This window comes from Aquimarina latercula DSM 2041 (assembly GCF_000430645.1).
Taxonomy (GTDB): domain Bacteria; phylum Bacteroidota; class Bacteroidia; order Flavobacteriales; family Flavobacteriaceae; genus Aquimarina; species Aquimarina latercula.
This window is the reverse complement of record NZ_KE387185.1, coordinates 283780-341450: the sequence shown is the minus strand read 5'-3', so window position 1 is coordinate 341450 and position 57671 is coordinate 283780. Positions and strand designations below refer to the sequence as shown.

The 57671-nt window shown below is 31.8% G+C and carries 48 protein-coding genes and 1 tRNA gene (1 of these 49 running past the window's edge); 31 read left to right on the top strand and 18 right to left on the bottom strand.

The features are described from left to right. The 4 genes in view from sufB to sufD are tightly spaced (at most 31 nt apart) and all read left to right on the top strand, a layout consistent with a single transcriptional unit that may run on beyond the window. Positions 1-796: the 3' portion of a Fe-S cluster assembly protein SufB gene (gene sufB / locus H526_RS0119400; RefSeq protein ID WP_027394540.1), read on the top strand. The gene continues 650 nt to the left of window position 1, outside the view; only the last 796 of its 1446 coding nucleotides appear in the window; the start codon falls outside the window, past its left edge; its stop codon occupies positions 794-796. Between the two features lie 26 nt (positions 797-822). Beyond that, positions 823-1233, top strand: a complete 411-nt coding sequence (locus H526_RS29605) for a hypothetical protein (protein WP_051336240.1) — start codon at positions 823-825, stop codon at positions 1231-1233. Positions 1234-1264: 31 nt separating this feature from the next. Then, positions 1265-2017 carry a Fe-S cluster assembly ATPase SufC gene (gene sufC / locus H526_RS0119390; protein ID WP_027394539.1) on the top strand — a complete coding sequence of 251 codons (753 nt, stop codon included), beginning with the start codon at positions 1265-1267 and terminating at the stop codon, positions 2015-2017. A 2-nt stretch (positions 2018-2019) separates the two neighbouring features. Then, positions 2020-3333, top strand: coding sequence for a Fe-S cluster assembly protein SufD (sufD, locus tag H526_RS0119385; RefSeq protein ID WP_027394538.1), 1314 nt, complete (start codon positions 2020-2022; stop codon positions 3331-3333). 54 nt (positions 3334-3387) lie between these two features. Here the strand turns inward: sufD and H526_RS0119380 are convergent, their stop codons facing one another. Beyond that, positions 3388-4740: a serine hydrolase domain-containing protein gene (locus H526_RS0119380; protein WP_027394537.1), complete on the bottom strand. Its 1353-nt coding sequence runs from the start codon at positions 4738-4740 to the stop codon at positions 3388-3390. A gap of 78 nt (positions 4741-4818) precedes the next feature. Between H526_RS0119380 and H526_RS0119375 the strand changes: the two genes are divergently transcribed. From H526_RS0119375 to H526_RS0119355, 5 genes are all read left to right on the top strand, one after another. Continuing rightward, complete coding sequence (locus H526_RS0119375; protein ID WP_027394536.1) at positions 4819-6033, top strand: aminotransferase class V-fold PLP-dependent enzyme; 1215 nt, start codon at positions 4819-4821, stop codon at positions 6031-6033. Positions 6034-6127: 94 nt separating this feature from the next. Further along, positions 6128-6550: a SufE family protein gene (locus H526_RS0119370; protein WP_027394535.1), complete on the top strand. Its 423-nt coding sequence runs from the start codon at positions 6128-6130 to the stop codon at positions 6548-6550. 51 nt (positions 6551-6601) lie between these two features. Continuing rightward, positions 6602-6928 carry a DUF59 domain-containing protein gene (locus H526_RS0119365; protein WP_027394534.1) on the top strand — a complete coding sequence of 109 codons (327 nt, stop codon included), beginning with the start codon at positions 6602-6604 and terminating at the stop codon, positions 6926-6928. A 20-nt stretch (positions 6929-6948) separates the two neighbouring features. Further along, positions 6949-7458 (top strand): DUF2480 family protein, encoded by a 510-nt coding sequence (locus H526_RS0119360; protein WP_027394533.1) that lies wholly within the window; start codon positions 6949-6951, stop codon positions 7456-7458. A 193-nt stretch (positions 7459-7651) separates the two neighbouring features. Beyond that, the gene (locus tag H526_RS0119355) at positions 7652-8599 is read left to right on the top strand and encodes a DUF3078 domain-containing protein (protein ID WP_027394532.1); all 948 of its coding nucleotides are present in this window, start codon (positions 7652-7654) and stop codon (positions 8597-8599) included. A gap of 17 nt (positions 8600-8616) precedes the next feature. On the opposite strand, the gene H526_RS29600 is transcribed toward H526_RS0119355, so the two are convergent. Then, the gene (locus H526_RS29600; protein WP_051336239.1) at positions 8617-8985 is read right to left on the bottom strand and encodes a GNAT family N-acetyltransferase; all 369 of its coding nucleotides are present in this window, start codon (positions 8983-8985) and stop codon (positions 8617-8619) included. 165 nt (positions 8986-9150) lie between these two features. On the opposite strand from H526_RS29600, the gene H526_RS0119345 reads away from it, so the two are divergent. After that, positions 9151-10176, top strand: coding sequence for a DUF3078 domain-containing protein (locus H526_RS0119345; RefSeq protein WP_081415685.1), 1026 nt, complete (start codon positions 9151-9153; stop codon positions 10174-10176). 10 nt (positions 10177-10186) lie between these two features. Here the strand turns inward: H526_RS0119345 and hflX are convergent, their stop codons facing one another. After that, positions 10187-11395, bottom strand: a complete 1209-nt coding sequence (gene hflX / locus H526_RS0119340; protein ID WP_027394530.1) for a GTPase HflX — start codon at positions 11393-11395, stop codon at positions 10187-10189. A 120-nt stretch (positions 11396-11515) separates the two neighbouring features. On the opposite strand from hflX, the gene H526_RS0119335 reads away from it, so the two are divergent. Both H526_RS0119335 and H526_RS0119330 read left to right on the top strand, forming a co-directional pair. Then, a complete protein-coding gene (locus H526_RS0119335; protein WP_027394529.1) occupies positions 11516-12490 on the top strand; it encodes an endonuclease/exonuclease/phosphatase family protein in 975 nt (324 codons plus the stop codon). A 402-nt stretch (positions 12491-12892) separates the two neighbouring features. Continuing rightward, positions 12893-13621: a hypothetical protein gene (locus tag H526_RS0119330; protein ID WP_027394528.1), complete on the top strand. Its 729-nt coding sequence runs from the start codon at positions 12893-12895 to the stop codon at positions 13619-13621. A gap of 79 nt (positions 13622-13700) precedes the next feature. On the opposite strand, the gene H526_RS0119325 is transcribed toward H526_RS0119330, so the two are convergent. Together H526_RS0119325 and H526_RS0119320 are read right to left on the bottom strand one after the other, a co-directional pair. Next, complete coding sequence (locus tag H526_RS0119325) at positions 13701-15110, bottom strand: DUF5689 domain-containing protein (RefSeq protein ID WP_027394527.1); 1410 nt, start codon at positions 15108-15110, stop codon at positions 13701-13703. 29 nt (positions 15111-15139) lie between these two features. Further along, positions 15140-18094, bottom strand: coding sequence for a TonB-dependent receptor (locus H526_RS0119320; protein ID WP_035086072.1), 2955 nt, complete (start codon positions 18092-18094; stop codon positions 15140-15142). A gap of 125 nt (positions 18095-18219) precedes the next feature. Here H526_RS0119320 and H526_RS0119315 point away from each other — a divergent pair, with 125 nt between their 5' ends. Next, a complete protein-coding gene (locus tag H526_RS0119315; RefSeq protein ID WP_027394525.1) occupies positions 18220-19278 on the top strand; it encodes an endonuclease/exonuclease/phosphatase family protein in 1059 nt (352 codons plus the stop codon). A 54-nt stretch (positions 19279-19332) separates the two neighbouring features. Here H526_RS0119315 and H526_RS0119310 read toward each other — a convergent pair whose 3' ends face one another. Together H526_RS0119310 and H526_RS0119305 are read right to left on the bottom strand one after the other, a co-directional pair. Continuing rightward, the gene (locus H526_RS0119310) at positions 19333-19614 is read right to left on the bottom strand and encodes a hypothetical protein (RefSeq protein WP_027394524.1); all 282 of its coding nucleotides are present in this window, start codon (positions 19612-19614) and stop codon (positions 19333-19335) included. A gap of 117 nt (positions 19615-19731) precedes the next feature. Further along, positions 19732-21567 carry a cation:proton antiporter gene (locus H526_RS0119305; protein WP_027394523.1) on the bottom strand — a complete coding sequence of 612 codons (1836 nt, stop codon included), beginning with the start codon at positions 21565-21567 and terminating at the stop codon, positions 19732-19734. Between the two features lie 415 nt (positions 21568-21982). Here H526_RS0119305 and H526_RS0119300 point away from each other — a divergent pair, with 415 nt between their 5' ends. The 6 genes from H526_RS0119300 (at position 21983) to H526_RS0119275 (ending at position 31504) form a co-directional block, all read left to right on the top strand. Beyond that, positions 21983-22843, top strand: a complete 861-nt coding sequence (locus tag H526_RS0119300) for an MBL fold metallo-hydrolase (protein WP_027394522.1) — start codon at positions 21983-21985, stop codon at positions 22841-22843. Continuing rightward, a complete protein-coding gene (locus H526_RS0119295; RefSeq protein ID WP_081415656.1) occupies positions 22827-24530 on the top strand; it encodes a S8 family peptidase in 1704 nt (567 codons plus the stop codon). The genes H526_RS0119300 and H526_RS0119295 overlap by 17 nt, the downstream gene beginning before the upstream one ends. 6 nt (positions 24531-24536) lie before the next feature. Then, positions 24537-26369, top strand: coding sequence for a M1 family metallopeptidase (locus tag H526_RS0119290; protein WP_035086069.1), 1833 nt, complete (start codon positions 24537-24539; stop codon positions 26367-26369). Between the two features lie 256 nt (positions 26370-26625). Then, positions 26626-29358 (top strand): T9SS type A sorting domain-containing protein, encoded by a 2733-nt coding sequence (locus tag H526_RS0119285; RefSeq protein WP_027394519.1) that lies wholly within the window; start codon positions 26626-26628, stop codon positions 29356-29358. Positions 29359-29462: 104 nt separating this feature from the next. Further along, on the top strand, positions 29463-29843 hold the full coding sequence (rnpA, locus tag H526_RS0119280; protein ID WP_027394518.1) for a ribonuclease P protein component: 381 nt from the start codon (positions 29463-29465) through the stop codon (positions 29841-29843). Positions 29844-29881: 38 nt separating this feature from the next. Then, positions 29882-31504 (top strand): S41 family peptidase, encoded by a 1623-nt coding sequence (locus H526_RS0119275; RefSeq protein WP_027394517.1) that lies wholly within the window; start codon positions 29882-29884, stop codon positions 31502-31504. Positions 31505-31550: 46 nt separating this feature from the next. Here H526_RS0119275 and H526_RS0119270 read toward each other — a convergent pair whose 3' ends face one another. From H526_RS0119270 to H526_RS32530, 4 genes are all read right to left on the bottom strand, one after another. After that, positions 31551-32000: a GNAT family N-acetyltransferase gene (locus H526_RS0119270; RefSeq protein WP_027394516.1), complete on the bottom strand. Its 450-nt coding sequence runs from the start codon at positions 31998-32000 to the stop codon at positions 31551-31553. Between the two features lie 10 nt (positions 32001-32010). Further along, complete coding sequence (gene rpiB / locus H526_RS0119265; protein ID WP_027394515.1) at positions 32011-32442, bottom strand: ribose 5-phosphate isomerase B; 432 nt, start codon at positions 32440-32442, stop codon at positions 32011-32013. Between the two features lie 580 nt (positions 32443-33022). Beyond that, on the bottom strand, positions 33023-33262 hold the full coding sequence (locus H526_RS0119260) for a hypothetical protein (RefSeq protein ID WP_027394514.1): 240 nt from the start codon (positions 33260-33262) through the stop codon (positions 33023-33025). Positions 33263-33316: 54 nt separating this feature from the next. Beyond that, the gene (locus H526_RS32530) at positions 33317-33439 is read right to left on the bottom strand and encodes a hypothetical protein (protein ID WP_255420143.1); all 123 of its coding nucleotides are present in this window, start codon (positions 33437-33439) and stop codon (positions 33317-33319) included. A gap of 295 nt (positions 33440-33734) precedes the next feature. On the opposite strand from H526_RS32530, the gene rnr reads away from it, so the two are divergent. The 3 genes from rnr to H526_RS0119240 all read left to right on the top strand — a co-directional run bounded on the left by rnr (position 33735) and on the right by H526_RS0119240 (position 37407). Then, positions 33735-35933, top strand: a complete 2199-nt coding sequence (rnr, locus tag H526_RS0119250; RefSeq protein ID WP_027394512.1) for a ribonuclease R — start codon at positions 33735-33737, stop codon at positions 35931-35933. 66 nt (positions 35934-35999) lie between these two features. Further along, entirely contained in the window at positions 36000-36674 is a 675-nt protein-coding gene (locus H526_RS0119245; RefSeq protein WP_027394511.1) for a head GIN domain-containing protein, read from the top strand. Positions 36675-36714: 40 nt separating this feature from the next. Then, positions 36715-37407: a LysE family translocator gene (locus H526_RS0119240; RefSeq protein WP_027394510.1), complete on the top strand. Its 693-nt coding sequence runs from the start codon at positions 36715-36717 to the stop codon at positions 37405-37407. 38 nt (positions 37408-37445) lie between these two features. On the opposite strand, the gene H526_RS0119235 is transcribed toward H526_RS0119240, so the two are convergent. Both H526_RS0119235 and folB read right to left on the bottom strand, forming a co-directional pair. Then, positions 37446-37516: transfer RNA gene (locus H526_RS0119235), tRNA-Cys, on the bottom strand. Between the two features lie 53 nt (positions 37517-37569). Next, on the bottom strand, positions 37570-37926 hold the full coding sequence (folB, locus tag H526_RS0119230; protein WP_027394509.1) for a dihydroneopterin aldolase: 357 nt from the start codon (positions 37924-37926) through the stop codon (positions 37570-37572). Between the two features lie 152 nt (positions 37927-38078). On the opposite strand from folB, the gene H526_RS0119225 reads away from it, so the two are divergent. Continuing rightward, entirely contained in the window at positions 38079-40133 is a 2055-nt protein-coding gene (locus tag H526_RS0119225; RefSeq protein ID WP_027394508.1) for a glutamine--tRNA ligase/YqeY domain fusion protein, read from the top strand. A 57-nt stretch (positions 40134-40190) separates the two neighbouring features. Here the strand turns inward: H526_RS0119225 and H526_RS0119220 are convergent, their stop codons facing one another. From H526_RS0119220 to H526_RS0119200, 5 genes are all read right to left on the bottom strand, one after another. Further along, complete coding sequence (locus tag H526_RS0119220) at positions 40191-40703, bottom strand: hypothetical protein (RefSeq protein WP_027394507.1); 513 nt, start codon at positions 40701-40703, stop codon at positions 40191-40193. Positions 40704-40987: 284 nt separating this feature from the next. Further along, the gene (locus H526_RS0119215) at positions 40988-41932 is read right to left on the bottom strand and encodes an SPFH domain-containing protein (protein WP_027394506.1); all 945 of its coding nucleotides are present in this window, start codon (positions 41930-41932) and stop codon (positions 40988-40990) included. Between the two features lie 63 nt (positions 41933-41995). Then, positions 41996-42175, bottom strand: coding sequence for a DUF4177 domain-containing protein (locus tag H526_RS0119210; RefSeq protein WP_027394505.1), 180 nt, complete (start codon positions 42173-42175; stop codon positions 41996-41998). A gap of 129 nt (positions 42176-42304) precedes the next feature. Beyond that, positions 42305-43816: a glutamate--tRNA ligase gene (gene gltX / locus H526_RS0119205; RefSeq protein WP_027394504.1), complete on the bottom strand. Its 1512-nt coding sequence runs from the start codon at positions 43814-43816 to the stop codon at positions 42305-42307. Positions 43817-43930: 114 nt separating this feature from the next. Continuing rightward, a complete protein-coding gene (locus H526_RS0119200) occupies positions 43931-44968 on the bottom strand; it encodes an alkane 1-monooxygenase (protein WP_027394503.1) in 1038 nt (345 codons plus the stop codon). 102 nt (positions 44969-45070) lie between these two features. Here H526_RS0119200 and H526_RS0119195 point away from each other — a divergent pair, with 102 nt between their 5' ends. From H526_RS0119195 to H526_RS31100, 8 genes are all read left to right on the top strand, one after another. Beyond that, positions 45071-48454, top strand: coding sequence for a DUF4175 family protein (locus H526_RS0119195; protein WP_027394502.1), 3384 nt, complete (start codon positions 45071-45073; stop codon positions 48452-48454). Continuing rightward, positions 48447-48869 carry an rRNA maturation RNase YbeY gene (ybeY, locus tag H526_RS0119190; protein ID WP_027394501.1) on the top strand — a complete coding sequence of 141 codons (423 nt, stop codon included), beginning with the start codon at positions 48447-48449 and terminating at the stop codon, positions 48867-48869. Before H526_RS0119195 ends, ybeY begins: the two co-directional genes overlap by 8 nt. Before the next feature lie 81 nt (positions 48870-48950). Then, positions 48951-50822 carry a tRNA uridine-5-carboxymethylaminomethyl(34) synthesis enzyme MnmG gene (gene mnmG, locus H526_RS0119185; RefSeq protein WP_027394500.1) on the top strand — a complete coding sequence of 624 codons (1872 nt, stop codon included), beginning with the start codon at positions 48951-48953 and terminating at the stop codon, positions 50820-50822. After that, a complete protein-coding gene (locus tag H526_RS0119180) occupies positions 50822-51301 on the top strand; it encodes a hypothetical protein (protein ID WP_027394499.1) in 480 nt (159 codons plus the stop codon). The genes mnmG and H526_RS0119180 overlap by 1 nt, the downstream gene beginning before the upstream one ends. A gap of 107 nt (positions 51302-51408) precedes the next feature. Beyond that, a complete protein-coding gene (locus H526_RS0119175) occupies positions 51409-52257 on the top strand; it encodes a class I SAM-dependent methyltransferase (protein WP_027394498.1) in 849 nt (282 codons plus the stop codon). A gap of 230 nt (positions 52258-52487) precedes the next feature. Next, positions 52488-53009 (top strand): OmpH/Skp family outer membrane protein, encoded by a 522-nt coding sequence (locus tag H526_RS0119170; protein WP_027394497.1) that lies wholly within the window; start codon positions 52488-52490, stop codon positions 53007-53009. Between the two features lie 659 nt (positions 53010-53668). Continuing rightward, entirely contained in the window at positions 53669-55717 is a 2049-nt protein-coding gene (locus tag H526_RS0119165) for an Ig-like domain-containing protein (protein WP_155839735.1), read from the top strand. Positions 55718-55720: 3 nt separating this feature from the next. Further along, on the top strand, positions 55721-57671 hold a 1951-nt coding region (locus H526_RS31100), incomplete at its 3' end, for a PorP/SprF family type IX secretion system membrane protein (RefSeq protein ID WP_051336237.1).

The following is a 57671-nucleotide window of genomic DNA, read 5'->3' as shown; positions in this document are numbered from 1 at the left end:
AACAGGTCAATTCGAGCGTACTTTAGTAATAGCTGACCAAGGTAGCTATGTAAGTTATTTAGAAGGTTGTACTGCTCCTTCACGGGATGAAAATCAACTACACGCTGCAGTTGTAGAATTAATCGCGTTGGATGATGCAGAAATCAAATATTCTACAGTGCAAAACTGGTATCCTGGTAATGCAGAAGGAAAAGGTGGTGTTTACAATTTCGTTACTAAACGAGGGATTTGCGAAACAAATGCTAAAATTTCTTGGACTCAAGTAGAAACTGGTTCAGCTGTAACTTGGAAATATCCATCCTGTATTCTTAAAGGAGATCATTCTGTTGGTGAATTTTATTCTATTGCTGTAACTAATAACTTTCAGCAAGCAGATACAGGAACCAAGATGATCCACTTAGGAAAGAACACTAAAAGTACCATCATATCAAAAGGAATTTCTGCTGGAAAATCCCAAAATAGTTATCGAGGATTGGTACAAATTAATAGTAGAGCAACCAATGCTCGAAACTTTTCTCAATGCGATTCTTTACTAATGGGCAATGAATGTGGAGCTCATACGTTTCCATATATTGAAGCAAAGAATAAAACTGCTCAAATAGAACACGAAGCAACTACAAGTAAGATTGGAGAAGATCAAATATTTTACTGTAATCAAAGAGGTATTGATACAGAAAAAGCAATTGCTCTAATCGTTAACGGTTTCAGTAAAGAAGTATTAAATAAACTTCCTATGGAATTTGCGGTAGAAGCTCAAAAACTTCTAGAAATTTCTCTTGAAGGTTCTGTTGGATAAAGCGTATAACTAACTAATTCACACAAATGAAAAAATCATTTCTCCTTGTCATCGTAAGCTTATTAATTTTTTCGTGTAAAAACGAAAAATCTCAATCATCAGGTTCCGAAACCACTTTAATACGTGGAGAGTTTATATTGATTGATAATGCAGGTGTTATAAAAGGTAAAGATTTTATTTATGGTGTAATCATTGACGATTTAGCTAATGAATTAAACGAAAAAATAAAGCCTTTACAAAGAGAAGAATATGATATGGTTCCCGTGGTAATTAAAGGAGTCGTGAAGAAAAACACAGAAGATGGCTGGCCAGAAGTTGTAGAAATAAAAGAAATTGTTGGTGTTAGTGAACCAACTTCAGAATTGCCTACTAAAATAAAGTCTTCGGATTCGACATTACAGCCTGATGCATCAGGACATGAAGGTCATAATCATTAAAAAAATTATTTAAAAGAAACAAAAATACAAGATGTTAGAAATTAAGGATTTACACGCTAGCGTTGAAGATAAAGAGATTTTAAAAGGTCTTAACCTAAATGTAAAAGCAGGAGAAGTACACGCAATAATGGGTCCTAATGGTGCTGGTAAAAGTACATTAGCAAGTATTGTTGCAGGAAAAGAAGAATATGAAGTAACAGAAGGTAATATTCTTTTAGATGGTGAAGATATAGAAGAGTTAGCTGCAGAAGAAAGAGCCCATAAAGGTGTATTTCTTTCATTTCAATACCCTGTAGAAATTCCTGGAGTTACGGTTACTAACTTTATGAAAACTGCAATTAACGAGACTAGAAAAGCACAAGGGTTAGAAGAAATGCCCGCAAAGGATATGTTAAAGAAAATTCGAGAAAAATCTGAACTATTAGATATTGATCGTAAATTTTTATCTCGTTCGCTTAACCAAGGTTTCTCTGGTGGAGAGAAAAAACGTAATGAGATATTCCAAATGGCAATGATGGAGCCTAAACTTGCTATTTTGGATGAAACAGATTCTGGTTTAGATATTGATGCATTACGAATTGTAGCTAATGGAGTAAATAAATTAAAAAGTAAGGACAATGCTGTTATTGTCATTACCCACTACCAAAGACTATTAGATTATATTGTACCAGATTATGTACACGTTTTATATGATGGTAAAATTGTAAAATCTGGAACTAAAGAACTTGCTTTAGAATTAGAAGAAAAAGGGTACGATTGGATTAAAGAAGAGATAAACGCATAATTATGGAGCTGAAAGAAAAATTAGTATCTTCTTTTCTTGCTTTTGAAAACACGGTAGATGTAGATGCGCCTATTCATGATATCAGAAGCCAAGCTATAAAGGTATTTGAAGAAAAAGGCTTCCCTACGAAAAAAGAAGAAGCTTGGAAATATACTTCACTAAATTCTATACTGAAACACGATTACAGTATTTTCCCTAAAGAAGAAAATGCACTAGAATTTAAAGATGTAAAAAAATACTTTCTTTATGATTTAGATACATATAAAATAGTATTTATTGATGGTAAATATTCTTCTCATTTATCAGAGACTACACACGATAAGATTGATGTATGTTTAATGTCATCTGCTCTAAATCATGATAAGTATAAACCGATAGTCGACAACTATTTTAATAAAGTTGCACCAAAAGATGGTTTAACTTCATTGAACACTGCTTTTTCTAAAGAAGGAGCTTATATATATATTCCTAAAAATAAGCTTGCAGATAAGCCCATACAAATAATTCATTTTTCTACAGGAAAAGAATCAACTCAACTTTTACAACCTCGTAATCTAATCGTTGTAGAAGAAAATTCACATGTACAGATTATTGAACGCCACCAAAGTTTAACACCTAATCCTGTACTTACAAATTCTGTAACAGAAATCTTTGTAGACAAAAGAGCTATTGTTGATTATTACAAAATACAAAACGATAATGAATCTGCTTCTTTAATAGATAACACATTTATAAAGCAGCAAGCACAAAGTATTGCTTCTGTGCATACATTTGCTTTTGGAGGTAATATTACTAGAAATAATCTAAATTTCTATCAATACGGAGAAGGTATTGACTCTATACTTAATGGAGTTACAATTATTGAAGGCAAACAACATGTAGATCACAATACATTAGTGCATCATACAGAGCCTAATTGTGAAAGTCATCAGGATTATAAAGGTATTTTTGACGAAAAAGCTACTGGTGTTTTTAATGGTAAAATCATTGTAAACAAAGAAGCACAGAAAACGAATGCTTTTCAATCTAATAATAATATCTTATTAAGTGATAAAGCAACGATTAACTCTAAACCTCAGCTAGAGATTTTTGCGGATGACGTAAAATGTTCTCACGGCTGTACTATTGGTCAGTTAGATGATCAAGCCCTATTTTATATGAGATCTAGAGGAATTGGAGAGAAAGAAGCAAGAGCGCTACTTATGTATGCGTTTGCTAACAATGTTTTAGAAAGTGTAAAAATACCTCAACTAAAACAACGAATCAATAAACTAATAGCTAACAAGCTTGGAGTTGACATTGGTTTCGATTTGTAACAATAAAGAATTATAAAATTTACTAAACCTCTTCATATATTTGTTGAGGTTTTTTTATTTCACGGCTTCGGTAATTTCCTTTATAAACCTATTAAAATCCATACCTGCATCTCCAACCAATCCAAAACGAACAATTACTAGGTCTTTAGAAGGAATTATAAATACTCGTTGCCCCTGAAATCCATTGGCAGAATACATGTCTTTTGGAGCATCTGGATAAAAACCTCCAGCATTCAACCAAAAATGGCCTCCATAATCACCTTCGGAAGTTGCAGTTGGAGTGGTAACATAATCAACCCATTCAGGATTAAAAATTTGTTCCCCATTCCAGTTCCCTCTATGAAGATATAACAAACCAAATTTTGCCCAATCTCTAACTGTCGCCCACGCATAGGAAGAACCCACATAATTACCCGCCATATCAGTTTCTATAAGCATAGAATGCATACCTATTTTATCAATAAATTCACGGTACGGAAAATCAAGATACTCTTGGTAACTATCAAAGTGTCCTCTTAAAACCCCAGACAACAAATTAGAAACACCTGATGAATAATACCAATATTCATTCGGTTTATGAATTGCTTCTTTATAAATCTGAGGCTTAGTCATATCCTTATCAAGATACAACATGGTAGTTGCGTCAGAAATCGATCCATAATCTTCATCCCACTCCAATCCACAATTCATTTGTAATAGGTTACTAATTGTAATTTCTTTTCGTTCATCATCTTCCCATTCCTTGATTGGAGCTTTATCATTAATATCTATTTTACCTTGTTTTTGTAATATTCCATAATTAGTAGCTAAAATACTTTTAGTCATTGACCATCCTAATAAAACGGAATTCTCATCCAATCCATCTGCATACTTCTCTGCTATTATCTGATCTTTATGTATTACCAAAACAGCTCTAGTCTTTTGTATGCTTTCTCCTTCTTTATCAAAAACAGATGAAACCATATTCGCTATCTTTTGATAATCAACGGCACTAAAAACAGTGTCCTTTTGAGGTAAATCTCCATAAGGAAATGGTAAATTCGTTTTAATCTTGCTTCTATTAGGGATTAAATAGGAAGCGTTCTCATCAAAATCATCATCAATCACTACACTTCCTAATCCTTCTCTATAAATAGCCTTTCGTTCATTAAGCCCAAAAACCGAAGCCACTGCCGATTTTTTAGTCATATTCACCTGATCCTCTGCTAAATTAACAGGAGCAAAATTATTATCATTGATATCTGTAAACTCCACACTACGATTCCCTATAAAAACAGAAGAAGCCATATTCTTAGCAGAGTATCCAGAAAGTATTGTAAGTTTTGGGTAATTCCAAAATATAGCAACAACTAATAGTCCAATTATTACTATAAATCCATATCCTAAAATCTTTTTAAATCGCTTCATTGTGTAAAGTGTTAAATCCTTTTAAAAATAAACAATATCACTTAGAAATAGTTCCTATTTTTGCAGAAAGAAATTGATATGCTAGATGTACATAAGATACGTGAAGATTTTCCTATCCTGAAAAGAGAAGTAAACGGAAAACCCTTAGTATATTTTGATAATGCAGCCACATCACAAACTCCTCAAATTGTGATTGATGCTATTGTAGATTATTACAGTAATTACAATGCAAATATTCATCGTGGCGTACATACATTATCACAAGAAGCCACGGATGCATATGAGATTGCTCGTAAAAAAGTACAAAACCATTTTAACGCTGCACATCCTCATGAAATCATTCTAACATCTGGAACAACGCACAGTATTAATATTGTAGCTACTGGATTTACTAATCTACTTACCAAAGGAGATGAAATTATTGTTTCTGCTCTGGAGCATCACTCGAATATAGTTCCCTGGCAAATGCTTTGTGAAAGAACAGGAGCTGTTCTAAAAGTGATTCCAATGAATCAAGAAGGCGAATTGTTAATGGATGTTTACGATCAATTACTTTCTAACAAAACAAAACTTGTATTTACCAATCATATTTCTAACGCTTTAGGAACTATTAATCCTATAGAAGAAATCATAGAAAAAGCACATAAAGTAGGCGCAGCAGTATTAATAGATGGTGCGCAATCTTGCCCGCATATCAAGCCCGATGTTCAGGATCTTGATGTAGATTTTTATGTAGCTTCTGCTCATAAACTTTGTGGACCTACAGGCGTTGGATTGTTATACGGAAAAGAAGAATGGCTTACTAAATTACCTCCTTACCAAGGTGGAGGAGAAATGATTGATCAAGTTACATTTGAAAAAACTACCTATGCAGGTCTTCCTCATAAATTCGAAGCCGGAACACCAAATATTTGTGGTGGTATAGCTTTTGGCGTTGCTTTAGACTATATGAATAATATCGGTTTTGATAATATTGCCGAATATGAAAATGAATTATTAGCTTACGGAACTCAGAAACTTCTAGAAATAGAAGGGCTCAAAATTTATGGAACTTCTAAAAACAAAACATCCGTTATTTCCTTTAATATAGATGATATTCATCCATATGATATTGGATCCATTGTGGATAAACTAGGGGTAGCCGTTCGTACAGGTCATCATTGTGCACAACCTATCATGGATTTTTACAAAATACCAGGAACCATTCGAGCTTCTTTCTCTTTTTATAATACCAAAGAAGAAATTGATATTCTGGTAGCAGCAGTGAAAAAAGCAAAAATGATGTTGTCTTAAAAATTGACTTATTAAGTTAATACTATCTTATCATTAACCGAAAGTGTTGAATAGCAAGGATTCTTGTTGTATTTTTGTAAAAAATTGTAAGTATATGTCAATACAAAAACTTCAGGAAGAGATTGTTGATGAGTTTAGTATGTTTGATGATTGGATGCAACGCTATGAGTATATGATAGATCTAGGCAAATCGCTTCCATTGATTGAAGAAAAATATAAAATTGATGAAAACATCATAAAAGGCTGTCAGAGTAAGGTTTGGGTTCATGCAGAAATGAATGATGAAAAAATCGAATTTACTGCAGATAGCGATGCCATTATCACCAAAGGTATTATCGCAATTCTTATTAGAGTATTTTCTGGTCAGCACCCTAAAGATATTATAGAAGCCGATACTGCATTTATTGATGAAATTGGTTTAAAAGAGCATTTATCACCAACTAGAGCAAACGGATTGGTGAGCATGATCAAACAATTAAAAATGTATGCTATCGCATACCAAACACAACTAAATTAATTCGTCTTTTACCGTCAGGTTTAGCCTGTCGAAATCGACTAAAGATATACTATGAGTGATACTAATATAGATACCACAGAGCTTGGAGAAAAAATTGTAAGAGTACTTAAAACAATTTATGACCCAGAAATTCCTGTTGATATATACGAATTAGGATTAATATATGATGTTTTCGTAAATGAAGACTATGATGTTAAGATTCTTATGACATTAACCTCTCCTAACTGCCCAGTTGCAGAATCACTTCCTGAGGAAGTAAAAGAAAAAGTAAAATCATTAGACGCTGTTAATGATGTAGAACTAGAACTAACATTCGAACCTACTTGGACGCAAGATTTAATGAGTGAAGAAGCAAAATTAGAACTAGGCATGCTTTAAAAACAAATAACTTTTAACCCATGGCAGAAGAAATTATCAATAGAGTCGCTAACAACACTAAACTAATCACCATTGATTTGGAAGACTATTATCCAGAAGGTGATCGTTTCTTGTTTGATATAAAAGATTGGCTTTTTGAAGGTTTTATTCTCAAAGAAAAAGATTTTAGAGAAAGCGTATCTAATCATGATTGGAGTCAATATCAGAATAAATATGTTGCCTTACATTGTTCCACTGACGCCATCATTCCAGGTTGGGCTTATTTACTATTAACAACTAGGTTAATTCCATTTGCAAAAAAAGTCGTTGTTGGCTCATTAGAGAATCTAGAGACTATCCTTTTTACTCATATTATTAATGAACTTGATGTTTCAGAATATCAAGACAAATTACTAATCATTAAAGGTTGTTCTAATAAACCGGTTCCTGAGAGCGCATACATTGAACTTATTCAAAAATTACAACCAGTTGCCAAAAGTATCATGTATGGGGAAGCCTGTTCATCTGTACCCCTTTTTAAACGAAAATAATTCATTTCGTCGCTAAAATTGGTTGTTCATCGAAAATTATATATCCAATTGTATTGAATTAAATCGAAAAACGTTACTTCACTTATATTTGCCAACGCAAAATTTTGCATAAACCTTGAACTTGTTTTACAAAAGTTAATTCATAAATTTAGAATACTTTTGTTATATAACAATCTACTTAAAACTATTAATCATGAAAAAAATCGTATTCACATTTATCTTTCTATTAGCAGGTATCCAAATTGGTCTTGCACAAACAGAAGAAGAATTGAAAACAACATTATCAGCTAAAAAAGATTCTATTGCCGCTATCCAGGGAAGAGCTAATGCTATCCAAGCACAAATAGATGCTTTACCAGGATGGAAAATCGGAGCTTTTGGTACCATCGGAGGAAGCCTTTCTGGATTTAATAACTGGTTCTCGCAAGGAATTCCTAATAATGATGCAGGTACTATTGGTGTTACCGTAAATGCATACGCTAACTTATTACAAGATAAATATTTCTGGAGAAATAGCGCTAACGTTAATCTTGCTTGGGTAAAATTAGATGATAGAGATGATCCAACTGACGATGATAGCTTTAGAGAATCAACCGATGTATTTAATATTTCTTCTTTATTTGGATATAAATTAACAGAAACTCTTGCAGTTTCTACTTTAGGAGAATACAGAACTACAGTTTTAAATAATTTTAATGACCCTGGATATTTAGATCTTGGTGTCGGTATCACTTGGACTCCTATTAGTAATTTAATTGTTGTTGTACATCCTTTAAACTATAACTTTGTGTTTAGTAAAGGTGCAGCAGAATATGAGTCTTCTCTTGGTGCAAAAATAGTTGCTGATTATACTCGTAAGATAGGAGCAATTAATTTTAAAACTAACCTATCCGCTTTCTTAAGTTATGAAGATGGAGATTACTCTAACTGGACTTGGACCAATTCTTTTTCTTATACTTTATGGAAATCTATTGGTGTAGGATTTGATTTTGGTCTTAGAGGAAACAAACAAGAAGCATTTAATTATGCTTTAGGACAAGCAGCTTTAGCTGTTCCTCCTCCAACTGTTACTCCTACTTTAGAAAATACTGATAACGAATTACAATCTTTCTGGAATCTTGGATTGAGTTACTCTTTCTAGAGTAAATAAAAATATATTCACAAAAAAGGATCATCTATTACTAGATGATCCTTTTTTGTGAATATATTTTTATTTGCATCTCTAGACAATTGTATAATATAACTGAGTAAATAATTTCCAATTCCTTTTCCTTGATATTTCGGTAGTATTTGAAACTGAAGAATTTCTATACTATTATTTGTTTCGATGTATTTAAGCACACCTACTCTTGCTTCATTTAGACATATTACATGTGAACTATCAAAATGAAATTTCACTCTAGATACATGTCCATCTTCTGATAAAAACACTCCTGCTTTTTCTAAATGTTCAATCATTGTTTGCTTTCTTAATTGCAACAAAAAAGCAATATCTACGTCTTTAGCTTTGATAAGTTTTATGTTCATCTTAGTAGATTACTATAATTTTTTAAATAAATATACTAATCTAAATAAATAATAGTTTTTTAATCATAACAATCACCATTACGAAATACGTTTTTTAATTCAAATTATTCATATTTGAATAAGCTATATGCATAAAGTATATTTGTGCCCATTTATATGTATACCATGCGAAGGATTGTTTTATTTATTTTTTTGTTTGTTTCTCTTTCCAATATCAGTGGACAAGAGAAGAAAGAAATAAAACAACTGGATTCTATCCAGGTTCGTTTGACCAGGTCGTTAGACAGTTTACTCCAAAACACTACTAAAGAACTTAATATTATTGTTTTAAACAATCTCTTAAAAAAATTAAACCCTAAGCCTGTCAAAAAACCACATGTGGGATGGAAATCATTTGGTAAATTTTCATTTTTCTTTAATCAATCTGCCTTTAATTTTGATTGGCAAGGAGGTGGAACTTCTAATATTGCAGGTAATACTGCTCTAAATTATGAATTCAATTACAAAAAAAACAGCCTTACTTGGGACAACAAAATTTTAGCGGATTATGGTCTTACATTTCTAAAAGGAGAAAATTTTGCTCGAAAAACGAATGATAGAATAGAACTAAACTCACGATTAGGGCAAAGAATTGGAGAGACCAACTGGAACTATTCTTTATTTATTAATTTTAGATCTCAATTTGCAAAAGGATATAGTTTTACCAAAGATCCTGATACTGACGAAACCATACGTACTGAAGAAACTCATTTCTTTTCTCCAGCTTTTATACAGATTGGTCCTGGATTACTTTGGAAAAAGAGTGATGATTTTAACTTTAATATTGCTCCTGTTACTTCTCGTATGATTTTTGTAGATGATCAATTTACAACTACTCCTGATTACGTAGATGGTGATTATTTTGGAGTAGATGCAGGCAAAAGTTCCAGATTTGAATTTGGTGGATCCTTGGCTGCTTACGCTAAATTTAAGGTCATTAAAAATGTAACTGTAGAAAACATTCTTAATCTGTATTCTAATTACATCGAAGACCCTTATAATGTAGATATTGATTATACACTAAACTTAAACTTAGTAGTCAACAAATACATATCTGGGAGCTTCGCTTTTCAAGCAATATACGATGATAATGCTACAAGCGGATTCCAGATACGCGAAGTGATTGGATTAGGGCTTAATTATGAGTTTTAATTAACTAATGCTACTCCTCCACAAATTCAGGATACAAAAAGTTATTATAAGGAAAACGAGTTACATGTATATCTCTCACCTCTTTATATACTCTTTTTCTAAAAGTATCTATGTTCTCTTTATTAATTGCAGATATAAACAAAGCGTTATCTCCTATCCTACTCATCCAGGTTTGTTTCCATTCATCTAACGTATAGTGAATTTCTGTTTTTTCTGTAGTTAAGTCATCTTCATCAATGGTTTCGTGTTCATAAGCATCAATCTTATTAAAAACCATAATTACTGGTTTATCAACACTATCAATTTCTTCTAAAATCCTGCTTACAGAATCTATATGATCCTCGAATTGAGGATGTGATATATCTACCACGTGAAGCAACAAATCAGCTTCTCTAACCTCATCTAATGTACTTTTGAAGCTTTCCACCAATTGGGTCGGTAATTTTCTGATAAAACCTACTGTATCACTTAATAAAAATGGAAGATTGCCAATAACAACCTTTCTTACTGTAGTGTCTAGGGTTGCAAAAAGTTTATTCTCTGCAAAAACATCACTTTTAGCAATCACGTTCATCAAGGTAGACTTACCCACATTGGTATACCCAACTAAAGCTACCCTAACCATCTTACCACGATTACCGCGTTGCGTAGCCATTTGTTTATCAATTGTAAGTAGCTTTTTCTTTAATAAAGAAATACGATCTCTTACAATCCTTCTATCTGTTTCTATCTCAGTTTCACCAGGTCCTCGCATTCCAATACCTCCTCGCTGGCGCTCTAAGTGTGTCCATAAACCCGTTAATCTAGGTAATAGATATTGATACTGAGCAAGTTCTACTTGAGTTCTGGCATAACTAGTTTGCGCACGTTGCGCAAAAATATCAAGAATCAAATTAGTACGATCTATGATTTTTGCCTTTAAAATTCGTTCTATATTACGTTGCTGAGCTGGTGTAAGCTCATCATCAAAAACTACGGTCCCTATATCATGTTGTTCTACATATGCCAATACCTCTTCCATCTTACCAGAACCTATAAAGGTTTTAGAATTGGGTATATCCATTTTTTGGGTAAAACGTTTTACCACCTCACCACCTGCTGTATATGTTAGAAATTCTAATTCATCCAAAAACTCAGTTAACTTATCTTCATTCTGATTTTTGGTGATTATTCCTATTAAAATTGCTTTTTCGTATACTGTTTTTTCCTTTTCTATCATCCGCGCCTATTTATCTAGCGATATTCTTCTATTCTTTATTTCTATAATTAATATACAAAGGTACAATATTGTATGCATTTGAATTTGTACATTAGGCGTTTACAATAAATTTTTAATTGCATGTCTTCAAAGCTTTATTTTAAAAAGAAACATACAAATCTACATACAATTGCTTTTTACAACTTAGAAAACTTATTTGACACGAAAGATGATCCTAATACGTTGGATAATGATTTTTTACCAGACTCAGAAAAGAAATGGAATAAAAAAAGATATCAAAAAAAGTTGTTCAAACTAGGAACTGCTATTTCTAATATTGGATTTCCAAAAACTGGAAAAGCTCCGGTTATTTTAGGTGTTGCAGAAGTCGAAAATAAAGCCGTTTTAGAAGATCTTGCAAGAACTAAACACCTAATCAATAAAAACTATGGTGTAATACATTACGAGTCTCCTGATGAACGAGGAATCGATGTTGGATTTCTATACCAAAAAGAAATTTTTACAGTTACTTATTCCGAAAGTATTCAAGTCTTGGTGAATAATGAATTCGGTGAAAGAGATTTTACCCGTGATATTCTATGGGTAACGGGAACTTTGCATACCGAAAAAATTCACATATTGGTTAATCATTGGCCTTCTAGAAGAGATGGAGCAGAACTTACCTCTTATAAGCGTATAGCTGCAGCTGATAAAAATCGAGAAATAATAAATCAAATTACAGAAGAAGATCCCGAAGCAAAAATTATCGTTATGGGTGATTTTAATGACGACCCTGATAGTGAAAGTGTAAAAAAACATCTAGTATTACAGGATCTTTATAATCCAATGGAGCGTCTACACACAAGACATCGTGGTACCTTAACTTATAAACGTCAATGGAATTTATTTGATCAAATCATTTTTAGTAATAACTTCCATAGGTATGAAGAAAATACTCATAGCTTTTCTGAAGCCAATATTTTTGATGATAGTTTTCTAAAAATCTATAAAGGGAGATATAAAGGAAATCCATATAGAACCTACGCGGGAAGAAAATATAAAGGAGGTTATAGCGATCACTTTCCTGTATATATATGCCTAAAACATAATACGTAATTCCCACAACAAAAAAACCCATAAATACCTTTATACCATAACGTGAAATCACCTTATGGTAAAGGGTTATATAACCCTTTTTTTAATGGGAACTAACCCTTAACCAAACCGCAACCAACTGTTTTTCAGTAAATTAATTTGCGGAAAATTCCGCTAAATTAATTTTTGTTTTTGTCAGTCATTACCCCCGACATACTTTTGACTCAGGATTTATAATTCTAATCTCACTAATTACGATAAACTAAATTATAAAGATCAACCATCTATTGGATTAGAAACACCAAAGGCGCCAAGAATAGTTTCTAAAAAAATAATTTATTAATCCTATACAGTGAAGAAAAAGGATTTATTGTATCCAAAAAACTAAACAAATCAATTTAATTATTCTTAAAAACCAAACAAATGAAGAAATTATTTTATGCATTACCAATCATAGGGTTATTATTTTTTATTTCCTGCGATAGAGATGAGTCAAATGAAATCATGGAAGAATCAGCTTTAGAAACCGAATTTTCTTTAAATAGCGTTTATGATTTTCATAAAGATGTTACTGTGACATCAGAAGAGGGTAGTACAGGAATTATAAGAATTCATGCGAATAATGAAACAGCATTAATCAACTATTCTAGTATAAACCTTAGTCTAATGGAAATCAATGCTAATGAAACTTTAAAACAAAGTTTAGTTCGTCATAATAAAATGGATCTAACTCAGCCAGATGTGGATCAAGAAACTGATGATCAAAAAAATGTCTCTTATGAAGAATCCGGTAATGATATTGCTTTTGAGTTAATACAACTTACTAGAGCGAATCCAACCTCGAAATACGCAATTAACTTTAATCATCCACAAACCAACACTTCAAAAGCTAGCTGGCAATATTATACCCACTATAGCTCTGTTGGAGAGTCACAGATTGCAGAAATTGCAAGACATTCTGTTTGGAGAAGAGTTTATTATGGTCTTAAATACAAAGCTTACAGCGGAAGTAGTTGGGCTACGATTCAAAATGAGTGGAAAAAAATAAACAACAATCAGAGTTTTTCACATACAAAGAATCCTTGTTACCAATTTAGAATGCGAGTAAAAACAAAAAAGAATAGCGCTTACTCGGTTACTTTCGACTATTAATAATATACTCTAAAACCAATAAAAAAAGCTCTCTAAAGAATTTTTAGAGAGCTTTTGCTATTATAAAATACAGAAGTTCTTAGTTTCCTGAAATCTCTATATTATCAATATGATATCTAGTAGTTGGTCCTGGATCTGCACCTGCGTAACGGAACGCTATTCTTACATTACCCTCAACACAAGAAATATTAATTGGTCCTACTCCTTCAAAACTTCCAAATGTTCCACTTGGTCCTGTTGGAATAGAAGCATCTAATTGTGACCATTCTGTAGTTGTTACATCACCTGTAAAGTTATCTGTAATAAAAGCAGTAAGGATATTTCCATTGTCAAAATTAGCCTGAATATCAAAAGATAATTCTTCTGCTGTAGAAGCAGTTAAATCGATTTCTGGTGTTACTAACCAAACCTCAAATGGATTTTCTCCAGAACTAAACCCAGTAATCTGTGCATATTGATTACCACTAAAGCTTCCTACTACATAATCTAAAGTTCCACCTGTAGTATTTACATTTAACCATCCAGAATTTTCTAGATCACTAATACTTACTCCTGTAAAATCTTCAGTAAAAATTACATTTGCTCCTCCACTAGTTCCAGTACATTCTAATACGTCAGGATCACATCGGTTTTCATTGTCAAAAACTAATCCTGTAGGGTCATTCAACACTAAGTTAAAAGTATCTCCGAAGAAATTTTTAGTTAAAACACCTTCAAAACTTCCTTGTTGAGTTGGTAAGGTTAATGATTTAAAATCAGCAAAAGTACTTGTGCTTAAAACTGCTGTAGCTCCATTATCACAACTTTCTATATTTCTCTCTCCATCAAAATCATCACTTGGTTCTCCTGCAAACGTAAGAGGGTCATCTCCTAAAACATCATTTCTATTAAACTGTAAATTATTAATCTTAACATATAGGTTAGTAAGATCATCAGAAAAATCTTCGAAAGTAATCTCTAAAGGGGTAATTTCAGACATCTCTGCTGATCTTAAAATTACATCTTCCTGAGAAAAAGAAGGTATTTGATCTACCTCATCACTAGAAAGTACTCCAAGAGTTGCTACTCCATTTTCTGTACCTATTGATAAACCTTCTAAGTCAATATATACTTTACGACCAAACTCATAACTTGTAAATAAAGGGTTTACATCTATTAATACTCTTAACCCTGCTGTTGGAGTAGTTGGTGAATTCTGAATAACTAACTCTTCAAAAAAGTTACCCGCTTTATCACTTGATACTACATATCCTTCTAAATACTGATTTTCGACTTCAAAGGTAACTTTGGCTTCTGGCCCATCATCATTTTGCGCTTGTGCTAAATCTCCTAAAATACCACCTATTTGAACAAATGTACTATTTGCAGGAAATGTTGGTTCCTCTATGACCAATCCCGGAGTATTAAAATCATCATCTTGTACACAAGCAGTAAACGTAACCGCCAAAACCAAAATGCTTATTAGTTTCTTTAAATTATTTGAATTCATTTTATAATATTTTTTTGTTGTGTTCATCATTAAAATCTTACGTATACATTAAGGTAATACGAAGTACCAAATCCATAAAAGTATCTAGGTCCAAAAACAGGAGTTTCTCTCTGAGATTCTTCTACAGCCAATCTATAATTTGCATTTCTAGCTTGCTCAAAACCACCTGTTCTGTATTGCTTATCAAAAATGTTATTAATCGTTGCAAAGAACCCTATGTAATAATCTTTTACTCTCCAAGACTTACCTCCTACTGCATTAACTAATATATAATCATCAAACTGCTCTTGTCTTAATAAATCTCTTGCAATACTATCATCATAGTCATTAAATGGTAATCCATCCACATCTTGATTAAAGTTTGATGTTCTTGCAAAAGGGCTAACATCTATATAAGCATTAGAAAAGTAATTAGCTGTAGTACCAAACCACCAGAAATTAGGATCTCTATACTCAAAACCTAATTGTGCTGCATTCTGTGGACCACCAGCAATACGATAATCTTTTAACGCTGATTTACCCTCGTAACGTGTACCATTCAACCCTTCGGTGATTGACTCTCCTAAAAATGAACTACTGGTACTTGCTAAAAATAAGTCAGGATTATTAGCATAAGTAAATTGACCTATTGCCGCAGCTCCTTTTAATTTAATCGTTGGTGTTATTTGATATTCTATTCCTAATTCTGCTCCAAAGTGTTGTTTATCTATTCCTGTAAGAATCTCCTGAACAAAACCTACATCAGAACCAGAAATTGCTTGAGTAAAAAAGAAAGATATATCAGTAGCATCTTCTATTTTAGTATAATATCCTGTCAATCTTGCTTTCAATTTAGGAGTTCTTAAGATATAACCAACATCAATAGATTGTACCTTTTCACTTTCCTGTGTTCCTGCAATAGATTCTTCTGCCTCTATTAATTGCGCAATTGTTCTATTGTTTTGTCTTGAATTAGCAAAAGAGTTACGAATGGTTGGAGCTTTTGTAAAATAAGTTCCGTGAACATCTATTAGATTTCGTCCATTAATTTTATAAGTAAAACCTCCTTTAGCACCATAATTAGTGAAATCTAATTTGTCACTTTTTCCGAAAGAACCTAAACGCCCTTCGCCAGGAAAATATCCATTTTCAAACAACCCTGTTCTCTGGTAAGTAGTTTGAGAAATATTTCCTCCTAAAAAGAAATCGATTTTATTAGTTTTAAACTGAGCCTGCGCAAAACCGCTTACAACATCTGCATCAATCTCATAATTATAATCATACCTATCACCTACACCAACTGTACGGTTACGATTACGTAAATCACTTTGTGCTCTATCCGCCAATTCTTCTGGTGTAAAACCAAGATCTATCGGAACATCATTATCAATATTTGTCCCAAAAGAATCTACATCTAAAAATGTCGTTCCTCCTAATAGGTCAAGAACTTCGGCAAAGTTTTCACTCTTTAAGGTTCTATAATTAATAGCTCCATTTATACTTATATTGTCTGTAATTTGACTATTTAAAATAGAATTGAAACTCCATTGTGTATCGTCAATTCTATCTTCGTATAAAATATAAGTAGCATTAAGTCCTTGTTGCGCATTTAATTGATTTGCTTCTATTAACTGATTCCAATTTAACTGCCCATCTCTTACAAATGCTTGCTGTGCTAAGAAAGCATTTTGAAAATCAAGTGGTGTCGGATTTGGATCACTCAAGAAAGAACTAGGTAAGTAACTTTGATGAATTGGATTCGTATCTCTACTAGCTCCAGCTCCTGTATATGTTTCCTGTCCATTAAAATTAACCAAGTCGGTTCCTCCATTGTCCAAACGGCTATTTCCTATTTTACCTGTTTGGTACCCTACATTGGTGTTCAAAGTAGTTTTATCAGTGATATTCCAGTAATGATTTAACATAAATACTGGTTCCTCGATTTCACGTACTCTGGAGTTCTTCTTTTCTCCATCAAAATACCCCCAATTTGGGTTATATTGTCTTCCTTTTAACCTAAATACTTCTTCAGTTATTGCAGTAGACCTTCCTCTTCGATTAGGTGTATAAAAACTGGTAAGGTTTATACTATGTTTATTATTAATCTTTTTCTCAACAGAAGCAAAGATAGAATTCGCATCATACAAAGTTCCTTCAATATAGCCTTCATTACCCATTCTACGCGCTAATGAAACCGTATATGCCCAACCATTACTCATTAATCCAGAGCTATAACTAGCCATCATTCTACCAGTATAACTTCTGTTAGAAGCGGCATAAGATATTCTACCTCCCTGACGATATTGAGAAGCTCTCATAATAATATTTGTTGCTCCAGCAAGATCTCCAAATGTATAGTCGTTAGCAGAAATTCCCATAGAAAACTCCTGATTACGCTGTACATCATTCAATCCACCCCAATTACCCCATTGAGGTCTACCATCGTTAAGTTTATTCATCTCAATCCCATTTATAAGGACTTTTGCGTTTTCATTTCCAAGACCTCTTGGGCGAAAAAATGTAGCACTAAAATCAAATGCTGCTGCACTAAGAAATACATCTCTTGATGCTTGTAATAAACCTGATACATTCGCAGACGCATCATCATCGCCTTCATCTAGTTCATTATCCGTAAGGCTAATGGTACCTATTTGGATTTGTTCTTGATTTACATCATAATCTAGATCTATCGTTTTTAGATCTAAAACACTGCCTTCATTAATAACAATAGGATAACGTTTTGTGATATATCCATTTTTAGATAAAACCGCAATTTGTTCTCCCAAAGGTAATTGAACACTCCCAAAATTAAACTCTCCTGAAATATCAGTCATAGTAGAAACCTCTGTTCCTTCAATAATAACTAACACTTCCGAAAGATTTTCATTTGAAGATGCGTCAACAATTTTACCTTTCAATCCTGTTTGTTGTCCATAAGACATCCCAACAGAACTTAAAAAAATCATTAAAAAGAAAAGATTCTTTTTGAGTTGTGACACTTTCATTAATAGTTGTTTTAGTTAAAAAATTAACATTTCTGCCGCGCAAAAGTACATGTTTTAAATAGAAAAGCTAATTTTGGCTTAAAATTTGGATTACATTTTACAATAAGTTAATAATCAATTAGATAATGAAATTAAAATATTTGCTTACCATAACATTCTTATTATGTCCTTTGCTTGTTATTTTTTGTCAAGAAAAGAAAACGTACAAAGTTAACACAATTGCTTTTTATAATGTTGAAAATCTTTTTGATACCGAAGATGATCCTATAACCTATGACGATGATAGAACACCTAATGGAAAAGATCATTGGACTGAAGACATCTATAAAGATAAGCTAAAAAATATGGCTAAGGTAATTTCTGAAATAGGTGCCGATGTAACAAAAAATGCACCTGTAATTTTAGGAGTAGCAGAAATAGAAAACAGAAAGGTACTTGAAGACTTAGCTAATGAACCTGTGCTTTTACCAAAAGATTATGGTATTGTTCAGTTTGATTCTCCAGATCGAAGAGGTATAGATGTTGCGCTATTATATCAAAAAGCATTATTTAGACCAATCAATACCAGTAAACACGAGTTATTGATCTATAGCTCAAATGATCCTACTAAAAGAGTATATACCAGAGATCAATTATTAGTTAGTGGATACCTTGATGGGGATTTAATACATGTTATTGTAAATCATTGGCCATCAAGAAGTGGAGGTGAAGCTAGAAGCCGACGTAAAAGAGAAAAGGCTGCTGAATTAAATAAGAAAATTATTGATTCACTTTTTGATATAGATCCTTATGCCAAAGTTATAACTATGGGAGATCTTAATGATGATCCTGATAACTCTAGTGTAAAAAAAGTACTGGCAGCTAAAGCCGAAAAAGAGGATGTGAAACTAAAAGGATTATATAATCCAATGTATAACATGTCTAAAAAGGGAATAGGATCTCTTGCTTGGAGAGATAGTTGGAATTTATTTGATCAAATTATTATATCTAAGGGATTACTTGATAAAGATTATAGTTCCTATAAATACTATAAAGCAGGAGTTTATAATAAAAACTATCTGGCTAATCCAAGAGGTAGGTATAAAGGATATCCGTATCGAAGTTTTGCAAACGGAGCATATACTGGAGGTTATAGTGACCACTTTCCTGTTTATGTGTATCTCATAAAGGAAAACAATAAATAACGATTATAAAAAAAGAGGCTATTAAGCCTCTTTTTTTTTATAACTCTTTTAATACTAGTCGTTATCTAGAGTAGAACAATCTGGTAAATCAGCTAAAATTCCATCGAAAGCATCATCTCCACATTCGTTACTTTTATAAGATTCGATTGCAGTTCTTGCAGCTTCACATAAAGATGTAGAAGATGTATTAGCTTCATAGGCATCAATAGAAACTTGTACTGTAGCACGCAAACTATCTCTAGCTGCATCACAAGCAAAATCTACTACATCATCTTCTCCACAAGAAGTTAATCCTAAAGCCATTCCAAAAACGGCAACAAACATAAGTTTTTTCATAATTTGGGTTTTAAAAATTTAAATTTTAAAAAGTCGAATATAGAGTATTAATTTATTATTAACAAAAAATTCTGTTAAATTTGTGTTGTTTGACGAAAATTCTTACTTTTCATCGAGTTAATTGATCTCTTCCACGTCAATAGGCTTCCCAATATAAACTAAAAAACTATCCCCATTAATTTCCTCCATCTTTTCGCTATATGCAGATATAATTCTAATTGTATTAGCGGAATCTTTGATAAACAAAGGAATAATATCTTCATCTTGTTTAATTAAATTGATTAATGAATCGTAATGAGATTTATCATCAATATTAATTTCCTGGATACCTGGATACTTTTCGGCTAAATTCATTAACTTATCATAATCATCCGTATGAGAAAACAAACCTTCATTAGGGTTATTTTCTGGATCATTCATTTCTTCAGAACTAACCAACCTAAAAGACCCATTTTCTCCAAATTGATCTTTAAATTGATTAATAGCAAACTTATTAATATCACTATTTCCTGTAAGTGCCATTAAAAAGCCTATATCGTTTAATTCTATATTGTTTTTTAATTGATCATTATAAATACTTCCTTCTAATGCGTCTAAACCTAAACTTTTGGCCTTTTTAATATTTTCTCGATTACTGTCTACTAATACTACGTGTCTTTGATTACTCTTAAGATATGTGGCTATTAATCGTGAAACTTTTGATGCTCCAATAATTAAAATCCCTTCAGATTTTGTAAGAAATACCCCAGCAACTTTAGCAAACAATCTTGCCGTTGTTGCATTTAGAAGAACCGTTCCTAATACAATCATAAAAACTAATGGTGTAATATACTCTGCCTCTGGCACTCCATTTTTAGCAAGTTTTAGACCAAATAATGAGGCAATACCTGCCGCTACAATTCCTCTCGGTCCTACCCAGCTAATAAATAATTTTTCATTAATCTTAAGTCCCGAATTAATTGAACTCAGAAAAACACCTAAAGGTCGGACAATAAAGACGACAGCTGCAAAAAGTAAAATAGCATTCCAATTGAATATTAACTGTAATTCTTCAATATTGATATTGGCCGACAGAAGAATAAATAATATCGAAATTAACAACACACTCAATGATTCCTTAAAATATAATAACTCTTCAAAGTTCGGAAGGTTAATATTACCTAATACCATACCCATTACCACTACGGATAATAAACCTGATTCATGCGCAAATACATCTGATAATACGAAAACACCTAACACTACTGCAAGGGTGAAAACATTTAATAAATAATGTGGGATTATTTTTTTCTTAATTCCAAAAGCTAAGCCATAAGCAAAAGTGAAACCAAAAGTGAAACCAAATAAAACTATTTTACCGAATTCTATAAAAGCTTTTTTCGTAAATGCCTCTCCTTCTCCAACACTTATAAATTCAAAAACCAAAACAGCCACTAATGCTCCAATTGGATCAATAAGAATTCCTTCCCACTTTAATACAGCAGAAATGTCTTTTTTTAATGGTATATTTCTTAAAATAGGGGTTATTACCGTAGGGCCTGTTACAATAATTAAAGAAGAAAATAAAAATGATATTGGCCAACTTAAGCCGAAAATAAAATGAGCTGCCAATCCAGCTCCAAAAAAGGTTACCACAACGGCTACTGTTATTAATTTAAGAATTACGGGGCCAACATTTAGGATTTCATCTCTTCTTAAAGTTAAACCTCCTTCAAAAAGAATAATGCTAATGGCTAAAGAAACGAAGTAAAATAAACTTTCTCCAGGAAATAATCCTTCTACTCCGTTATAAATAGGTTGTATTAATTTAGTGCCATCTACTGTGTATAAAGTTGCAACCGGTCCTACCAAAAGTCCAATTAAGATAAGAGGTAAAATTGCTGGGATTTTAAATTTCCAAGCCACCCATTGTGCTAAAATTCCTAATATGATTATACCCGCTAATTCTACCATGCTTTTACTATAATTATAATGATTAGCAAAATATGAGATTTTTTTTAGAAATGCATATCTCTCATCAATTTTATAATTAGGAAAATTAACAATCTGTTCCGTTCTTATTTTTTAGACATAACTGTATTGAACAAACTTTTAGATTATAAGTTTAAAATCGCTACTTATCGCAGTTTCATTTTCTGATAATAGTAATAATAACAGTTACCGATCTATGATAATGATAGATTTCTTTGATTACCATTTAATCCTTATCCACGTCAAAGTAAAAGAAAATAAAGTTCTATTTAATATATTATTGCGTTAGAAAAAATTATTTATCGGATCAATTCTGATGAAATATTGTTAAAAAGTCTACAAATTAAATCCTGATCCTTAGCATTTTTTCTATTTTGCAAAGATTTTTATACCAATTATGAAATTACATGCTGTAAAAGCAGGAAACTTTAAACTTGATGGTGGCGCCATGTTCGGCGTCGTTCCCAAAGTCCTGTGGAACAAAACAAATCCAGCTGATGCTAATAATCTAATAGATATTGCTGCAAGATGCCTATTAATTGAAGATGGAGATCGTCTGATTCTCATTGATTCTGGAATGGGAGATAAACAATCAGATAAATTTTTTGGATACTATTCTCTTTGGGGAGATGATAATTTAGATAAGTCTCTAAAAGAAAAAGGGTTCAATAGAGATGATATTACAGATGTTTTTATTACTCATTTACATTTTGATCATTGCGGAGGTGTGGTACAATGGAATAAAAATAAAACTGGTTATGAATTAGCATTTAAAAATGCTAAAGTATGGAGTAATGAAAATCACTGGAGTTGGGCTACAGAACCTAATGTCAGAGAAAAAGCTTCTTTCTTAAAAGAAAATATTCTTCCTATTCAAGAAAGTGGACACCTTCATTTTATTTCTAGAACAGGAGAAACATTTCAAAAAAACACTGAATTAGGGTTTGGCGTATTATTTGTAGATGGTCACACAGAAAAACAAATGATCCCGAACATAAAATATAAAGAAAAAACAATTGTGTTTATGGCAGACTTATTGCCTACAGCTGGTCACATTCCATTACCTTATGTTATGGGATATGATACTAGACCATTATTAACATTACCGGAGAAAAAATTATTTTTGGAAAATGCGGCCTTAAATAATTGGTATTTGTTTATGGAACACGATGCACATAATGAAATAATTACTGTACAACAAACCGATAAAGGTGTACGATACAAAGAAACTTTTACTTGTAATGAAATATTTAATTAAAAATTCTATGATTCCCAAGTCTAATAAATTACTAATTGCTTCAATAACATCATCCATTATATTAAGTAGTTGTGGAACTCCAGCTATAGTGTCCACTCCTATAGAAAATATTGATTCTATTCCATTAAAAAATATAGTATTAACCGAGACTCAATTAAAAAATTGGAATGCTAGTGATTTAATAAAAGATACAATACCCGGAATGAGTGTTAACAGGGCGTATAATGAACTAATCAAAAATAAAGTTGGTCAAACGGTTATCGTTGGAGTTATTGATAGTGGTGTTGACATTGAACACGAAGATTTAGACGATGTGATCTGGACTAATCCTAAGGAAATCAAAAATAATGGAAAAGACGATGATCAAAATGGATATATCGATGACATCCACGGTTGGAATTTTTTAGGAGATTCTGAAAATGAGAATCTTGAATATACCAGAATCGTTAAAAAATTAAAACCAAAATATGAAGGGAAAAATCTAGCTTCTGTTGCTTCTTCTGATAAAGAAGAATACCAAATGTATATAGAAGCTAAAGCCGATTTAGAAAAAGAGTATCAACAAGCTCTTGGTAGTAAAAACCAATACGAACAGATTTTACAACAAGTAAAACCTTCTCATAAAAAGATTAGCGAAGTAATTGGTAAAGAAAATTATTCGCAACAGGAACTTCTTGCCGTAAAAGCGGATACACCAGAAATGCAACAATACATTGCTTTGCTTTCTCATATGTTTGGGTTTTTAGAAGAAGGAGAGACCATACCAGATTTTATCGAAAACCTAAGTGGTGGTGTAGATCATTTTACGGAACAATTAAACTATCATATCAATGTAGAATTTGATGGTAGAACTAAAGTTGGTGATAATGTAGATGATATAACTGATACTAATTATGGAAATAATAATGTTATGGGTCCTAATCCCGATAAAGAAGGGATAAAACACGGAACTCACGTCTCTGGAATTATAGCATCTGAGCGAAATAATGGGAAAGGAGTTAATGGTATCGCCAAAAATGTAGAAATAATGGCAATTAGAGCAGTTCCTAACGGTGATGAATATGACAAAGATATTGCTTTAGCGATTCGATATGCTGTAGACAATGGAGCGAAAGTTATTAATACAAGCTTTGGAAAATACTATTCTACACACCCAGAATGGGTTAGAGACGCTATTAAATATGCTGGGGAAAATGATGTGTTGATTGTTAATGCTGCTGGTAATGAAGGGTTAGATTTAGATCAAAAACTTGTATATCCAAATGATCAAATTGATAATTCATCTGAAATTTCTAATAATTTTATTACAATAGGAGCTTTAAATTATAAATACGGATCTAATCTTGTAGCGAATTTCTCTAATTATGGAAAAAACAATGTAGATGCATTTGCACCTGGGGTTAAAATATGGGCCACAACCCCATCTAATACATACGAATATCTTCAAGGAACATCTATGGCTGCACCTGCAGTTTCTGGTGTTGCCGCTCTTATTCGATCTTATTATCCAAAATTAAAGGCTTCTCAAGTAAAACAAATATTAATGGATAGTGGATTAAGTACAACTGCCACCGTAATAATAGGGGGTGATGAAACTAAATCTAATAAATTTACAGAATTATCTAAATCCGGAAAAATGGTAAATTTATATAACGCTTTGATTTTGGCGGAAAAACTATCAAAATAAAACAAAATGATCTCTAAAATAATTTCAATTGGATTCTTAATATCCGTTTTAGGTGTTTCAGCACAAAACAATACAAGTTATTGGCAACAACACGTTGATTACAAAATGAACGTGGATATGAATGTAGAAAATTTCCAGTATAAAGGAACACAAGAACTTGTATATACAAATAATTCACCTGATTCATTATATCAGGTCTTTTATCATCTTTATTTCAATGCATTCCAACCAGGAAGTGAGATGGATGTTCGCTCTAGAAATATTGAGGATCCAGATCCTAGAGTAATGGATAGAATTAGTAAACTTACTCCAGAAGAAATAGGATACTTAAAAATATCTTCTTTAAAACAAAACGGAAAAGAAGTAACTTATGAAATAGCCGGAACTGTCTTAGAAGTAGAACTCAATGAACCTATTGCTCCTGGAAAAAAAGTTACTTTTTCCATGAATTTTGATGGCCAAGTTCCAAATCAAATACGTCGTTCTGGACGCAATAGTAGTGAGGGCGTAGCATTATCAATGACTCAATGGTATCCTAAAATGGCTGAGTATGACTTTGAAGGCTGGCACGCAGACCCTTATATAGCTAGAGAATTCCATGGAGTGTGGGGTAACTTTGATGTTACTATAAACATTGATAAGAATTACATTTTAGGAGGATCTGGATATTTACAGAACCCTCAAGAAATAGGATATGGTTATGAAAAACCAGGGACTAAAATAAAACGCAAAGGAAAAAAACTTTCTTGGCACTTTATAGCTCCTAATGTCCACGACTTTACCTGGGCAGCAGACCCAGAATATATCCATGATACAGTTCAAGTTCCTGATGGACCAGTACTTCATTTTTTATACAAAAACAAAGAGGAATATCTAGAAAACTGGAAAAAATTACAACCTAAGTCTGTAGACTTAATGAAATATTTTAGTACTACAATTGGAAAGTATCCATATGACCAATATTCTATTATTCAAGGAGGAGATGGAGGAATGGAATACGCAATGTGTACTTTGATTACAGGAGGAAGAAGCTTTGGAAGTTTAGTAGGAGTTACAGCTCACGAAATGGCTCATGCTTGGTTTCAACACATATTAGCTACAAACGAAGCCAAACATGAATGGATGGACGAAGGTTTTACGAGCTACATTTCTACATTAGCAATGGATAAAGTAATGGAACAAAACAAAAATAATCCAATGACAGGAATGTATCGAGGATATTTTCAATTGGCTACTTCTGGTATAGAACAACCTCAATCCACACATGCTGACCGTTATACAAGAAATGGAGCATATGGAGCGTCTGCATATGCTAAAGGGGCGGTTTTTATGGCACAACTTGGTTATGTAATAGGAGAAGAAAATTTATCAAAAACAATCCATAGATATTTTGATGAATGGAAATTTAAGCACCCTACGCCTAATGATTTTAAACGAATAGCAGAAAAAGTATCAGGAATACAACTAGATTGGTATCTTACAGATTGGACCCAAACTACAAATACAGTAGACTATGGAATAAAAGAAGTTTCGGAAAAAGGGAATACCACTTCAATTACATTAGAGCGTATTGGACTAATGCCAATGCCTGTTGATTTGTATATAGAGTATATGGATGGAACCAAAGAATCCTTCTATATCCCACTAAGAATGATGAGGAAAAATAAAACTAATCCATTTCCTAAAATGAATCGTACAATTTTATCTGATTGGACTTGGACCCACCCGAACTATTCACTGGAAATATCTAAATATAAATCTAGTATAAAGTCAATTGAAATTGACATTACTAAACAAATGGCAGATATAAATATCAACAATAATAATTTCTCTCAATAAATAATAATTCCCTAAAATATTATAAAGACCCTTATATAATTATATATATAGAGGGTCTTTTTTTTTGAATATGATCTTAACTCATTTAGTGTTAAATAAATGAGATCATTGTTTTTTTGTTAAAAAAGCCCTTATTTTGGCTATCTTTAATGTTTTATTATGATTTTTTAGGGTTTTATATTGCTTAACTGTTATATATAAAATGTTAGAAAGTATTATTTAAATAAAAATTGTCAGAATAATTAAACTATTACGTATGAAAAAAAGAAAATTACTAATACCTATTTCAGTAATTTTGATTTCCCTTGTTGTATTTCTTACTTATTTTAGTAAAGATGAAATTAACAAAAATCAAGCTGTTAAGGAATTTGTCCCTTTTAAAAAAGAAGGAAAAAAGAAAGGAAAAACGATGGAAGAAAGGCGTCGTTTTGCAGAAGAAAGATGGAAACATGAATTTAATATTCAAGCAAATCCTTCAACAGGTATAATACCTGCTGAAGAAAAGCAAAAAGAAATAGTTATTTCTAGTGATCTCTCGATTCAATCTAAAAACTCTAAAGCAGCTAGTAATGCTTCTTACATATCCAGAGGCCCTTCTAATCTAGGAGGTAGAACACGTTCTTTAGTAATTGATAGAGGCGATGCAACAAGTAATACAATAATCGCTGGTGGAGTAAGTAGTGGAGTTTTTAGAACTACTGATGGAGGAGCAAGTTGGACTAAGGTTTCTTCAAATAATGAAATTCATAATGTAACTACTATTGCTCAAGATCCAAGAACTGGGTTTGAAAATATTTGGTACTATGGAACAGGAGAAAGTCAAGGTAATAGTGCTTCCGGAAACGGAGCTACTTTTTTAGGTCAAGGAATTTGGCAATCTACAGATAATGGTATAACTTGGAATCAAATGCCTAGTACTGCCTCAACTCAAGAAGCAAATGATTCTCCTTTTGATTTTATGTATAAAATTGCCGTACATCCAATTACTGGTGATTTATATGCTGGAGCTGGTGGGGCAATTAGAAGATTTGATGGCAGCACTTGGAATGTTGAATTAGATTCTGGTGGTAATTTCTTTTCTGATTTAGCAATTACCAGTACTGGAATTGTATATGCTGCATTTTCCGGATCTTCTTCGAGCACTGGTGGTGTATGGAGATCAGAAAATGGAACTGATACTTTTACAAGAATTGGTTCTAATACTGACCCTGGTTTTGGTGCAAGTGGTAGAACAGTTCTTGCAATTGCACCATCTAATGAAAATATCGTATATACTCTATTTACGGTATCGGGATCATTAATAGAAGCTGGTCTATGGAGATGGAATGATAGTGGTACAGGAACTTGGACTGATTTTTCTACTCGAATGCCAGATGAACCAGGTGGTGATTCATCCGGAAATGATCCAATTGCAGTACAAGGTGGATATGACCTTGTTGTCAGCGTAAAACCAGATGATGAAAATTTTGTAGTTATAGGTGGAACTAATGCATATAGAGCATCAAATATTACTGATTTTGTCCAATTTACTAGAATAGGTGGTTACAGAGATAATTCGGGTTATAGTTTGTATAATTTAGGAGGAGGAGCCCAACACCATCCAGATATTCACGCACTTGTTTTTGATCCTAATAATCCAGATATTTTATTTAGTGGTACCGATGGAGGAATTCATAGAGCTGACGCCACTGTAGCAACCGTTGGATGGACAAACTTAAATAACAACTATCAAACATATCAATACTATAATGTAGCAATAACCCCGAATAGTGGATCCGATATTGTTATAGGTGGTGCGCAAGATAATGGAACTACAGCAGGTGGTACTGATTTTGGAAGACCTGATCTTACATCCATGTCTAGTGTAGCAGGTGGTGATGGTGTTGCGGTAGCTATTTCTAATGATGACACCTGTCTTCCATTCTTTTATGGTTTTCAAAATGGGAGAATGTTTAGAGATTGTCCTAATGGACAAGAAATTACACCTGATGGATCTAATAGCCAGTTTGTCACGTATTTTTATTTAGATCCAAGCAATAATAATGCGTTATATTACGCTGGTAGACAAAATCTTTATAGAACTACAGAATCCAGTGCGGTTGCATCAGATAGTTGGGCAAATATGGGTACTATGAGTTCAGCTACCAATTCAAGCGGTCCTGCAAATGAAAATATTACACAATTTTCTGTTACTTGGGGTGCATATGATGCTTCAACAAGTTATTTATTAATGGGAGGTAGTTCAGGAAGTTTGGTTAGATTAGATAACCCTCAAGGTGCTTTTGGATTAGGTAGTACTGTAGATATTACACCAGCTCAAGCAAGAACCGACCGTGGTTCTGTTAGTGGTATAGCAGTTCATCCAAACAATAGAGATATAGTAATGGTTACTTATTCTAATTATGGTATAACGAATATATACATAACTAACAATGCAACTTCTGCGACCCCATTATGGACTATAGCTGAAAGAAATTTAGCAGATTTTTCTATACGATCTGTCAGTATTACAGAAGTTAATAATGAAACAAGATATTTTGTAGGTACAGCTAGAGGTTTATATAGTTCTACTGATCCAGTTAACGAAGATTGGGAAATAGAAGCACCGAATCAAATTGGTTTTGCTGTTGTTAGTGCAATGGCTTATCGACCAGCGGATAATAAACTTTTAATAGGTACTCATGGTAATGGTATGTACGAAGCAACTATAGAAACATCAACACTTTCTGTAGATGATACCGATCCTTTAGATTCTAGCATATTAGCTTGGCCTAATCCTGCTAATAATGTATTAAATGTAGTAGTAGAAAATTCACTTTTAGAAAATCGCTTGGACTATAAAGTTTTCAGTATTAACGGAAAACAATTAAAAAATGGTGTGCTAAATAATGATAAACAAATTAATGTAAGTGATTTAGCTCAAGGTAATTATATTTTACAATTAAACTCTGCTTCTGAACAAAAAGCAATCGTTTTTATCAAAAAATAGATTACTTAAATTTTTAATATTAAAATCCGGTGCTAAACCAATAGTACCGGATTTTCTGTTTATAAAATATTCATTTCAAATCTTATCTGTACTTTTACTGCCTCATGAAAGCGACTTTTAGTACAAATGAAAAACTTAAAAGTAAAAAGGAAATAGAGCTCCTTTTTTCTGAAGGTAAATCAATTGGTAAATATCCTATTCGACTTATTTATAGAAAATCTATTTCAGAAAAAAACTTACCAATTCAAGCAACTGTTTCCGTTAGTAAACGAAATTTTAAAAAAGCAGTGGATCGTAATCGTATTAAACGTTTATTAAGAGAAAATTATAGAAAAAATAAGTATCTTGTAGACAAGAACACTACCCATCACTTTACTTTTATGTTTTTATACACCGGCAATAAAATGCCGGATTCTATAATTGTTGAATCTAAAATAAAAGAAATATTACAAAAGTTCAGTAGTAAAGAAATTGAAAACCAATAATTTTCAACCTATTATTACTAGTAATAAAGATCCATAATATGAAAAAGAAAATTCTTTATCCTACTCTTGCACTTGTTATACTACTATCAACAGTAAGTTTTAAATCTGATTTTTTCGAAATTGCTAAACAGATTGAAATTTTCACTACCATGTTTAAAGAATTAAACATGAATTATGTGGATGAAACAAATCCTGCAGAACTTATGGATACTGCGATTAAGGCGATGTTAGACGATCTTGATCCATATACTAAATACTGGAATGAACAAGATGTAGAAGCTTCTAAAATTAGAAACGCTGGAGAATATACTGGAATTGGAGCTTCTGTAAAAACAGTAAAGGACAAAATAATTATTGTAGAACCTTATAAAGATTATCCTGCTGATAAAGCTGGTCTTAAAGCCGGAGATGAAATCATTAAGATTGGTGATGTAGTTGTGTCAGATTTCGAAGAAGATGCGGGAGAGCTTCTTAAAGGAGCTAGTGGAACTAAAGTAGAAATTACATACAAAAGACAAAATCAAACAAAAAATACAATCCTAAGTCGTGAAGAAATTGAAGTAAAAGCGGTTCCATTTTCTACTTTACTTGATGATAATACAGGATATATTGTTTTATCTAAATTTAATAACAAAGCATCATTAGAAACCATAGCTGCATTAAAAGACCTAAAAGCAAAAGGTGCTGATAAAATAATTCTAGACCTTAGAGGTAATCCAGGAGGATTACTTAGTGAAGCTATTAATGTTACCAACATATTTGTTCCAAAAGGAGAATTAATTACAACTACTAAATCCGTTGTAAAGAAATATAATAAAGAGTATTTCACTAAAAAAACACCTATTGACACCGATATTCCTTTAGTAGTTTTAGTAAACGGTAGAAGCGCCTCTGCTAGCGAAATTGTTGCAGGAAGCATACAGGATTTAGATAGAGGAGTTGTTATAGGTGCAAGAAGTTTTGGAAAAGGATTAGTACAACGTCCTAAAAAATTAACTTATGGTACACAGTTAAAAATAACAATATCACGTTATTACACACCAAGTGGAAGATGTATACAAGCTTTAGATTATTGGAATCGTGATGAAAACAATAAAGCTGTAAGAATTAATGAACAAGATTTTAAAGCGTTTAAAACAAAAAACGGAAGGACTGTATATGATGGTGGTGGAATTCAACCAGACATAGAAATGGAAACATCTAAGTTTAGTAATATTACAACATCATTACTTCAGTCAGATGCTATATTTGACTATGGAACAAAATACTACTATAATCATCAAAATATGGATGTTAGCAATTTTAAATTCACAGATAAAGATTACGAAGATTTTAAAAATTTTGTCAAAAAAAGTGGATTTAATTATGAAACAGATACAGAAAAATCGCTTAGAAAATCATTACAAGTTGCTAAAAAAGAAAAATTAGATACCGATATCTCTGAAAGTTATAATGCATTACTTGCAACTATAAAAACTTCTAAAGAAAAAGGATTAGATATCTATAAAACTGAAATTAAAAACTTACTTACAGATGAAATTGTAAAACGTTACACATATCGAGAAGGATTATATGACTATTATATTACACATAATCCAGAAATTAAAAAAAGCAAGGAAATTTTAGGAAATAAAACCAAATATGATAAAATCTTAGAATAAATAAATTCCTATTTTAAAACAAAAAACCAGTCTTAAGACTGGTTTTTTATGATTTTACCATAGCAATATGGGGAATACCATCTTCTAAATATTCTTCTCCTATTTGTTTAAAATTGTGTTTTTTATAAAAATTTTTAAGATAACACTGTGCCGATATCTTAATCTCGTCTTTCGTATATTGATCTTTTATTGCTATTATGCTTTGATTTATCAGATCGTGACCATAACCATATTTTCTTTCAGTTTCTGACACTACAACCCTGCCGATACTCGCTTTTTCAAAATAATCACCAGCGTCAAAAATTCTAGTATACGCAACAATATTATTGTTTTTATAACCAATAACATGAAGTGCTTTTTGATCTTTATTATCAACGTCTTGATAAACACAATCTTGTTCTACAACAAAAACCTCAGCACGTAAGCGCAAAATCTTATATAATTCAGATGTAGAAAGTTCTTCAAAACTTTTTACTTGAAACAAAATATCACTCATAGCAAAAGTTTTAGCACATAGATATTTTTTCTACTCTATTTTGATGTCTACCTCCTTCAAATTCAGTTCCTAAAAATGTTTTTACCATTTCTATAGCTTGTGGTAATGATGTAAATCTAGCTGGAATACTTATTATATTAGCATTGTTATGTAATCGTGTTAATTCTGTTATTTCTTTAGTCCAACATAAACCAGCACGTACATTTTTGTATTTATTAGCTGTCATAGAAACACCGTTCCCACTACCACATATTAATATTCCAAAATCAACTACACTACCATCCACATCTTTTGCAACGGGATGAACAAAATCTGGGTAATCTACACTGCTATTTTCATCAGTACCATAATTTATAACCTCTATACCTTGAGATTCTAGGTAAGTTATTATTTCGAATTTATACTCGGTTCCTGCGTGATCATTTCCGATAGCTATTTTCACAACTTTTAAGTTTTAAATTATTTATTGATTTTTTCAGATTATTTATTAATAACAAAGATAATTCAAAGAAAAAAAGTAAAGTTCAAAAAATCAATAAATTACCTTAATGTTACCTCAATGTTAATAACTCCTTATAGTGTGTTAACATTAGATGTGGATAAATAGTTCCTAAAATTGAGAAACTTTTTTTGGTTCTTTTAATTATTATTAGAATACAAGGTTAGTTATCACAAATCAAAATTTATTAGCATCTTTTTCTTGTGAAGTTTTTAAACATTAATTCATTGTTATCAACTATGGTTTTTCCGTAAAAATATTAATAAAAACATGTGTTTATAAACTATGAACAGCTGTTAATTAAAATCTAGTTTTATAAGATTCTCAACAACTTAACCATTTCATATGTTGTTAATATAGTTTTGAAAAATTAAACTAACTTAATAAGCAACTAAAATTTACAAAAGTTATACCGCTATCAACACTACATAATAATCACTATTTTATTTTTTAAATTTAAAGAAAGAAAAAGTATTATATATAATATATGTTGAAAACTACTTTAAAATAGAATTTATGATTCTTAGATAATTCTTAGATGAGAATTAGAATTAAGATCATCTATTATTTCTTGAACTCTTATTTTATCTTTGGAATGAATTTTTAGATTGATTCCTCCTAATGCATTGGAGTAAAATGGAAAAACTCCTATCATTGTTTCATTCTCAAAAAAATAAGAAATTCCTTCTCTTTCCAAAAGAAGTCGTAATATTGCATAATCGTTTGGATAAGTAAAGGTGGCAATTGTAATAAAATCTTTCATAGAAATAATCCAGGTAATAGATTATCTAAATATACAAATTATCTAAAAAAACAATTAGTTGATTTGTGTAGCTTCCTTATCAGAATGTATACCTCCATTGATTTCTGATTTTTCGTCGGTATCTGTTTTTTGATCCATTGTATTTCCTATATAAACCGTAGAATAATATATACCCACTAAAAATATTAGTAAGAATAGGAATATAATCTTATGAATTTTTTTGATTTTATATGTCATATACTTAACCCCAAACGAATAAATAACAATCTTGGTATATTAAAATTAAGTAAATTTTAAGAAAAACAACAAGATTTGTTGATATTAATTATTTGTAATCTATTGATTTACAGATAATATATTTTTTTAACTATAAACAATAACAAAATTCAATATTTAATAAAAGTTTATATAGAAAACAAGATATGTTAAAAGATAAGCTGTAATTTTATATGATATTATTTAAAAGACATTAATGAAAAGAAAAAGAAGAAGAGGAAAAAAGTCTCCTAAAATAGAAAATATTACCAGAGGAATACTAAAAATACTTAAAGCAGAACCTACTAAAACATTTAATTATAAACAGATTGCAGCTAAATTTGGTGTAGATGACCCTAGTAGTCGAAATCAAATTATTAAAAAACTAGCACAGCTTGCGGCAAAAAAGGAAATAGAGGAAATTGATCGAGGTAAATTTAAAATTGTACCCAATATCAATACATATTCTGGAGTATTAGAAATTACATCAAAAGGAACTGGATATGTGATAGTGGAAGATTTAGAAGATGATATTTTTATTCCAAATAATAACCTTAATAAAGCTCTTAATGGTGATGAGGTAGAAGTGTATGTTTACAAAAGAAAAAGAAGAGGTAAGAGTGAAGGAGAAATTTCTAGAATAATTTCTAGAAAGAAAGATGAATTTGTTGGCGTTATCGAGATACAGAAAAATTATGCATTTGTAAATATGCAAGATGGTAAAATGTATACGGATATTTTTATTCCAAAGAATAAAATAAAAAATGCCGAAAATGGAGATAAAGTATTGGTTAAATTAGAGGATTGGCCAGAAAAAGCAGATTCTCCATTTGGTAAAGTAATAAAAGTTCTAGGTAAGCCTGGAGAACATAATACAGAAATTCATTCAATTTTAGCGCAATACGGATTACCGTATGAGTTCCCAGAAGAAGTAGAAACTTTTGCTAATGATTTAGATACTTCAATTCAGGATGCTGAGATTGAAAAGCGTAGGGATATGCGTAAAATATTAACGTTTACAATTGATCCTAAAGATGCGAAAGATTTTGATGATGCATTATCGTTTGAAGTTTTAGAAAACGGTAATTATGAAATAGGAATACATATTGCAGATGTATCGCATTACGTAAAACCAGGAACGATATTAGATGATGAAGCTTACGAAAGAGCAACATCTGTTTATTTAGTGGATAGGGTAGTGCCTATGTTACCAGAAGTTTTATCTAACAATGCTTGTTCCTTAAGACCTCATGAAGAGAAGTATACATTTTCTGCTGTTTTTGAATTAAACGATAAAGCAGAAATTAAAAATCAATGGTTCGGAAGAACTGTTACTTATTCAGATGCACGTTTTGCTTACGAAGAGGCTCAGCATATCATAGAAACCAATGATAATGTTATACCAAAAGATATTTCTTTAACTGGAAAAGAATATAAAGCAGATCAAAAAATAGCAGAAGCAGTATTAAAAATGGATGAGTTAGCTAAAATAATGCGTGCTAAACGAATGGGACAAGGAGCTATTTCCTTTGATAAAGTAGAAGTAAAGTTTAACTTAAATGAAGAAAACAATCCCGTAGGAGTGTTTTTTAAGACTTCTAAGGACGCTAATAAGCTTATTGAAGAGTTTATGTTACTTGCTAATAAAAAGGTTGCAGAATACATCGGAAAACAAAATCCAAAGAAAACTTTCGTATATAGAGTCCATGATGAACCTAATGACGAAAAACTTGCTGCATTGCAGAATGTAATTGGTCGCTTTGGTTATAAATTAGATTTAAGAGATCGTAAGACTACTACAAGTTCATTAAATGGTTTATTAAAGGATGTTCAAGGTAAAAAAGAACAAAATCTAGTAGATACATTAGCAATACGAAGTATGAGTAAGGCGGAGTATACAACTCATAATATTGGACATTATGGATTAGCTTTTGATTATTATTCTCATTTTACTTCACCAATAAGACGTTATCCTGATGTTATGGCACATCGTTTGCTACAACATTATTTAGATAGTGGAAAATCAGCTTCAGAAGAGGAATATGAAGAACGATGTAATCATAGTAGTTCTATGGAAAATTTAGCTGCAAGTGCAGAAAGAGATTCTATAAAATATATGCAGATTAAGTTCATGAAAGATCATGAAAATGAGGAATTTATTGGAGTAATTTCTGGTGTAACTGAATGGGGTATTTATGTAGAAATTATTAGCAATAAATGTGAAGGAATGATTAGACTAAAAGATATGAATGATGATCATTACATATTTGATCAAGATGAATATGCTGTAGTTGGTCAAAATTCTAAAAAAACTTATCAATTAGGCGATGAAGTATATGTGAAAGTGAAAAATGCAGACCTTGTAAAAAGGCATTTGGATTTTACACTATTAGGAAGTAAACAAGAAATAGAATAAAGAATAATAGTAATCGTTAATCAAAATATAAATCACACATTTATCAATTTTAAATTTATTTAGGAAATGAAAAAAGTAATATTTCTTTCGTTATTATTTGTGGTATCCTTATTAAACGCACAAAAGGTTATAACAAAAAATGTTGGAGATTTTAATGAACTTAAAGTCTTTGATAAAATAGAAGTGAAACTCATTAAGGGATCTGAAAATAAAGTAGAAGTTTCAGGAATTAGTAGAAAAGAAGTGGATGTTGTTATTAAGGATAACGTACTTAAAATTAAGATGTCTTTAAGTAATACTTGGGATAATAATGATACAAAGGTTATTGTTTATTATACTGATATTAAGAAGTTAGATGTAAATGAAGGGGCAAAAATAATAGTTAAAGAAGTACTTATTGGCGGTGAATTAGATTTACGAGCTCAAGAAGGTGGTGATATATATGCAGAGATTGAAGCAGAAAAATTATTAGCACGAGCTGTAAGTGGCGGTGGATTGCATTTAGAAGGAAAAGTAGATGAACAAGAAGTTACCGTAAAAGCAGGAGGACAATTTATTGCAGAAGATTTAAAAACTAGAAGCACACAGGTTAAAATTAGTGCTGGAGGAAGAGCAAATGTAAATGCTAGTGATTATGTAAAAGCAAATACAGCTGCAGGAGGTACGATTAGAATTTATGGAAATCCAAAAGAAGTGGATGGAAAAAAAGTTTTTGGTGGTAAGATTATAGAGGTAAACTAAGTAGTATTTTCTAACTTTGTAAGAAATACGCTTACATTTTATGTTTCAAGACGCTCAAGCAGCAATATTTTTAGGATTTATATTAGCCTTTTTAATTGGGCCAGTATTCTTTGTATTACTAGAAACCGCCGCTATAAAAGGATTTAGAGCAGCTTTAGCAGTCGATCTAGGAGTGATATTTGCTGATATTGTTTTTATTTTAATAGCATATTTTAGTACGAATCAGATTTTAGAAAAAATAAAAGATGATCCTGCTTTGTTCGTTTTTGGAGGCATGTTATTAGCTACCTATGGTGCAATATCATTTATTAAGGAAAGAAAAAATTATAATAAACTTAGAGATACATCAGTTGAGATTATTAATAAGCACAATTATTTTGTGCTTTTTTTTAAAGGATTTTTATTGAATTTCATAAATATTGGAGTTTTAGGTTTTTGGATAGGAATTATTGTGGTTGCAGGACCTCAGATGGATATGAATACCAATAGGATTTTTATCTTTTTTGCTATGGTTTTAGGGACATATTTATTTATAGATGTGCTTAAAATGTTGTTAGCAAAACGTTTAAAAAGAAAATTAACACCTAAACGTACTTATTTAATAAAAAGAACTATTAGTATTATTATGGTTGTTTTTGGAGTTTTTCTTATCATAAAAGGGGTTTTGCCAGAAACGATGGAAAAAAGAATTCAAGATAAGATCGAAAAAATTAAACCGGAATCCGGTTTTTAATAAAAAAAGTCCTGTAATTTTTACAGGACTTTTTTTTGAGGTGTCGAGCGGATTCGAACCGCTGTAGATGGTGTTGCAGACCACTGCCTAGCCACTCGGCCACGACACCCTTTTCATCTTCGAGGGCAAATGTAAAAAAATTTATGGTTACTTCAGATTTATTTATCTTTTTTTACTCCTAGTAATTGTAACCATTTGTACATTACCGCCTATAGGTGGGTTAATTTTAGAAACATCAACGGTCGCTTTATTCACTAAAGGTAACTCTTTTAATATACGAGTTAAAATTCGTTCTGCAGCATGTTCTAATAGTTTAGAACGAATAGCCATTTCTTCTTTTACAATGTGATTAAGATGCACATAATCAACAGTATCAGAAAGATTATCTGATTTGGCAGATGTATTTAAATTAGCTTTAATTTTTAAATCAACTCTATAATCAGAACCAATTTTTTTTTCTTCAACCAGACATCCGTGATATGCATATATCTTGATGTTTTTAAGCGTAATTAAACCCACAAATTTTTTTTTCAAAGGTAATAGAATCTTTCAAAAGAATTTACAGGAAAATAACCCTTTTATGTATTGATAGTGTAACATTGAAATAGATATGAAACAATTGTTGTGTATCATTAGAAATATTAGGTAGTTTTGTATTTTATTTTTATCCAATGACAGAAGAAAAAAAATCACTCAATTTTTTAGAACATATTGTAGAAGAAGATTTAGCGAATGGAATGAATCCAAAGGATTTACGTTTTCGTTTTCCTCCAGAACCCAATGGATATCTACATATTGGTCACACTAAAGCTATAGGAATTAGTTTTGGTTTAGGTTTGACTTATGATGCACCTGTAAATCTTCGTTTTGATGATACAAATCCAGCAAAAGAGGAGCAAGAGTATGTAGATGCTATTAAAAAGGATATTTCTTGGTTGGGATATCAATGGGATAAAGAATGTTATTCTTCTGATTATTTTCAGCAATTATACGATTGGACTGTAACCTTGATTAAAGAGGGAAAAGCATATGTGGATAGCCAGTCTTCAGAAAAAATTGCGGAACAAAAAGGAACGACTACAGAACCAGGTATTAATAGTCCTTTTAGAGATAGATCGGTAGAGGAAAATTTGGATTTATTTGGTAAAATGAAAGCAGGTGAATTTGATGAAGGAGCACATGTGGTAAGAGCCAAAATTGATATGGCAGATCCTAATATGTTGATGAGGGATCCGTTGATGTATAGAATATTAAAGAAGTCTCATCATAGAACAGGTGATGAGTGGTGTATATACCCTATGTATGATTGGACTCATGGAGAAAGTGATTATATTGAAAATATTTCACATTCATTGTGTTCTTTAGAGTTTAAACCACATAGAAAATTATATGATTGGTTTTTGGATCAAATTTATAATAATGAGAGCATAAGACCTAAACAGAGAGAATTTGCACGACTTAATTTGAGTTATACAATAATGAGTAAACGTAAGTTGTTGCGACTAGTTAATGATGATATAGTAAAAGGTTGGGATGATCCAAGAATGCCGACTATTTCGGGTTTAAGGAGAAGAGGATATACTCCTGCTTCCATAAGAAAGTTTGTAGAAACTGTAGGTGTAGCTAAAAGAGAAAATGTTATAGATGTTTCTTTATTAGAATTTTGTGTGAGAGAAGATCTTAATAAAACAGCTCCTAGAGTAATGGCGGTGTTGGATCCAGTAAAATTAGTAATTACTAATTATCCTGATAATGAAGAAGAATGGTTAGAAGCAGAGAATAATCCTGAAGATGAAACGGCAGGTTCTCGAAAAATTCCTTTTTCTAAAGAATTATATATAGAAAGAGACGATTTTAAGGAGGAAGCAGGTCGAAAATATTTTAGATTGACGTTAGGAAAAGAAGTTCGTCTAAAAAATGCATTCATAATTAAAGGAGAAAACGTTGTTAAAGATGATCAAGGAAATCTTATAGAGATTCATTGTACATATGATCCTAAAAGTAAGTCGGGTAGTGGTACAGAGGAATCCAAGCGTAATGTTAAAGGAACATTGCATTGGGTATCTATAAAACACGCTATTAAAGCGGAGATTAGGTTATATGATCGTTTGTTTAATGATGAAGCTCCTGATAGTCATAGGGAAAAAGATTTTATGGATTTTATTAATCCAAGTTCTTTAAATGTTATTACAGGTTATGTAGAACCAAGTCTTAAAGAGGTCAATCTATTAGAACAATTTCAATTTCAAAGGTTAGGTTATTTTAATGTAGACCCAGATAGTAAATCGGATGCTTTAGTTTTTAATAAAACGGTAGGTCTTAGGGATACTTGGGCTAAAGTTAAACCTGTTTCGAATAAACAAGCGAATAACGGCAACAAACCACAACCTAATAAGCAACGAGAAGTACTTGCAATAGATGAAATTAAGAGAGCAGGGAAGAAGTATACTAATTTACCTGAAGAGAAGCGAGAAGCGCTTAAAATAAAGATTTTAGAAGCTGCGAAAAAAATAGAAATAGACGAATTGGTTCCACTCTATGGTACTGCCGCTAAAAAGATAGGTACTCGTATTGTAGTAACTTTGGCATTAGGTGTTGTTCTAGAAACTAAAAATATAAAGCCAAATAAAGAAGCTGTGGATTTTCTATTAAAAGGAAAAGAAGATACTAATGAACTTTTAAGTAAAGAAGCACAAATTTTAGCTAGTAGATATAATATTGGATAGAAGTATATTATTAGATAAAAAAAAGAGATGAATATTATTTTCATCTCTTTTTTTTATCTAATAATCTGCAGCTATATGCTCATCTTGAGGTATTTCAATTTCTGTTTCGAAATTTTTAAATATTTTTTTTGTTTCCTCATCATCAAGTAATTTATTAGATTCTATAAAGTACCATTTTTCTTTCTTTTTGTCATAAAAACCAAATAAAGAACTTTTTAATGTTACATCGCGTCCATTAAAATCCATTTTTATAGTATTCTTAACTAGACATCGGTATTCTTTTTTTTCTTTTTTTATATCTGATACACCATTAATTTTTGAGCTAACAATTTTAATCTTTTGAGCAGTCATTGTTCTAAATACTTGCTCAATATCATTTTTTAATTGCTCTTCACCATATTTTTTAAAAATTTTTGGATGTGTATAGTCCAAAAGAGTATTTACATCTTTTTTAAGGGAAGCTTCAGAAATAGCTTTTGCATCTCGGATTGCTTGTTTTTTTAATGTGTTAACATTTTGGGAAAAAATGCTTCCGGAAATCAAAAGAAGTACAAATAGGTAATTTTTCATTTTTGTTTGTTGTAAAAACTATTTTTTGTTATATCAGAAAAAACTATATCATTAGTTTTTATATAGTTTTTCCTTATTAAAAATGGGTTTATATTAAAGACTGTAAGGGAAAATAAAAGTTGCATAATATAATCTTATCTCTTTGCCATAAAAATGCTCTTAAAACCGTCCAATTCAGTTTTTAGCAAAATTAGTGATTTGTATACAGAGATTATTATTAAACTTATAAAAAATAAAACCCGATCATAATATGTGATCGGGTTTTGTTATTTTATAAGATAATTCTATGCATCTGGTTTTTTTCCACCGATACCTTTTTTAGCATTTTGTCTTTTCATTTCTTCTCCTATTTGATTAGAAGCAGTAAAAGAAGCAATCATATTATTTAACATGTCACTTCCTGCTTGTGGAGAATTGGGTAATAATATTAAGTTACTATTAGTTTCTTCTCCTATAGACTGTAACGTATCATAGTGCTGTGTTACTACGATAAGAGCAGAGGCTTCTTGAGAGTTGATACCCACGTTATTTAGAACATCAACACTTTCTTCTAATCCTCTAGCAATTTCTCTCCTTTGATCTGCAATACCTTGACCCTGTAATCGTTTACTCTCGGCTTCTGCGCGAGCTTTAGCTACTATTTTAATACGTTCAGCTTCAGCCTCATATTCTGCTGCAACTTTTTCACGTTCGGCAGCGTTAATTCTATTCATAGCTTCTTTTACTTGAAGATCGGGATCGATATCGGTAACTAATGTTTTAATAATATCATAACCATAGTTCACCATAGCTTCATTAAGCTCTTGTTTTACGGCAATAGCAATATCATCTTTTCTTTCAAATACATCATCTAACTTCATTTTAGGAACTTCTGCACGAACTACATCAAACACATATGAGGTAATTTGATCATGTGGATTTTCTAATTTATAAAAAGCATCATATACTTTAGCTTTAATTACTTGGAACTGTACTGATATTTTTAAACGAACAAATACATCATCTTTAGTTTTCGTTTCTACTAGAACGTCTAACTGTTGAATTTTTAGATTTATTCTACCTGCTATTCGATCAAAAACTGGAATTTTGAAATGTAGTCCAGAATTTCTAATGCTTAAAAATTTACCAAAGCGTTCCACGACAGCTGAGGTCTGTTGTCTTACTGTGAATATTCCTGATATAAGAATTATAAAACCGAATATCACTAGCGGTATTAAATATAGTCCCATTGTTTTTATATTAAAAGTTAATAGTTGAAATGAAGTTACTAATTAATTGTAAATCATTGCATATTATTTTGCTATAGTTATCATTGCGGTAGACATGCCTGAACTACTAGAAGTTCCGAAGGCGACTGAGATAATTTCCCATCCTTCTTGAGAAGCTTTGTTTAGAGTATCTTCAGCTTGCTTTCGTAGTTTTTCGGTTGACCATAAATTTGATAATTTAAGAACTTTATATTGCTTTCCCATTGTTGACATTATTTATAATATATATTATATCAGTATATATTTATTGTAAATTGTTACAACTAATAAGATAAAACCCCTCTATCTAATTTAGATAGAGGGGTGTTTTTATAGTTTAGAAATTTATAAATATTATAGTTTTTCTATAATAGCTTCGATTCGTTTTATAGTTTCGTCCTTACCTATAATTTCTATAATTTTGAAGATGTCAGGACCTTGTAATGATCCTACTAACGCAATTCGTAAAGGCATCATAATTTTACCAAATCCAATTTCTTTAGATTTTATCCAGCTTTTAACTGTATTAGAAATGTTTTCCGCGTTGAAATCATGAATATCACTAATTATTCTGGTGAGCTCGTGCATTAAATCAGGAGTTTCTTGTTTCCAGGCTTTTTTAGTTGCTTTTTCATCATATTCTGAAGGAGCAATGAACAGAAACTTACTGAGATCCCAGAGGTCTTTAGAAAAAACAGCTCGTTCTTTTATTAGTTCAATTACTTCATTTAGATCATAAGAAGTAGAAATATTATTTTCAGAAAGTATTTGTTGCAATTGTTCCACGTGTACCGAGTTCTGAGCTAGCTGAAAATGTTGTTGTTGGAACCACTTAGTTTTTTCAGGATCAAATTTTGCTCCGGCTTTGTTAACTCTGGTTAGATCAAACTCATTTATTAATTGTTCTAAAGAAAAAAGTTCTTGCTCTGTTCCAGGATTCCAACCAAGAAAAGCAAGCATGTTAATGACTGCTTCTGGTAAATATCCATCTTCACGATATCCAGAGGCTTCTTCATTAGTTTTAGGATCTGTCCATTGTAAAGGAAAAACAGGAAACCCCCCGGTGATTCCATCTCTTTTACCTAATTTTCCTTTGCCTGTTGGTTTTAGTATGAGAGGTAGATGAGAGAAGCTAGGAGCTTTCCATTCTAGAGATCTATACAATAATACATGCAGAGCTAAAGAAGGTAACCATTCCTCCCCGCGAATAACATGAGTGATTTGCATTAAGTGATCATCTACTATATTGGCAAGATGATACGTTGGCATTCCATCACTTTTAAATAATATTTTATCATCTAATATATTAGTATCTATAGTAATATCTCCACGTACTTCATCAGTTAAATGTAAAGTTTCATCTTTAGGACATTTAAAACGTATTACATATGGATCACCAGATTCAATTTTTAGTTTTGTTTCGTTATCTGAGAGCGACAACGAATTATTTAACTTGGATCTGTTATGCCAATTATATATAAAGGTTTTACCTTTTGCTTCATGATTTTTTCTGTGTTCAGTAAGCTCATCGGATGTATCAAAGGCATAATAAGCATGACCATTTTTTATTAATTGATCAGCATATTGTTTATATAAGTGCTTTCTTTCACTTTGTTTATATGGACCAAAATTACCTTCTTTACCTGGGCCTTCGTCAAATGGAATATTACACCAGTTTAATGATTCAGTTATATAATTTTCAGCACCTGCAACATATCTATTTTGATCAGTATCTTCTATTCTAAGAACAAATGTTCCTTTGTTTTTTTTTGCAAAAAGATAATTAAATAGAGCAGTTCTTACTCCACCTATATGAAGAGGTCCAGTTGGACTTGGGGCAAATCGTACCCTGATGTTTTTTGTCATAATCTTTGTTTTTTGCTGAATAAGACGTGCAAAAGTGATGGCAAAGATACGATCTAAAATAAGTGTTTAAAAAAGATTTTATCTAATAAATATATATAAAAAACTATAAATAATTTATGGTTTCATTTCGGTCGGTACTCTTTTATTCATAAGTATAAACCAAAGAGGAGGGAGAAGCGCAATTACCATCGAAGTTGGGTAACCAAACGGTAGCTGAGGGCTCTTATCATGATGATCAAGAATTTGGTATTTTTTAGATGCGCGATAGTGATGATCACTATGTCTTGTAAGTTCAAAAAGTAGTATACGTCCTAATAAGTGATTAGAGTTCCAGGAGTGAATTTCTCTAACTCTTTCATATCTACCAGAACTGTTTTTGTTTCGTTTAAGACCATAATGTTCTATGTAATTGATAGTTTCTAACAATAGGAATCCAATAACTCCGCTAGAAATTGCGATGTAAAAACCGTAAAGATCAAAAAAGAAGTATATAGATCCTAGGTATAGTGTTGTAATAATTAGATACCAAAACATATCATTTTTGATTGAGAAAAAAGAGAGATTGTTTTGGGTTAATAATTTGGTTTGAATTTTCCAAGCACTTATATATTGACCTATAACAGAAGTGATCCAGAATAAATATACAGGTTGGTTATATTTGGCGGTAGCTGGATCTTCTGTTGTAGCTGCTTTTAGATGGTGACCAAAATTGTGTTCGATATAAAAATGCATATATAAGGAGGGTAGTAGTAGTGCTTTTGCTATAAACCTTTCATTTGTAAAACGATGACCTAGCTCGTGACCCACGTTAATACCATTAGCTCCAAGAACTATTCCTGTTGATATTATGATACCTATAATTTCATAGAGGGATAAGGTATTCTTAGTAATAGTATATATGGCATAGAATAAAATGGAATATATAAGAGGAAGATTGATGTAAAGTAACCAATCGAAAAGACGTTTTTTTGATTTAGATAAACGAAGATCTTCTTCTAAGTTTTCATTGGATGCGGATGTAAATAATTCTAAAAAGGGAATTAGCCCAAATACATATATAGGAGTTAAATAAGTATAGATTCCTTGTAACCATATGCTTAGAAATGCAACAACAGGAATGGTGTATGCGGATATATATTTTAAATCTTTCATAATAAGTTACTGTATAGGGGTTTGAATTATAATAAATATAACAAATCTATAAGAAATAAAGTTGTAGTTTTATAGATTACTGAAATAGAAAAGGAGAGAGTTATGGGTAGTTTTGAATTCATAAAGGAGAAATTAGAGCAGTTTATTAGAAAATACTATATCAACGAATTGATAAAAGGGATTATACTATTTTTTGCTATAGGAGTATTATATTTTTTGATTACGTTGTTAATAGAGTATGCCTTTTGGTTAAATAGTACTTGGAGAACTGTGTTGTTTTGGTTGTTTGTTGTTGTGGAAATTTCCCTGTTTATAAAATTTATTTTAATACCAGCTGCTAAGTTGTTAAAAATAGCTAATGGAATTAATTATGAAAATGCTTCGAAGATTATAGGTGATCATTTTCCAAATGTTAATGATAAATTATTAAACTTACTACAGTTAAATAATGATGATTCTTCTTCATCTTTACTCTTGGCAAGCATAGAACAGAAGTCTTTAGAATTAAAACCTATACCTTTTAAATTAGCTATAGATTTTAAGAAAAATGCTAAATATTTAAAATATGCCTTGATTCCTGTTTTAGTTTTTTTACTAGTAAGTTTTTTTAATAGTGGTAGTTGGTTTTCGGAGAGTTATAAACGTGTAGTTAATTACGAAACTGCATATGAACCTCCAGCGCCGTTTCAGTTTTTCGTGGTTAATAAATCCCTAAATGCTCTAGAAAACAAGGATTTTTTATTACAAGTTAAAACGGTTGGTGAGGTTCTTCCTGAAGAGGTGCAGATAAAATATAACGATGAGATTTATTTTTTAAAGAATACAGACGTTGGATCTTATGAATATATATTTACGCAACCAAAAAATTCTATAGATTTTGTTTTGTCTTCTAACGATGTTGTTTCAAAGGACTATGAATTAGAGGTAGTACCAGTACCAACATTATTAGATTTTGTTATGCAATTGGATTATCCTTCATATACCGGAAAAAAGGATGAAGCCTTACAAAGTTCGGGTAATGCAATTGTACCGGAAGGAACAAGAGTGGAATGGAAAGTTAGAACTAGAAATACAGAAAAAGTAAAAATGGTTACTATGGATTCTTCGTATGTTTTCGAAAAGAGTGATTCTAACTTTAAATATAGAAATGTTTTATATAGCAATTGGGATTATAGGATTACAACATCTAATAAAAATGTGCATGATTATGATAATATTTCCTTCAATGTAAATGTAATAAAAGATCAATATCCAGAGATTAAGTTGACAGCAGAAAAGGATACTGTAGATAATAATACTATGTATTTTTTTGGTAGAGTTAGTGATGATTATGGTCTTAATGGTTTAAGGTTGGTGTATTATGATAGCGATCAGGAATCAAATAAAGAAACAAAAAGTATAGGTATAAATTCTTCGGTATTTGATGAATTTATACACGTGTTTCCTGGAAATTTGGATTTAAAGGAAGGTGTTAATTACGAGTTTTATTTCGAAGTTTTTGATAATGACCAAATAAATAAAAGTAAGAGCACCAAAAGCCAGGTTTTTAGTTATAGAAAATTAACCACGAATGAAGAGGAGGAGAAAAGACTTAATGAACAGAATCAGGCTATATCTGGATTAAATAAATCATTAAAAAAGTTTAAGTCTCAAGAACAGGATTTAAAGAGTATTAGTAAGCTTCAGAAGGAGAAAAAGCAATTGGATTATAATGACAAAAAGAAGCTCGAGGATTATTTAAAAAGGCAAAAGGAACAGGAGAAGATGATGCAGAATTTCTCTAAAAAGTTGAAGGATAATTTGGAGCAGATGGAAGACAAAAAGAAAGAGGAACCTTTTAAAGATGCATTAAAGGAAATGTTAGAACGCAACGAACAAAAGCTAAAGAAAAATGAAAAGCTTTTAGATGAAATAAATAAGATAGCAGAAAAATTGCAAAAGGAGGAGCTGACGGAGAAGCTGGAGGAACTGGCAAAGGAGAATAAGAATTTAAAGAAAAATTTGGAGCAATTATTAGAATTAACCAAAAGGTATTATGTGATAGAAAAGCATGAAAAGTTAGCTAATAAGTTGAAGGAAATGGCTGAGAAGCAGGAGGAATTATCTGAAAAGGGAGAGGAAAACACAAAAGAAAAGCAGGAGGATTTAAACAAAGAGTTTGAAAGGTTTAAGGAAGAGATGGAGGATCTTAGAAAGGATAATGAGGATTTACAGAAACCAATGAAGTTAGATGAAAACAAAAAAGATGAGGAGGATGTGACAAAGGAACAAGAAGATGCGAGTGATAATTTGGAGAAGAAAAATAAATCTGAGGCTAAAAAAAATCAAAAGAGTGCAGCTGAAAAAATGAAGCAAATGAGCAAGGGTATGCAGATGCAAATGCAGATGGGTGGAGGAGAACAGGAACAAGAGGATATGGAAATGTTGAGACAAATTCTAGACAACTTGGTCGATTTTTCAATTGAGCAGGAGGGATTGATGAAAGAATTTAAAGGAATTAATAATGATAACCCAACATATTCTGGCAAATTGAAAAGGCAAAGTGTATTAAGAGAAAATTTTATACATATAGATGACAGTTTGTATGCATTAGCGTTGCGTAGGCCTAAAATATCTGATGAAGTTACAGGTAAGCTTACGGATATAGAGTTTAATTTGGACAAGTCATTAGAGCGTTTGGCGGAGAATCAAGTGATTCAGGGAACGGCTAATCAACAGTATGCGGTAACTGGTTCTAATGATCTGGCGTATTTTCTAAGTATAATTTTGGATCAGATGCAAAACAGTATGTCAGCTAAAGGAAAAGGTAAAAGCGGGAATAAGTCTAAAGGGTTCCAATTACCAGATATCATTAAAAAGCAGGGTGAGTTAAATGAGAAAATGAAGGAAGGTGCTAAAAAGGGAAAAGGGAAAAAAGAAGGTCAACAGAAAGGGGAATCTAATAGTGGATCATCTGGTGAAGATGGAGAAAAGGGAAAAGGTAAAGGAAGTGGCAAAGAAGGAAAGGAAAAAGGTGAGAAAGGAAAAAATGGAAAAGATGGTCAACGTGAATCTGAGATGCAAAAAGAGGATATGAATGGTGAGTTATATGAAATATATAAGCAACAACAACAATTGCGTAACGCATTAGAAGACAAGTTGAAGAAGGAAGGAATTGGAAAAGGAAAAGGAAGTGGGCTTTTAAATAAAATGGAGCAGATTGAGGGTGAGTTGTTGGAGAAAGGTTTTAATAACAACACCTTGAGTAAGATGATGGATTTAAAACATGAATTACTCAAATTAGAGGATGCTACTATAGAACAAGGAGAAGAGGATAGGAGAGAAAGTAGAAGTAATAACAAGAAATTCAGTAATGATAATAATGAGCAAATATTGAAGGCGAAACAATATTTTAATACAACGGAAATATTAAACAGACAAGTATTACCTTTGCGCGAGAATTATAAGCGTAAAGTGCAGGAATATTTTAGAAAGACTAATGATTAATTATTTTTACGAAACTACTGGTTATGATGTTGATGAGAGGGCTGTAAGCTCTTGGTTGGAAAAGGTTTTAATTTCTGAAGAAAAGAAGCTTGGAGAGATCAATTATATTTTTTGTGATGATGAATATTTATTACAAATAAATCAGGATTTTTTGAACCATGACACATATACCGATATAATTAGTTTTGGTAATGGTTTGGGAAATATTGTTGCTGGAGATATTTTTGTTTCTTTGGAAAGAGTTTCGGAAAATGCTGACCATTATGGTGTAAGTTTTGTGGATGAATTGAGAAGAGTGATTGTTCATGGGGTGTTGCATTTTTGTGGATATAAGGACAAAACTAAGGAGGAGGAAATTCTTATGAGACAAAAAGAAAATGAAAAACTAAAGATGTTCCACGTGGAACATCTTTAGTTTTTCATTTATTAATGTTCCACGTGGAACATTTTATTTTTTAATAAAGAGAGTGTTCCACGTGGAACAAATTATAGTGTTATGTTTGATAAAGAGTATGATGTAGTAGTAGTTGGTGCTGGGCACGCTGGGAGCGAAGCTGCGGCGTCAGCCGCAAATTTAGGATGTAGTACGTTGTTGATAACAATGAACCTACAGAATATAGCTCAAATGAGTTGTAATCCTGCGATGGGAGGAATCGCAAAAGGACAAATTGTTAGAGAAATTGATGCGTTAGGAGGATACAGTGGTATCGTAAGTGATCGAACGGCCATTCAGTTTAAAATGTTGAATAAGTCAAAAGGACCAGCAATGTGGAGTCCAAGGGTTCAAAGCGATCGAATGAGGTTTGCAGAAGAGTGGAGGCTTTTATTAGAACAAACGCCGAATTTAGATTTTTATCAGGATATGGTAAGTGGACTTATTGTAGAAAATGATAAAATCAAAGGTGTAAGAACTTCGTTAGGAATTGAGGTAAAAGCCAAGACTGTTGTGTTAACTAATGGAACTTTTTTGAATGGATTGATTCATATTGGTGAAAAGCAATTTGGTGGAGGTAGAGCTGGTGAAAGAGCGGCTACAGGAATTACAGAACAGCTAGTTGATTTAGGATTTGATTCAGGAAGAATGAAAACTGGGACACCACCCAGAGTTGATGGTAGGTCATTGGATTATTCTAAAATGACAGAGCAGCCAGGTGATGATAATCCTGAAAAGTTTAGCTATTCTAATTTATCTAAACCATTGGTGAATCAAAGATCTTGTTATATGACATATACTTCAACAGAAGTGCATGATTTGTTAAGAGAAGGTTTTGATAGATCACCGATGTTTAATGGTAGAATAAAAAGTATTGGACCAAGATATTGTCCTTCGATTGAGGATAAAATAAATAGATTTGCTGATAAAGAAAGACATCAAATGTTTATCGAACCAGAAGGTTGGAATACAGTCGAAGTTTATGTAAATGGTTTTTCTACATCTTTACCAGAGGATGTTCAGTTTAAAGCGTTAAGATCTGTTGTAGGATTTGAAAATGTAAAGTTTTTTAGACCAGGATATGCAATAGAGTATGATTATTTTCCACCAACGCAATTAACGCACACATTAGAGACTAAATTGGTTTCAGGATTATTTTTTGCTGGACAGATTAACGGTACAACTGGTTACGAAGAAGCAGCATCGCAAGGTTTAATGGCGGGTATAAATGCTGCTCTTAAGGTAAGAGAAGAGGACGAGTTTACACTAAAAAGAAGCGAGGCGTATATAGGAGTTCTTATTGATGACTTGATTACTAAGGGCACAGAGGAGCCGTATCGTATGTTTACTTCTAGGGCTGAGTATAGAACGTTATTAAGACAAGATAATGCTGATTTTAGATTAACACCGATGTCTCATAAAATTGGTTTAGCTAAAGATGAGCGATTAAAAAGAATGGAACAGAAGGAAAAGCAGGCAACAGCGTTTGTTAACTTTTTTAGAGAAACTAGTGTTGGACCTATTGAAGCAAATCCTGTTTTAGAAGATAAAAAGTCTTCACCGATTAATCAAAGCGGTAAGATGTTTAAAATATTTGCACGTCCTCAAATTACATTAGATGACATGAAACGCTTTAGTAAAGTGTCGAGCTATATTGAAGAAAATAATTTGGACAAAGAGGTTTTAGAACAAACAGAAATACAGGTTAAATATTCTGGTTATATAGAAAAAGAAAAAAATAATGCTGATAAGCTTAATCGTTTAGAGAATGTTAAAATCCCAAAGGATTTTGATTATACAAAGTTAAAATCTCTTTCTTACGAGGCTTGTGAGAAAATGAGTAAGATTAGACCAGCTACAATTTCTCAGGCTTCTAGAATTAGTGGAGTTTCACCTAGTGATATTTCTGTTTTATTAGTGTATATGGGTAGATAATGAAAAGTGTAATATGTAAACAAGAAAGAGCACTGAAAGGAAAAATTCTTACCACAATTGTTCTTGTTATTTCTGTATTTGGATTGTTTTTAGATTCTGAACCATTATCAGGAAGAATACTTTTTTTTATATGCTCATTCTTGATTTTTGGTTTTTCTATATCTTACAAAATAAATAAAGATTTTGATAACCAAAAATTGTTTTCTGTTTTTGGTTGTGTTTTGTTTAAAACTAAGCTGGAATTGGAATTTCCTAGTTATATATCTGTTTTTTATGGTTCCGTAAGTTCGAGTAATGAATGGGGAGCTGTGAGTGGAATAGGAACAAAAGAAAGACATGATAAGTTGGCTGTACGATTTTTTACAGATAATAGAAAAGTTACGTTGTATAGAACAAGTAACTATGAAAAAGCGTTGGGCATTGCAAATTCGTTAAGTGAAATGTTAGATGTAGAAGTTTATGACGCTACAAAACTATAGTTCCACGTGGAACATGTGATAGATTAGAGTTTAAAATGTTTAGTAAATAGATAGTGTAATTTCGAAAGAGCATTAGTAATTAGAAGAAAATAGTTTTCGATTTAAAAATGAATAAGGAAAAATTAGATTTTTATATAGAGTGTGAAGATTTTACAGTTTCTAGAGAAAAGTTTAAACTATATAAAGATAAGGATCTTGATATGTTAGTAACATTGCCTAAACCTGATGTTGAAAACTTAGGTAAATATTACGAAAGTGATGATTACATTTCCCATACGGATTCTAAACGAAGCTTTTTTGAGAAACTTTATCACTTAGTTAAGAAATATTCACTTAATAAAAAGGTTAAATTAATTTCAAATTTAAATCAAGGTTCTGGTACTCTTTTAGATATAGGTGGAGGAACAGGAGATTTTTTAGTGCAAGCTAGGTTGAAAGGTTGGCGGGTAAAAGGTGTAGAGCCAAATGAACAAGCTCGAGAAATTGCGCAAAAAAAGAAGATTATTTTAGAACCAGATACTACTGATTTGCCTTCGCATAATTATGATGTTGTTACTATGTGGCATGTATTAGAACATGTTTCTGATTTAGAGATTCAGATAAAGGAATTAAAAAGATTGGTAAAACCTGGTGGATATATAATAATAGCAGTTCCTAATTTTAGGTCATTTGACGCTGGTTATTATAAATCATTTTGGGCGGCTTATGATGTACCAAGGCATTTATGGCATTTTTCTAAAACGTCAATAGAAAAGCTTTTTACAAAAGAAAATATTAATTTAAAGAAAATCGTACCGTTGGTTTTCGATTCGTTTTATGTTGCATTGTTATCGGAGAAATATAAAAATGGTGCGATGAACTATTTTCGAGCATTTTGGATTGGTTTTCTTTCGAATGTTAAGGCAAAACGATCAAAAGAATATTCTTCTCATGTTTATATTCTTAAAAATGGATAATTTCTTTTTTTAAGAGCTTTTAAGGATGTTTTTTAGTGTTTTGAGGTAATTCCCTTCTGTTTTTTGTAAAAACTCCTTAAAATTGCAGAATTTCGATGAAAAATTATTGATTTTTGTAATAGTAAATTCTTTTGCTATTGTTTTTTCTTATACATGAGTAATTTGATGTACTTATAGGTATAACATCAATCTAACTTTGATATTTTTGCGCAGAACTAAATTTTAGAATAATGAGAAATTTTATATGGATTGCTGTTGCGATAATTGGATTGACTTCTTGCAATCAACAAATTGAGAAAACTGGTTTTGTAAATAATACAAAAGTGGTATCGGATTTTAATGAAATGAAGACCGCTAAAGAAAAGTGGACTAAGAAGAATAATGAAGTACGTGCAGAATTAGAAGAGAAAGCAAAACAATTTCAGATTGAGGTACAGGGATACCAAAATATTATGAAATCAATGTCTCAAACGAATAGAGAAAAGAAAGAACAGGAGCTGATGGTGAAACAACAGGGCTTACAAAGAGAACAGCAAACAAGAATGCAAGAAATTCAGCAAGGTAGTCAAGCTGAAATAGATTCTATAATTTCAAAAGTAGAAGGTTTTATAAAAGAGTATGGTAAGAAAAATGGATATACTTATATCTATGGAGAAACAGAGGTGAAAAACTTGTTTTACGCTAAGGAAGAATTAGATCTTACAGATAAAATTATAGAAGAACTTAACGGAGAAAAGACATCTAATGAGTAATATTTAGATAGTTTAAAGTTTAGAGCCTCGGAACTAATTTCGGGGTTTTTTTATGTATATTTTCAGGGAATATTCCCTCATATTTATTTAAACGTTTGTTAATAAAAAGTATATCCTTTTTAGATAATATTTAAGGAAAATTATTGCAATTTTTTCTCCAAACATGTTTGTGATATTTATGATAAGCTTTTCTGTAATAATTAACGTTAAATTTGGTTAATAATTCTATAAAATTAGTACACTTAATCGGCAAAAACTGTCTTTTTTAGGTGTTTATGATGTGCGCATAACATCAAAAAATTATTTTTTTTTTCACTTTTTCATTCAAAAAATTTTTGATTTTTGTCGGTAAAAAATGTAAAACCTTGCTTTTTTAAGCAACTTTTAATGTATATTTTTTTAATGTAAAATATTGATAATCAATGTTTTAATATAAATAATTACTACTAATACTTTATGTTTTTAGAGATGTAATCATACTCTTCAAAACGAAGTAAGAATATTATTACAAAAAAAAACGAAAAATTGGTTTGATATAAATTTTTAATTCATAATTTTATGACTTTACAATATTTATATTAACAACATTATCAACAAGCGCCCCAAATCGCTTGATTAATGTTGCATATATTCACACAAATTTAACTGATGTGATAGCTATGAATAAAAGACTTAACCTCTTAATCGTCATGATCGTTTTGGCAATGGGAATCCATGTTGCCAAAGCGCAGCGTAATATAGGTCCACCTTCTCTTACTTCGGCTCCACAAGCCTGTGGTACGTTGACTAATGGTTTTGATTTTACTGCGGAGTTATCACCTGGTAATGCATTACCAACAAATAATGAGTTTATTTTGGAACTTTCAGACCCTACAGGAAGTTTTGCAAATCAATCTGACATAACAGAATTAGGAAGAGTTACGGGTCCAAATAATGGAACCGCTGCGACTTCTAACATCAATTTCACAGATATATCGGTACCCACTAATGCTAACAGTGATGATTTTAGAATACGGGTCCGAGCTTCAGAGGTTGATATAATTAGTGAAATTTCTGATGCAATAGCATTTCATTTTTTTGATGATAATTTAGAAATAATTTTAAATGGAAGGGATGAGATAATTTTTTGTAATGTAGCCTCATTTGCTAAGGAGATAGCTGTTGAAGTTAGAGATGAAAATGACAACTCGATAGATGTAAACACATTGAAATGGGAGTGGTTAAAGGATGGAGCAATAATTCCCGGAGAAAATAGCCCATCTTTAATAATCACAGAAGTAGGAAGATATATAGCAAGAGTTCCTCTAGGATTATGTAATAACTTTTTCAATCCCCTTAATAGATCGAATGCTGTGGATGCTTCGTTGATTAATCCTGATGATATTACTATAGTTACGGATGATGATTTTTCGTTTTGCCCTGATGAGTTCAAAGAATTAAGAGCAAGTTTAATAGATTTTTCATATAACTATCAGTGGATAAAGGATGGTGAAGAATTGGATGGAGAAATTTCTCCAAACATAATTTTACCCGATAATGATTTCGGTGGAGAGTATACTTTACGAATAGAATTAAGTGAGGATTGTACGCTAACTACGGATCTAGTAACAGTTACTAATGAGGGCTCAAGCATTACAGCTCCACTTCCAGAAGGTTTGATATTGTTACCAACACAGATATTAACTTTAACGGTAGAAACTGATGCCCCAATCGGTAGTACATTTAGATGGATACGAGATACGAATGTTTTAATTCAAGGAATTACAACAGGTCCAACAATTACTTTTGATGTACCAGCAAATGGAGTTGGGGATTATAGAATAGAGATTGACGCATTATTTCCGGATGATCCATGTATGACAATGTTGTCTTCAGAAACTATAATAAGATCAGCAGAAAGATTTGATATTGTAATAGCACCTGAGGAAGTCGTTGATTGTGAACAGGACCCAATTACAATAACATTGACGGAAATGGTGGGAATAACCTCGACAGGAGATCGGGTTCCGTTGACAACGGAACAATTTGGTTTTTTCGATTTCGAATGGTTTAATGATGGAGTCTCAACTGGTGAGACTTCTTTGTCGTTAGATGTAAGTCGTTCGGATAGCGGTGGAAGTTTTGAATTAAGAGGTATTTTTATACCTGGAGGTCTACCAGATGCTGTTTCAAACAATTTACCTATTGATTTTTTATCTAGTGATATAGTACTGGATATTACGCCTCCGGTTTTAGAACCAGGAGAGTCTGTTGTGTTGACAGCGCCATTAAATGCGAATTTTACATATGAGTGGTATATAATTGAAAATGGAGAAGAAGTTCTAATAGATGGCGAAACAACAAATACGTTAACGGTAACAGAAGATGGAAACTACTTTGCCAGAATAAGTACTTCTTTATGTACGGTTGATACACAAACTGCCGTGGTTGGAGGACCAGCGGCATTATCAGAATTAATCCCTAATGTTATTACACCTGGAGGAAATGTTGCAAATGATTCATGGGTTTTACCAAATTCATTCAGTGAAAATGATGTAGAAGTTACTATCTATTCATCGAATGGAAAAATAGATTTCCAAAAAACTGGAGGCTATAATGCAGATTGGCCAAATGATTCTGCATCTCAAGCAAGTGAACTTATTTATTATTATATAATTTCTAGAAGTAGTACAGTCGTTAAAAAGGGGACAATTACAGTAATGAGATAATTTATGATTAAAAAAATACTTTATATATCCACATTAATTTTTTGCTCACACCTTGTGCATTCACAAGATGGATCATCTAATACATCAGGTATATTGCCTTCAGATATTCCGTTACATAATTCTCTTAAGTATAATCGATTTATGTTTAATCCTACCTTTTCTTTGGTAAGAGAAAATAAAAATTCAATAAACATATATAATCGAAACCCTAGAGCAAGTTTTAGTGATAATTCTCAGACATATTTTCTTAATTATTCTGCTAGATTCGAGGAAAAAACAGGAATAGGTATTGGTTTGTTTCAGCAGAATGTCGGGATATTTAGGTTTTTTGGCGCTACATTAAATTATGCATATAATATAGAACTTAACAGAGACATGAATTTTACGTTTGGGGTAAATTTAAGTTATTCCCAAAGTGCTTTAAAAAGTAATCTTGATGAGGCACAAGTAAATGATGACATAATTAATAATTACGAAAATAGCTCTGTGTTTTTATTACGTCCTGGTGTAAACTTCAATTATGGTAATTTCGATGTTGGTGTATCCGTTGGAAACCTAGTTACTTATAACCTTACTGCGAGCGAATTACTAACTGATAATTTCGAATATTCAGGTCATGTAATGTACACAACAGAATTAGATTGGAGAAGAATTGATAATGAATTGCGTGGAATGGTTTATGCCTCTAAACCAGGTGAACAGGATTTAAGATATGGAGGTAATGTGTTATTCGAAATACCAAAATACGGATGGGCACAACTTGGTTATAATAGTTTTTATGGAGGTTCTATAGGAATTGGAGCAAATATTACAAAAGTGGTTTCTATAGGCTATACTGTTGAACCAGGTATCGGTGGAGATGCTACGGCTGCTGAGTTCGGAGCTACACACGAATTTGGACTGGCGTTTAATTTTGCTAAAGAAGAACGTAGAAGGAAAAGACGAAATATTTCTTCAAAAAGTTCATTACAGAGGGATTCTGAAATTAGAAGACTTAAGAAAGAGATCTTAGATCAAAATAAAATAATAAGAGAACTACAGAGGACAGGAGGAGATTCTCTGAGTCAGGCACAAAGAACAATGAATAGATTAGAGAGATCTATTCAAGAAGCTAAAGAAGAAGAAGCTAGAAAAGCAAGAGAATTAGCTTTACAAAGAGAAGAAGAAGTAAAACTACTCAATAAGCAAGCAGAAGACTTAGCAGCTCAAAAGAAATTAGAGCGTGAGATGTCAGAGCAAAAGGCTGAGGAAGAAAGAATAGCTGCTCAGAAAAATCTTGAATTAGAAATTGAAGAGAGAAGAAAAGCAGAAGAAGCTGCAGGAATACAAGCAGAAGAGGCTAGAATAGCTGCAGAAGAAGCTGCTAGAGAAGCCGAAGCAGAACAACAAGAAGCTGCTGCTGAAGCCGAAGCTGAAGAGAGAAGAAAAGCAGAAGAATCAACTAGACTTGCCCAACAAGCTGCTGAGCTTGAGAGACAAGAAGTAGCTGCAGAAGAAGCTAGAAAACAAGCAGAAGCTCAAGCAGCTAGAGAGGAAGAAGAAAGATTAGCTGCTCAGAAGAGATTGGAAGTTGAAATGGCTGAACAAAAAGCTGAAGAAGAAAGATTGGCTGCTCAGAAGAGATTGGAAGTTGAAATAGCTGAACAAAAAGCTGAAGAAGAAAGATTGGCTGCTCAGAAGAGATTGGAAGTTGAAATAGCTGAGCAAAAGGCTGAGGAAGAAAGATTAGCGGCTCAGAAGAAGTTAGAGCTGGAGATGGCAGAGCAGAGAAGAAGAGAAGAGTCTCAGAAAACACTAGAAAGAGAAGTTTCGGTACAAAAAGATCAGGAAGCAGAAGCTGCAAGATTAGCTGAAGAAGAGAGATTAAAACAAGAAGCAGAAGCTGCAAGATTAGCTGAAGAAGAGAGATTAAAACAAGAAGAAGAAGCTGCAAGGTTGGCTGAAGAAGAAAGAT

Coding starts and splice junctions, on each gene's coding strand:
- H526_RS29605 (WP_051336240.1), top strand. CDS start 823: ATGAAAAAATCATTTCTCCTTGTCATCGTAAGCTTATTAATTTTTTCG.
- sufC (WP_027394539.1), top strand. CDS start 1,265: ATGTTAGAAATTAAGGATTTACACGCTAGCGTTGAAGATAAAGAGATT.
- sufD (WP_027394538.1), top strand. CDS start 2,020: ATGGAGCTGAAAGAAAAATTAGTATCTTCTTTTCTTGCTTTTGAAAAC.
- H526_RS0119380 (WP_027394537.1), bottom strand. CDS start 4,740: ATGAAGCGATTTAAAAAGATTTTAGGATATGGATTTATAGTAATAATT.
- H526_RS0119375 (WP_027394536.1), top strand. CDS start 4,819: ATGCTAGATGTACATAAGATACGTGAAGATTTTCCTATCCTGAAAAGA.
- H526_RS0119370 (WP_027394535.1), top strand. CDS start 6,128: ATGTCAATACAAAAACTTCAGGAAGAGATTGTTGATGAGTTTAGTATG.
- H526_RS0119365 (WP_027394534.1), top strand. CDS start 6,602: ATGAGTGATACTAATATAGATACCACAGAGCTTGGAGAAAAAATTGTA.
- H526_RS0119360 (WP_027394533.1), top strand. CDS start 6,949: ATGGCAGAAGAAATTATCAATAGAGTCGCTAACAACACTAAACTAATC.
- H526_RS0119355 (WP_027394532.1), top strand. CDS start 7,652: ATGAAAAAAATCGTATTCACATTTATCTTTCTATTAGCAGGTATCCAA.
- H526_RS29600 (WP_051336239.1), bottom strand. CDS start 8,985: ATGAACATAAAACTTATCAAAGCTAAAGACGTAGATATTGCTTTTTTG.
- H526_RS0119345 (WP_081415685.1), top strand. CDS start 9,151: ATGCGAAGGATTGTTTTATTTATTTTTTTGTTTGTTTCTCTTTCCAAT.
- hflX (WP_027394530.1), bottom strand. CDS start 11,395: ATGATAGAAAAGGAAAAAACAGTATACGAAAAAGCAATTTTAATAGGA.
- H526_RS0119335 (WP_027394529.1), top strand. CDS start 11,516: ATGTCTTCAAAGCTTTATTTTAAAAAGAAACATACAAATCTACATACA.
- H526_RS0119330 (WP_027394528.1), top strand. CDS start 12,893: ATGAAGAAATTATTTTATGCATTACCAATCATAGGGTTATTATTTTTT.
- H526_RS0119325 (WP_027394527.1), bottom strand. CDS start 15,110: ATGAATTCAAATAATTTAAAGAAACTAATAAGCATTTTGGTTTTGGCG.
- H526_RS0119320 (WP_035086072.1), bottom strand. CDS start 18,094: ATGAAAGTGTCACAACTCAAAAAGAATCTTTTCTTTTTAATGATTTTT.
- H526_RS0119315 (WP_027394525.1), top strand. CDS start 18,220: ATGAAATTAAAATATTTGCTTACCATAACATTCTTATTATGTCCTTTG.
- H526_RS0119310 (WP_027394524.1), bottom strand. CDS start 19,614: ATGAAAAAACTTATGTTTGTTGCCGTTTTTGGAATGGCTTTAGGATTA.
- H526_RS0119305 (WP_027394523.1), bottom strand. CDS start 21,567: ATGGTAGAATTAGCGGGTATAATCATATTAGGAATTTTAGCACAATGG.
- H526_RS0119300 (WP_027394522.1), top strand. CDS start 21,983: ATGAAATTACATGCTGTAAAAGCAGGAAACTTTAAACTTGATGGTGGC.
- H526_RS0119295 (WP_081415656.1), top strand. CDS start 22,827: ATGAAATATTTAATTAAAAATTCTATGATTCCCAAGTCTAATAAATTA.
- H526_RS0119290 (WP_035086069.1), top strand. CDS start 24,537: ATGATCTCTAAAATAATTTCAATTGGATTCTTAATATCCGTTTTAGGT.
- H526_RS0119285 (WP_027394519.1), top strand. CDS start 26,626: ATGAAAAAAAGAAAATTACTAATACCTATTTCAGTAATTTTGATTTCC.
- rnpA (WP_027394518.1), top strand. CDS start 29,463: ATGAAAGCGACTTTTAGTACAAATGAAAAACTTAAAAGTAAAAAGGAA.
- H526_RS0119275 (WP_027394517.1), top strand. CDS start 29,882: ATGAAAAAGAAAATTCTTTATCCTACTCTTGCACTTGTTATACTACTA.
- H526_RS0119270 (WP_027394516.1), bottom strand. CDS start 32,000: ATGAGTGATATTTTGTTTCAAGTAAAAAGTTTTGAAGAACTTTCTACA.
- H526_RS0119260 (WP_027394514.1), bottom strand. CDS start 33,262: ATGAAAGATTTTATTACAATTGCCACCTTTACTTATCCAAACGATTAT.
- rnr (WP_027394512.1), top strand. CDS start 33,735: ATGAAAAGAAAAAGAAGAAGAGGAAAAAAGTCTCCTAAAATAGAAAAT.
- H526_RS0119245 (WP_027394511.1), top strand. CDS start 36,000: ATGAAAAAAGTAATATTTCTTTCGTTATTATTTGTGGTATCCTTATTA.
- H526_RS0119240 (WP_027394510.1), top strand. CDS start 36,715: ATGTTTCAAGACGCTCAAGCAGCAATATTTTTAGGATTTATATTAGCC.
- H526_RS0119225 (WP_027394508.1), top strand. CDS start 38,079: ATGACAGAAGAAAAAAAATCACTCAATTTTTTAGAACATATTGTAGAA.
- H526_RS0119220 (WP_027394507.1), bottom strand. CDS start 40,703: ATGAAAAATTACCTATTTGTACTTCTTTTGATTTCCGGAAGCATTTTT.
- H526_RS0119215 (WP_027394506.1), bottom strand. CDS start 41,932: ATGGGACTATATTTAATACCGCTAGTGATATTCGGTTTTATAATTCTT.
- H526_RS0119210 (WP_027394505.1), bottom strand. CDS start 42,175: ATGGGAAAGCAATATAAAGTTCTTAAATTATCAAATTTATGGTCAACC.
- gltX (WP_027394504.1), bottom strand. CDS start 43,816: ATGACAAAAAACATCAGGGTACGATTTGCCCCAAGTCCAACTGGACCT.
- H526_RS0119200 (WP_027394503.1), bottom strand. CDS start 44,968: ATGAAAGATTTAAAATATATATCCGCATACACCATTCCTGTTGTTGCA.
- H526_RS0119195 (WP_027394502.1), top strand. CDS start 45,071: ATGGGTAGTTTTGAATTCATAAAGGAGAAATTAGAGCAGTTTATTAGA.
- ybeY (WP_027394501.1), top strand. CDS start 48,447: ATGATTAATTATTTTTACGAAACTACTGGTTATGATGTTGATGAGAGG.
- mnmG (WP_027394500.1), top strand. CDS start 48,951: ATGTTTGATAAAGAGTATGATGTAGTAGTAGTTGGTGCTGGGCACGCT.
- H526_RS0119180 (WP_027394499.1), top strand. CDS start 50,822: ATGAAAAGTGTAATATGTAAACAAGAAAGAGCACTGAAAGGAAAAATT.
- H526_RS0119175 (WP_027394498.1), top strand. CDS start 51,409: ATGAATAAGGAAAAATTAGATTTTTATATAGAGTGTGAAGATTTTACA.
- H526_RS0119170 (WP_027394497.1), top strand. CDS start 52,488: ATGAGAAATTTTATATGGATTGCTGTTGCGATAATTGGATTGACTTCT.
- H526_RS0119165 (WP_155839735.1), top strand. CDS start 53,669: ATGAATAAAAGACTTAACCTCTTAATCGTCATGATCGTTTTGGCAATG.